The following is a 56,789-nucleotide window of genomic DNA, read 5'->3' as shown; positions in this document are numbered from 1 at the left end:
TCATCCATAAAATGAATTCTTCCGACATGCGTGACAAGTGCGTCATGATGAGCGCCGCACAGGCACTGAATTCGATCGCAAAATCGCGGTCTGAGACGGCGTCCAGCGAATTCTGGCAAACAGCCTCAAAATCGAGCAATTGTGCAACCCGCTCGCGATTGATCGGATAACTCGTGCCGGCCAGCGCGGCGGCGCCGAGCGGCAGCTGATTCACCCGTTTACGGCAATCGGTCAAGCGTTCAACGTCGCGTTTCAGCATTTCAAAATACGCCATCAGGTGATGGCCGAACGACACCGGCTGTGCCACTTGCAGATGGGTAAAGCCGGGCATGATCGTATGGATATGCTGTTCCGCCAGACTAAGCAATGCGTGTTGCATGGCCTTGATCAGACTGATAATTTCGTCGATTGCGGTACGTAAAAATAAGCGGATATCCGTCGCTACCTGATCATTGCGTGAACGGCCGGTATGCAGCCGTTTTCCGGCATCACCGACCAACGCGGTCAAACGCTTTTCAATATTCAAGTGCACATCTTCCAGTTCCTGCAACCAGACAAATTGATGATTGCGAATTTCGTCACGGATCTGCTGCATGCCTTGCTGGATAGCGGTTAAATCGGCAGCGCTGATAATGCCTTGTTCCGCCAGCATCTGCGCGTGCGCCAACGATCCCTGGATATCGTATTCCGTCAAGCGTTGATCAAAACTCACGGAAGCGGTATAACGTTCCACCAGCGCTGAAACCGGTTCATTGAAACGGCCCGACCAGGTTTTTTTAGTATCATCTTGTTGCAATGCAGGGTCATTATTCATTACGTGGCTCTTTATTCCTTTGTTTTCTGATCAAAACATTAACAGGCGGCATTATAAAACATAAATACCCAACCGGTTATTTTGTGCTGGTGCGATTTTTCCCAATTTCCCGGTACGCAGCACGCAATCATTTCAGTTAATTGATACTCGCTACTTTTCCTTCCATACGTATTAGTGGATAATTCGCGTTTTCCTCTGCCACCCATAACACAAGGAGTTATTCATGTCGGATTACAATAGACAAAATCCAAACCAACAATCCAAAGCTGATAATTTATTCTCACAATTCAATTCGAAGTTCGAATGGATGGCACAAATCCCGACAATGCAATTGCCCGCAAAGTATGCCGGCGCATTGGTCGGACTGATTATCGTCGTCATTGCATGGAAAATGATCGCCGTTAGCAAAGTGGAATCCGATATGGCGAAGAAGCTTGAAAGCGAACGTACGATTATCACACAACAAGCCCGGGAATACGCCGATCAGCAATACGTGAAGGAGGAAGAACGCTTCGGGCAAGTTTTATCTTGGGCAGTGCGTGGTGAACTAATCCGCAACAATGTTGACCAAATCGATCAATATTTGAGTGAAATCGTCAGAATGAAAGATACCGAACGTGTGGTATTGATCGGTGAAGATGGGCAATTGCTAGTTTCCACTGATAAACGTCTGGAAGAAGCAAAAGGCACGGAAATATTTCCGAAAGAAATTCTAAATTTACAAAAGATTTCGGTTAGATCGGATGTCGATGGTAAAAAAATTCTGGTCGTTCCAGTCATGGGGTTGAACAAGAAAATCGCTACTTTGGTTGTCAGCTACAAACAACCTAAATTCTAATAAAGATTGACCGCGCACGCGGTTTAAGACTTGTTGCAATGAATGAAAGGCTTTTGCGATGGCAAAAGCCTTTTTTATTGGATACGGCGGATTTGCGCGCCGAGTGCGGACAATTTACCTTCGATATTTTCATAACCGCGATCCAGGTGGTAGATACGGTCAATTACGGTTTCACCTTGCGCAATCAATCCGGCAATCACGAGACTGGCCGAAGCGCGTAGATCGGTTGCCATCACATTGGCGCCATCCAAGCGAGCAATGCCGGTGACGATGGCGGCGTTGCCTTCGACTTCGATGCTGGCGTTCATGCGCTTCAACTCCTGCACATGCATCAGGCGGTTTTCAAAAATGGTTTCGGTAATGATCGCGGTACCGTCTGCAATGCAATTCAATGACATAAATTGCGCCTGCATATCGGTCGGGAAAGCCGGGTAGGGGGCGGTCCGCACATTCACCGATTTGGGTTTCGTGTGCATTTTAAGATTGATCCAGTTTCCGTTGGAATCAATTCGTGCACCGGCTTCGGTCAATTTATCCAGAACCGCGTCGAGAAGATGCGCATCGGTATTTTTCAAGTGAATTTCGCCACCGGTGGCGGTAGCCGCGACCAGAAAAGTACCGGTTTCAATACGATCAGGCATGACCGTGTGCTCCGCGCCATGCAGCGACGGCACACCTTCAATCGTGATGATGTCAGTGCCCGCGCCTTGAATTTTTGCCCCCATTGCTTTCAGGCAATTGGCCAGATCGATAATCTCCGGTTCGCGCGCGGCATTTTCAAGAATTGTCGCTCCCTCGGCGAGAGTTGCCGCCATCATCAAATTCTCCGTTCCGGTGACGGTCACAATATCGAAAACGATGCGCGCACCGTGCAATTTCTTGGCTACAGCATGAATGTAGCCATGCCGGATATGAATTTCTGCGCCCATGGCCTGTAGACCTTTGATATGCAGATCGACCGGACGCAAACCGATGGCGCAGCCGCCGGGCAGTGAAATCTCGGCTTCTCCAGCACGCGCGAGCAAAGGACCAAGCACCAGAATGGCGGCACGCATGGTTTTGACCATTTCATACGGTGCGATCAGCTGGGACAGTGTGGCAGCCGAAAGCACAACCTCGTTATTGCTGCCGGAAATGTCTATTCCCATTTGCTTGAGCAATGACAGCATGGTGGTGATGTCATGCAATGCAGGAACATTATTGATTTTAAGCGATTCTCCGGTGAGCAATGCCGCACACAACAGCGGAAGCGCGGCGTTTTTAGCGCCCGAAATGGAAATCTCGCCGTGTAGCGGCACGCCCCCTTGGATAATCAGTTTTTGCATAGCATGAAAAATTCAAATGAAGTTTCGATTAAAATTCCGGCCTGGTTGAAATGTGCCCAAGTTAACTGCATCATACCGTAATAGTGCGGTTAAGGTTATTCGCGGGCGCCAACTATAACAAAAAATACGGAATCAATTTCATCAGGAGAAAAAATGACCAAGCAAATTATCCATACCGCCGATGCACCACAAGCCATCGGCACTTATTCGCAAGCAGTGCGGGTACGGGGAGGAGGGTATACCATCTATCTGTCGGGACAGATCGGACTGAATCCGGTCAGCATGCGAATGGCGGACGGGATTGAAGCGCAGATACAACAGGTATTTTCCAACTTGAAAGCAGTCGCGGCAGCCAGTGACGGCGGATTGAACGATATTGTGAAACTCAATATATATCTCACCGATCTCGGCAATTTCGCGCTGGTCAATGAAATCATGTCCAGTCATTTTTCCCAACCCTATCCGGCCCGTGCCGCCGTCGGTGTCAAAGCACTACCGCGTGATGCGCTAGTGGAAATGGATGCAGTCATGGTGTTGCAAAGCTGATCAGTCACTCAGTGACTGCCAGCACGCAGGTGCAGGAAAAATTATCCCGTTTGGGCATTGATACCGAACTGGATTTGATTTTGCACCTGCCGATTCGTTATGAAGATGAAACGCATCTGTTCCCCATCGCTGATGCACCGCCAGGGCAAACAGTGCAGGTCGAAGGTATTATTATTCATAATGAAGTGGTTTTTCGTCCCAGACGGCAACTGGTTTGTCAGGTTGAAGACAACAGCGGTGTTTTGGTGATGCGCTTTCTGAATTTCTACGGCAGTCAAATTAAAACGTATGCGGTAGGAAAGCGTGTGCGGTTATTGGGTGAGATTCGCAGCGGTTTTTTCGGTGCCGAAATGGTGCATCCCAAGTGTCGCATCGTCCGGGACGGAGAATCTCTGGCGGATACCATGACGCCGATTTATCCCACGACAGCAGGTTTGACGCAAAAAATTCTTGCCAAATTAATCGCACAAGCTCTGCAGAATGGACAGCACATGCTGACCGAAACCGTGCCTGACCGCATTATCGGCAAGTATCGGCTGGCGGATTTCCGGGAAAGTGTGATGTGCTTGCATAATCCGCCGCCCGAGGTATCGATCGAAGCGCTGCAAACACGCACGCATCCGGCCTGGCGACGCATCAAGTTCGACGAATTGCTGGCGCAGCAATTATCGATGCGTTTGCACTACCGGCAACGGCGCAGCCATTCCGCGCCAGCGTTGGCGCAAAAAGACAATTTGAAACAGCAATTTCTCGCACAATTGAATTTTGCGCTGACAACCGCGCAAATCAGGGTTTCCGCCGAAATTAGCCGCGATTTGGCATCTGCGTATCCGATGCAGCGTTTGTTGCAAGGCGATGTTGGCAGCGGCAAAACAATCGTGGCCGCGTTGGCTGCGTTACAGGCGATTGAAAACGGTTATCAGGCGGCGATCATGGCACCGACCGAGATTCTTGCCGAGCAGCATTTTCAGAAATTAACCAGCTGGTTTGAGCCGTTGGGAATTAAGGTGGCTTGGTTGTCCAGCAGTCAAAAGAAGAAAGAGAAGCAAGCCGTGCTGGATGACATCGCATCCGGCGCCGCGCAACTGGCTGCCGGTACGCACGCACTGTTCCAAGATCAAGTGATATTTCATCGATTGGGCTTGGCCATCATCGACGAGCAGCACCGTTTCGGTGTGCATCAGCGCCTGGCGTTGCGCATGAAAGGCGCGCAATCCGATCAAGTGCCGCACCAGTTGATGATGAGCGCCACACCGATTCCACGCACGTTGTCGATGAGCTATTTTGCCGATCTGGACGTATCGGTTATCGATGAATTGCCGCCAGGCCGATCGCCGGTCGTAACCAAATTGATCGCCGATAACCGCCGTGACGAAGTTATTGCCCGCATACAACATGCCTGCGAGCAAGGCAAGCAGGTCTATTGGGTTTGTCCGTTGATCGAGGAATCCGAAGTTTTACAACTGCAAACCGCGCTGGAAACTTGCGAGAGTCTGAATCAGGTATTTCCGCATTTGCGCATCGGGTTAGTGCATGGACGCTTGCCCGCACAGGAAAAAGCCGCGATGATGGCAGCGTTCAAGCAAGGAGAAATCCAATTACTGGTGGCAACGACTGTCATTGAAGTCGGTGTGGATGTACCGAATGCATCGCTGATGGTGATCGAAAACGCCGAGCGCATGGGGTTATCGCAATTACATCAGCTGCGCGGCCGTGTCGGGCGCGGATCGGAAGCCAGTATCTGTATTTTGCTGTTTCAGCAACCGCTATCCGAAATCGCCCGTAAGCGGCTCAAAATCATTTTCGAGCATACGGATGGTTTTGAAATCGCGCGCCAGGATTTGAATTTGCGCGGCCCGGGAGAATTCCTGGGGGCGCGGCAGAGCGGCGTGCCGATGCTGCGTTTCGCCAATCTGGAACAAGATGTCGAGTTACTCACGGCTGCGCAAGCCGCAGCGGAAGAAATGCTGAATTGCCATCCGGATTTGGCGCAGCGGCATATTGAGCGGTGGTTGGGGGATAAAACGGAATATTTGCGGGTATGAATACACATGGATTACCGGCAGCGATACGCTGCCATCTTCTACCGGTTAAGATCAAATGAATAGATTGAATCAAACAACGAAGGATCATTACTATCATGATTGTTAAGGATAAAGTCTCATGGACACGGCTGCTGTTTCATTTCAGAGGCAGTAGTTTCATGGTGACGTGGCCGCGTATTCTCACGGTCACTATTTCCGCGATGATCGTTACTTATGTTGAGCTACGCTATGACATTCAAGCATACACGCTCACGACAACTCCTTTTTTGCTGATTGGCGTTGCGCTGGGTATATTTCTGGGTTTCCGCAACAGCGCTTCGTACGATAAATTCTGGGAAGGACGTAAGCTTTGGGGTGCGTTAGCCAACGCCTCGCGAACTCTGGCCCGCCAAACATGCTTTCTGATCGAATCCTCGCACGATACCGAAGCAGTACGGCATTTTCGTGAAATATTTGTCAAACGTGTGATTGCCTATGCGCATGCATTACGTTGCCACTTGCGCAAGGAAGATCCCGCGGAGGAAATCAAAAAATTTCTATCGCCGGAAGACCTGGCTCAAGTGCTCAAATCGTCACACCGCCCGTTAGCGATTTTGCAGCAACTGAGCCGCGATCTTGCAGCCGCACGCCAGCAACAGTGGTTAAGTGGACTCAATCATCCAGTGATGGATGCGCAGATCAACGAATTTACCCATATTTTGGGCGGCTGCGAGCGTATTAAAAATACTCCGTTACCGTTCAGTTATTCCGTATTGATCCACCGTATCGTCGCCTCTTATTGCATTTTTCTGCCGTTTGGATTGGTTGAGACCACCAGTGTACTGACACCGATTGTCGTGTTACTGATTTCCTATGCATTTTTTGAGTTGGATGCCATCGGCGACGAAATTGAGGATCCTTTTGGTTTGCAGCCGAATGACCTGCCATTGACCGCGATTTCGCGGAATATCGAAATTAATTTGCTGGAGTTAATTGAAGACCCCGATCGTCCGGAAGTGTTAAAGCCGGTCAATGATATCTTAATGTAAAGCGGTTGTTCTGTGAAACAGCGGCAGGATCATGCGGATATGGTTTATTAAAGACTGCTGTATAATCCCGTTCCAACAATTCTCAGTATGACTTTGCCGGGTATTAGGTTAAGAATTTCTATCATGCAACAATCTCAATTTGCAGCTTTGCCGCGATGAACAAAGCCCATCCGCTGGCATGGCATTCCGCGCTGACTTCTGTTTCATACCATCAACGCAATTGGTTACAGGATCGCGGATCGTTGACGCGTCGCATCCAGGATCGCTGCGGACAATTTCGCGTAAAGCGTGTATTTCAGTCGTTCAGCAGGATTTACGGCGATGAATTGGCAGTAATGGGGCTGCGCGCCAGTGAGTTGGCCATGGTGCGCGAAGTTTACCTATACTGCGGGAATACGCCGGTGGTATTCGCGCATTCGGTGGTGGCGCATAAAAACCTGCGCGGCGCATGGCGGGGGTTGAGCGGGTTGGGCAATAAATCGCTGGGAACGGTTTTGTTTACCAATCCCAGAATCAAACGCACGCCGCTGGAATTTAAAAAAGTCAGTTGCGGCCATTTTTTGTATGATCGCGCATGCGCCGGATTATCTTCGAGACCGGCCAATCTATGGGCGCGGCGTTCGTTATTTACGCTGCACGGACAGTCGATTTTAGTAACCGAAGTATTTTTACCGGCGATTCTGGATTTACCGTTATGAACATAGCCGATCGAATCAAAACTTACGCGCAATTGATGCGGCTCGACAAGCCGATTGGTATTTTGCTGCTGTTATGGCCGATGTTGTGGGGTTTATGGTTTGCCGCGCAGGGATTGCCGGATTGGTCAATTTTCATCATTTTTGTTTTAGGCACAGTACTGATGCGCTCGGCGGGTTGTGTCATCAATGACTACGCCGACCGCAAGATCGATCCTCATGTCGAACGCACCAAGAATCGCCCGATGGCAGCGGGCCGCGTTAGCTCCAAAGAAGCTCTGCTACTGGCGGCGGGATTAAGTATTTGTGCATTTCTGCTGATTCTGCCTTTGAATCAACTGACTATCCTGCTTTCGGTACCGGCACTGTTTCTGGCTGCGAGCTATCCATTCACCAAACGTTTCTTTGCGATGCCGCAAGCTTATCTGGGCATTGCGTTCAGTTTCGGCATTCCAATGGCTTTTGCCGCGCAAACCGATAGCTTGCCGCCAATTATCTGGATTCTGATGCTGGCCAATCTGTTCTGGGTGATTGCGTACGATACCGAGTATGCCATCGTCGATAAACCGGATGATTTGAAAATCGGCATCCAAACTTCTGCGATTACTTTTGGGCGTTTTGATGTGTTGGGCGTGATGATTTGTCATGCCTGTTTCCTTGCGATCATGTTGATCATCGGGCAAATGCAGCAGATGAATTGGGCGTATTACGCCGGATTGGTAACCGCATGCGGTTTGATTGCATACCAATATGCCTTGATTCGTAATCGTGACCGGGCACTGTGCTTCAAAGCATTCTTGCATAATAATTGGGTGGGAATGGTGGTGTTTGCCGGGATCGCGCTCGATTTCCTCATTTTTCCGCATTAAGGATTTAATCCATGCAATATAAAGATCTGCGTGATTTCATCGCGCAATTAGAAACGATGGGCGAGTTAAAGCGCATCCAGACCGAAGTCGATCCCACATTGGAAATGACCGAGATCTGTGACCGCGTCCTGAAAGCGCAAGGCCCAGCCATATTATTCGAAAACCCTAAAGAGCACAGCATGCCGGTGCTGGGCAATTTGTTCGGCACGCCGAAACGGGTGGCATTGGGCATGGGACAGGAATCGGTCGAAGCATTGCGCGAGGTCGGTAAGTTGTTGGCGTACCTGAAAGAACCCGATCCGCCGAAAGGACTGAAAGATGCCTGGGATAAACTGCCGCTATTGAAGCAAGTATTGAATATGGCGCCAAAGGAATTGAGTAGCGCGCCGTGTCAGGAAATCGTGTGGGAAGGCAATGATGTCGATCTGAGCCGCATACCGATTCAAATCTGCTGGCCGGGCGATGTTGCGCCGCTGATCACGTGGGGTCTGACGGTGACCCGGGGACCGAACAAAACCCGGCAGAATTTAGGTATTTACCGTCAGCAAGTCATTGGTCCGAATAAAGTCATTATGCGCTGGCTGGCGCACCGCGGTGGGGCACTGGATTTCCGGGAATTCAATCTATTGAATCCGAGCAAACCGTATCCACTGGCGGTCGCCTTGGGTGCCGACCCGGCGACTATACTCGGTGCCGTGACACCAGTGCCGGATACATTGAGCGAATATCAGTTCGCGGGGTTACTGCGCGGTGCCAAAACAGAAGTGGTGAAGTGCATCGGCAATGATTTGCAAGTACCGGCGAGTGCGGAAATCGTGCTGGAAGGCGCGATTCACCCCGGAGAAACTGCACTAGAAGGGCCGTATGGCGATCATACCGGTTACTATAACGAGCAGGAAACTTTCCCGGTCTTTACCATCGACCGCATCACCATGCGCCGCAATCCGATTTATCACTCCACCTACACCGGTAAACCGCCAGATGAACCGGCGATTCTCGGTGTGGCGCTGAACGAAGTGTTCGTGCCGCTGCTGCAAAAACAATTCCCGGAAATTACCGATTTTTACCTACCGCCGGAAGGGTGTTCGTACCGCATGGCGGTGGTCAGCATGAAAAAACAGTACGCCGGGCACAGCAAGCGCGTGATGTTCGGTATCTGGAGCTTTTTACGCCAGTTCATGTACACCAAATTCATCATCGTCACCGACGACGACATCAACGTACGCGACTGGAAAGAAGTGATCTGGGCAATCACCACTCGAGTCGATCCGGTGCGCGATACGTTGCTGGTTGAGAATACGCCGATCGACTACCTCGATTTCGCCAGCCCGATTTCCGGATTGGGCGGCAAGATGGGATTGGATGCGACCAATAAATTCCCCGGCGAAACAAACCGGGAATGGGGTACGCCGATAGCGATGGATGATGCGGTCAAGCAGCGGGTCGATGCCATGTGGCAAGATCTGGGGATTTAGCGCCATGCGCGAGATTGGGCAAACTATCGTATTGTTGACCATGAGCAATGTATTCATGACCTTCGCCTGGTATGCGCATCTGAAGGAATTGAACCATAAACCGTGGATCATTGCCGCGTTGGTCAGCTGGGGCATTGCGTTTTTCGAGTATATGTTGCAAGTTCCTGCCAACCGGATCGGCTATTCGGTACTGTCGGTCGCACAGCTCAAAATTTTGCAGGAAGTCATCACGTTGACCGTGTTTGTGCCATTTGCGCTGTTTTATTTAAAAGAACCGTTAAAACTGGATTATCTGTGGGCCGCGTTATGTATGGTGGGTGCGGTTTATTTCATGTTCCGCGCACGTTGATTGAATTTTGATTTTCTGAACAATTTAAAATCCCTATTTTTCGATAGAACTTCGGCTACGAGAAATAGTACAATGTTGAGTTATTAGGATAAATAAGCCGGTGGGATTTTGCGATGAATCCGGTATCAGGGATTGCGAATAATTGAATCAGACAGACAGGCATTGCACACTAAATCCAGAATGAAGTTACCTATTATCCCGAGTATATTTGTCCTGGCATTAGTCCTCGCTTTACCGCTCAACGGATGGGGTAGTTGTGTTGTTCCCAAAACCGAAGGTGAAGGTGAAATTGAGAGCGAACTTAAACCCATCGTCAAACCGCAAAAAAAACCTGTGTTCATCGAGGCCGATCGGATTTCCGGTTATTACAAACAGGAAGTCGAAGCGACCGGCAATGCGGTTCTACAGCAAGGTGACAATACCCTCACGGCAGACCGCGTGAAATATTACGAACAGACCGAAGATGCCGAAGTTGAAGGAAATATCCGTCTGGAAAGACCTAAGGATATTCTGCAAGGCAAGAAACTCGAACTCAATATGAAAACCGAAGTGGGTCAATTGACCGAACCGCGCTATTCCATGAGACAAGGAAAAGGGCGCGGCGCTGGCGATATCTTGTATTTTGAAGGCAAAGATCACTACCGGATCAAAGAGACCAACTACACCACCTGCCCGCCAAGAAAAAGAGATTGGTATCTACGCGCGGAAGAGCTGGAAATCGACAATAGCAAAGAAATAGGTACCGCAAAAAATGTCAGCGTTGTGTTTAAAGATGTTCCGATTCTGTATTCACCGTGGATCAATTTCTCCTACAGCGGACGGCGTAAAAGCGGACTACTGTCGCCTGTCGCGGGCTACAACGCCAAAACTGGTTTCGATATGGGGTTGCCGATTTATTTGAATATCGCACCCAATATCGATGCGACGGTAACACCGCGGATTATGACAATGCGTGGTTTTTTGTTAAGTAACGAGCTTCGCTATATCGGCAATAACAACATGAACGGTCATTTGCTGTTCGATATTCTGCCGATGGATATTAATACCAATCGAACCCGCTGGGGCGTTTTATACACACATTCACAAAATATCGGCCGGGGCTGGCAAGGTTTTATGAATTATAACGAGGTATCTGACGACCGGTATTTTCGTGAGCTTACCCCTAACCTGGCTCAGACCAGCTTGACCAACTTGTCGCAACAAGCCGGTGTTTCATACAACGGTAGATTAGGACAGGACGGCGCATTGCATTTCACCGGATTCGCACAGCGCTTTCAAACCCTCCAGGATCCGCTGGCACGGTTTGTTTCTCCCTACGAGCGATTGCCGCATTTTGCTTTGAATGCCGTCAAATATAATGTCGGCAAAATGGATTTCGAGATGAAAAGCAGCTGGACGAATTTTTATCATCCGACGCTCACTGATGGTAATCGCCTTGTTTTTTATCCCAGTGTCAGTGTTCCATTGCGCAATGAATACGGCTTTATCACACCCAAATTCGGGTTGCACTATACGCACTATAATCTTGATTCAGCGCCGGTCGAAGGTAAAAGCAACAACCTTGACCGAACCGTACCGATTTTCAGCTGGGATAGCGGCATTGCATTTGATCGTCAAGTAAAGCTATGGGATACAAAATTCATTCAGACGCTGGAACCGCGCTTATTCTATGTTTACGCACCTTACCGGAATCAAAGCTACTTGCCTAACTTTGACTCCGCCGTCAATGACTTCAGCTTTGCGCAAATACTGACCGAGAACCGTTTCAGCGGCGGTGATCGTATCAATGATGCCAATCGTGTCGTAACTGCGTTGACATCGCGATTCGTGGAACAGGAAACGGGTATCGAACGATTGCGCCTTGCCGTTGGACAGCAATTCAATTTTAACGACCCTAGAGTTCTATTGCTTCCGCCTCAAGTCACCAGCGGCCGATCGGACTTCATTGCGGCGATATCCGGACGTCTGACACCGACCATCAGTGCCGACTCGAATGTCCAGATGGACGAATCCAAATTATGGATTGAGAAAGTCCGTACTGGTATCAGTTACCAGCCGGAAGCCGGCAAGGTGCTCAATCTGGGCTACCGGTTTACCCGCGGTGTATTGGAACAAGTCGATACTTCAATGCAATGGCCGCTGGGCGGAAATTGGCATGGCGTTACCCGGGTCAATTATTCATTGCTGGATGATAAAATTCTGGCCGGTTTGGCCGGTTTTGAATACAACTCGTGCTGCTGGGCCTTGCGAGTTGTACTGCAACGGTTGACGACCGCGACACAAACGACTACCACCGCATTTTTTGTGCAACTTGAGTTAAAAGGGTTAATGGGACTTGGCAATAACCCGTTGCAGGTACTGCAACAAAGCATTCCCGGCTATACCAGCGTTCATTAAGCGTTGATTTTTCCTATCGCATCTATCCAGTATTGTCATTTTATGCATAAAAGCAATTATTTTTGCATTCCCTTGCTGCTTATCGTATTGCTATCGGCTCCCATTGCCGCGCAGGAGTCGATGTTCGTTCCGGCTACCAAACCCATCGATCATATCGTAGCTGTGGTGAACGAAGATGTGATCACGCGCCAGGAGCTTGACGATGCGGTGAAGACAGCGGTTGGCCGTTTGCAGCAACAAGGCGTGCAATTACCGGATCAGCGCAGCCTGGAAAATCAGGTGCTGGAATCGGTCGTCATGAAACACATCCAATTACAGCATGCCAAGGAAGTCGGCCTGGCGGTCGGTGAAAGCGAATTGGACGAGACCATACAACGGATTGCGGCGGACAATAAATTATCCTTGCCGGAATTTCATGCAGTACTGGAAAAAGACGGCATCAGTTACAACAAATTCCGCGATGAAATCCGCGAAGAAATGATCATGGCGCGGCTTAAGGAACGGGAAGTGAAACATCAAGTAAATGTCACCGAAGGGGAGGTGGATAATTACCTCCAGACGCAAAAATCCACTTCCGAAGGCCAAGACGAATACCGGCTTGCGCATATTTTGATCCTGGTACCGGAAAATACCGCGCCGAGTCAAGTTCAGCAAAGAGCGGAGCGGGCAAAATTGGCGTCCGATAAGCTTCAGCAGGGCGTGGATTTTTCCCAGGTCGCGGCGGAATTTTCCGATGCCGCCGACGCCAAGACCGGTGGCATTATCGAATGGCGTCCAGTCACGCAAATGGGCCCAACCTTCGCCGAGCTGCTGGAACCGCTGCAACCCGGTGATGTGACGCCAGTGGTGCAAAGCCCCAGCGGTTTCCACATTTTCAAGCTGCTTGGCAGGCGCGCACAAGAAACACCGACTGTCATCATTGATCAAACACATGCGCGCCATGTATTGATTAAAATTAATGAACTGACTTCGGAAAGCGATGGCAAGCAAAAGATTCTTCAGATTAAGGAGCGGCTGGATAAGGGAGAAAACTTCGAAGAAGTCGCGAAACTTTATTCCGAAGATACCAGCGCTTCTTCCGGTGGTGACCTCGGCTGGCTCTCGCCAGGTGATACCGTGCCAGATTTTGAACGAGCGATGAATGCGCTGCTGCCGGGGCAGGTGAGCGATCCGGTCCGGTCGCAATTTGGCTGGCATTTAATCCAAGTACTGGAACGCCGCTCGCAAGATATCAGCCTGGACCGGCGCCGTCAGACCGCAAGACAAGCGATACGCTCACGTAAAGCCGATGTCGTAGTGCAAGAATGGCTGCGGCAGCTACGCGATCAAGCCTATGTGGAATACCGTTTGGACGACGACCATGAGCACTAAATTCATTCCCTCACTCGTACTGACACCCGGCGAACCGGCAGGAATCGGTCCCGATTTATGCGTGCAAATCGCGCAACAACCGTTATCGTGCCGCTTAGTTGTCATTGCGGATGGCGAGTTGCTCATGGCTCGAGCACAGCAGTTGCAGCTTCCACTGAGATTTATCGATGCCGCCGCAACGCCGTCAGCGCCGTATGAAGCCGGTAGCTTGCAGCTGATGCATGTGCCATTGGCGCAAGCAGCAATTCCGGGCACATTGAATCCGGCGAATGCGCAGTACGTGCTAGAAACGCTTCGCCATGCGGTTGCCGCTTGCCAATCTGGTCAGTTTGACGGCATGGTGACTGCACCCGTGCATAAAGGCGTGATCAACGATGCCGGTATTCCATTTACCGGGCATACCGAATATTTATCCGAATTACTGCATAGCCCCGTTGTTATGATGCTGGCGGGCGGGAATATGCGTGTAACCCTAGCAACCACGCATTTGCCGCTGAAAGATGTAGCCGCGGCCATCACGGCGGATAGAATCGAAAGCAAATTACGCATCATTCAACGCGATCTAATCACGCGCTTTATGTTGGAAAATCCGCGTATTGCCGTTGCCGGACTGAACCCGCATGCCGGTGAATCAGGGCATTTAGGCCGGGAAGAAATCGATGTCATCATTCCGGTGCTGAATAAATTACGTGCCGAAGGCATGCAGCTGACCGGTCCGGTACCGGCGGATACCTTGTTCAATCCGGCGCAACTGAAGCAATTCGATTGTATATTTACCATGTACCACGATCAGGGTTTACCGGTTCTGAAACATGCCAGTTTTGGCGGTGGTGTGAATATTACTCTGGGATTACCCATCATTCGTACATCGGTTGATCATGGCACTGCTTTGGAATTAGCTGGAACAGGACGGGCGAATCCGGGCAGCCTGCTGACAGCGATTGAAATGGCTGTGCAGTTAGCAAAGAATCAAGCTCAATTTCTCCATCATGCGTCATAACCCGCGTAAACGTTTTGGCCAGAATTTCCTGGTCGATCAGCATATTATTGCGCAAATCGTCGCCGAAATTTATCCGCAGAAAAGTGACCGGATTATTGAAATCGGCCCAGGGTTGGGTGCACTGACACGTCCTTTATTGCAGGCTCTGGATCATTTGCACGTAATCGAAATTGACCGGGATATTGTGAGTCAATTGAATCAGGTGTTTGCTCAGGAAGAATTGACCATTCATGCCGCCGATGCGCTGAAATTTGATTTTTCCGCGTTGGGCAGCAAACTGCGCATTGTCGGTAATTTACCTTATAACATTTCAACACCGTTACTGTTTCATCTGAGCCAATTTGCGGAACATATCCTGGATATGCATTTTATGCTGCAAAAGGAAGTTGTCGATCGCATGGTCGGTTCACCCGCCACCGCCGATTACGGGCGGCTCTCCGTCATGTTGCAGTACCGTTTCGATATGGAATATGTTTTCAGTGTCCCGGCGGAATCATTCCGCCCCATACCCAAAGTTGAATCGGCCATCGTTCGCATGACTCCACGCGATTCGTCCGCGCGCATCGTTAAGAACGAAGCGTTATTTTCACAAATTGTCACTGCGGCATTTTCACAACGCCGCAAAACGCTTCGCAACACACTGCAACAACATTTAACGGCCAGTGATTTCAGCGCCTTGGGAATCGATTCGGGGTTACGTGCCGAGAATTTATCCGTAGAGGAATTTGCCGCGATCGCGAATTTCCTCTCTTGACGATGAGCATTGCATGCTTGCTGATTCGGCGGCTGACGGCTCTCAGCCGCACGCCGCTTTAAAGTACTGCGGGCCTATTGGGGAGTTCATTGGTATCTTTCTCCGGATCAAATGGGAAATATTTCTGCAACTGCATGCCGACGGCATGAATACCAGCGATGACGCCAGCCTCGAATTGCCGTTGCCGGAATGACGATTCCATCATCCGGCAAATATCCTGCCATTCCTGATCCGGGACTTTGGCATGAATACCCCGATCGGCGATGATTTCCACAGTGCGATCGGCCAATAACAAGTAAATCAGCACACCGTTATTGTGTTCGGTATCCCAAACCCGCATTTGTGAGAACACCTCAATCGCGCGTTCACGGGCGCTCTGGTTTTTGAGTAGCGGCAGTGTATTCAGCGCCGTTTCCACGGCAAAACAAATCTCACCGCCATGTGTCATTTCCGATTGCACAATCGCTTGTTCGATCACTGCAAGCGATACGGCCGGGAATGTGCGGCGTTGTGTCAATTGTCCGGTTAATAGGTGGCGCAGGATACGAGCAAAATTCATTTACCACCTCCCCGATGCGCCACCGCCGCCAAAACCGCCGCCCCCGCCACCAAAGCCACCGCCACCACCGAATCCGCCACGATCAAAGCCGTCGTGCCGGTAACTGCGATCTGACCAACCACTACGTCCGGTACGATAAACTCCTCCGCCGCTATTCAAAAAGAGATTGATGAAAAATGCCGCGATCGCAATCAGAATGGCAACTGTCAACGACGCAAAAGACAACCATCCGATGATTCCCACGCCAATACCGGTAACCATTGCGCCGGCAAGGCGGCCAAGCATAACTTGTAGAATTCTTCCCAGCACCATCGCTCCGATCAGGAGGGAAACAAAATTTTCGATTGGAGAATGTTCACCCGCAGCGCTATTAGTGTTCCGGGAGTTTTTAGGAAGCGGCAACGGTTCGCCTTGGATCAGGTGAATGATGGCCTCGATTCCGGCATCAATACCGTTGGCAAAATGACCCAGTTTGAAATGCGGTGTCATAATATCCGCGATAATGCGTTTGGCTATCGCATCCGGTATCGTGCCTTCCAATCCGTAACCAACTTCGATACGCAAGGCGCGATCGTTCTTGGCGATGAGCAATAAAATGCCATCGTCTATGCCTTTACGCCCCAATTGCCACGCTTCCGCCACGCGTATGGAATATTGCTCGATGGTCTCAGGCTGTGTAGTCGGAATCATTAATACTGCAATCTGACTGCCTTTAGTTTTCTCGAATGCCTGTAATTTTTGCTCCAGATGCATGACTTCACTGGCGGAGAGGGTTGCAGTCAAATCGTTGACATGTGATTTGAGCGGAGGAATGGTTGCATCGGCCATAGCGAGCGTGGCACTCAGCAGCATGGTTATGAGCAACCATGTTGCTATTCCCGACCGGATCATTCTGGCGAGTATCATATTGGCTTATTTCTCCGCCGGTGCAGGCGCAGCGAAATCCACTCTGGGCGCTGCTGATATTTCTTGCTCATTTTCCACGGTGAAGCTGGGTTTAGTTTGAAAACCGAACATCATTGCCGTGAGATTGCTGGGGAAAGAGCGCACCACGATATTGTATTCCTGTACCGCCTTGATATAACGATTGCGTGCCACGGTAATGCGGTTCTCAGTACCTTCCAGCTGTGCCTGTAAATCGCGGAAATTTGCATCCGACTTTAACTCAGGATAGTTCTCAGTGACGACCAGTAATCGAGCGAGTGAGCTCGATAATTCACCTTGTGCGTTCTGGAATTTGGCGAAAGCTTCAGGATTATTGAGCAACTCCGGGGTGGCTTGAATACTGCCGACTCTGGAGCGAGCAGTCGTAACGCCTAATAACACATCTTTTTCTTGTGCGGCAAATCCCTTAACCGTATTGACCAAATTAGGAACCAAGTCAGCGCGGCGCTTATATTGATTCAAAACTTCCGCCCAGCTAGCTTTAATTTGTTCATCAGTCGCTTGCAACGTATTGTAACCACAGCCGCTTAAAAGAAGCGCATAGAGAATTACCGTGAGCGATAGAAAAGCGCGCATATCCTGCTCCCATAAAATTGAAATTACCCTATAAATGGAGATGAAATTAGCAATTACAATCTTTATTGAGTTTAACAAAGCTGATGACATAATGCTGTGTAACCGGTATTTAGTTTAAGCGCTTTGGCTTACGGTATTCCGGGTAATGCCGGGAAAGCGGCACCCGGCAACTCTGATCATCGATCTCCAAGCAACGACAAAGAAGCACCTGTTTCCAATAAGCCATCTTCCGATGAAGAAAGTAACCCATCATCCCGCAACTCTGATGATAAATGACCAAATGACGATGCGCATATTACCGTGAACGTGAATGCTGCATAGAATGGCAAATTCGTATTAAAAGAGCACTCTTTCGATTATGCAGGTATACACGATATGTGCATTGGAGTGATTCTCCAGCATCTTCTGTGCCGGAGCCAAAAATATATGCCATGCTGTTTGCATGGGATCCATGCTTATTGAGTTTTATCGTGCGCCGGAAGAAAAATAACCTGAACGATTAAATTCGATTGAGCCTGATATAAACAAAGCCCGCTTCACGAGCGGGCTTTGTTTTATTCAATCCTGACTGATATGCATACAGGATTGATCAAAAACCCATTAAGTTACGAAGGCAATCAAGTACTCCCGAAGAATCGGAGCGGTGGCAAAAGAAAAAAATACTGGCTACAAACGCAGTAATTGATAGAGCGAGGACTGCCATGGAAAGCATCAAGCCTTTCTGATCGTATTTAGCCTTGATCACTTGTGCAATATCGTCATACGAGGGTTCAGAAAGTTCGATTTTTTCTTCAGGAATATTCAGCGGTTCATTGCTAACTTCCGGATTTACTTTCGGTTCGGTTTTTTTGACAGTATGCGTAGCGATCTGAACTTTCTCAACTGCGGGTGGCGTTGATTCTTGCGCGACAGTTCCGGTTGCAGGCGAGTGTGTTTCCTGATTCTTTCTTTCCCGGTTGTTGAGTAGAATAATGTAATGAAATACGTCGGTTATCATACCCATTCGTTGGGTAGCTTCATACACATCCTGAGCATCAACAATGGTTTTATTGCGCTCATAAGCAACATTGAGCGATCGATCACAGAGTGAATTGATGGTCCGTGGCGTTCCTCCTGAACCGAACGCGATCGTGAGTGCTTCCCATCCGGTATCTGAAATGAGCTCAGGTGTTCCTCCTGCTATATGAATACGATGTTTGATGTACTGTAACACCCGGTCGACATTCATCTTTCCCAGTGTTTCCAGCGCAGCGATCCGCTGTTTAAAGGGCGCCATCTCAGGCCGGTTGATTTTTTCCATCAGCTCTTCCTGACCAAGAAGCAATAGCTGAATGAGTTTGGTGGATCCTTCTTCAAGATTGTTGAGTAAGCGAATACCGTTGATCACATCTTCCGTCATCAGATGGGATTCATCCATAATGACTAAGCACTTTTTTCCTTCCGCATTGATTTTTAGCAATACATTCCGGATATCCCGCATAACGAAGGTTTTTTCCGCCGAAGTCGGCTGCACTCCAAGCTCTTGCGCCAGAAATAAGTAAAGATCCGAGCTATTCGCGGGCGGTTCAGCCATCCAGATGAGTTTGATATTTTCAGGAAAATCAGACTTTATCATCTGACTCAACGTTGTTTTTCCGGATCCGATCGGACCGGTGACAACAATCAAGCCACGTCCGCTGAGCAGTGAACCGGATATTTGCTTACGAATCCGGGCATGATCCCCATGATCATAAAAAAATAATGGATCCGGTACATTCTCGAATGGAAGTCGGTTGAGGTTAAAGTGCTGCGAGTACATGTGCATTAATTAGCTCCCTCTTGCGGCAAAAGTTTTACTTCAACTCTGCGGTTTTTGGCTCTACCTTCTTCGGTATTATTGGAAGTTATCGGTTGTGTATCACCATAACCAGTAACCGATATCCGATCTTTCGGTATGCCGTGTAAAACCAATATATTGGCAATCGCCTTTGCGCGGCGCAAAGATAAATCCATATTGTCGCTGCCGGATTTACCAGTCGGTATATTGTCGGTATGACCTTCGATGAGAATACGGCTATTTGGAAATGCGGATATTTCCTGTACTAGATTTTCAATTGCGGAATAAGCAACATCTTGAATCACATCCTGGCCGGAACGGAATGTCTTACCGCCGAATACTGTCACGGTGCGCGATTGAGTATCCGGATTGATCGTCTTAATACCGTCTATTTTATTTTCTGCTGTCGCCACTTTACTCTCAAGCTGCGTGATGGCTTCTTGCATTTCTGTAGCGAAAGCCTTATCGGCTTCCGAATCACCACCTGGTTGGATCGAAGTATCCGCTGCCGCAGGGGGCGCTGCAACTAGAGGCGCCGGTATGGGCGGCGGTGTAAATACCGTATCCGATTGATTATTTAAATAAGAATAAGCAGCTGTGTAACTCTGGAAATTCATGGCCTTATACGTAATGAAAGCCGATAAGGAAAAAAATATCACAGACAATCCAATGATAATTGAACGCATAGGGAAATACTCGTTTTATTGATTTTTAATGTGTTGCTGATGCAAGCAGATGTTAACGGATATAAGCTGCAATATTTTAGTGTATTGAAAGTTACTTTGCCCAGATGCTGTGGTTAAACCGAATAGAGAGTGTTTTTTCTACACGTGAATAGTGTGCAATTTCCTAGGGTTAGTACATTACCTCTAATTTCATTGGATTGCACAAATTTTTTATTGCTTGATGTTATGTTTATCGCATAACTCTTTACAAAAAAATGCTATGTTAGCAGATATCAATAGCCGGAAATGATTTTGATTGGAATGGATAGGGTCGAGAATAGCACAGAAACACACTAATTGTGTGCAATGAACCATTGAAAGGGGATAAATGTGAACCAGAAATCGGGCAGTAGCGTAATCGGTACAGACGAACAGATCATTTCCGGTACCAACGGGTGGTTGATGTTGATGGTATTGCTACCGGCGATATTGTTCGCGGTTTTTTTAGTGGCCACGCCGGGTGGTCCTGTCAAATTAATAGCTGGTACAGCATTACTTACAGTAGCGCTTTTCTGTTGCAAAGGGTTATTCACGCTCGAACCCAACCAAGCAGCCGTCATGGTTTTTTTCGGCAGCTATGCCGGAACGGTTAATGCGAGCGGTTTTTTCTGGGTGAATCCGTTTTATAACCGGACTCGCGTGTCCTTACGGATCAATAACTGGAATACACCGGTTCTAAAGGTCAACGACGAACGTGGCAGTCCAATTGAAATTGCCGCCGTGATTGCCTGGCGGGTGCAGGATACCGCCAGAGCTGTGTTCGATGTTGAAAGCACATTGAATTATTTGCAAATTCAAAGCGAGTCCGCCGTGCGGCAAGTGGCCAGCAGCCACGCTTATGACGCTGCCGAAGGAGGGCAACGCAAGAGCCTGCGTACCGATCTGGATGCCATTGCGGCGCTGTTGCGTGATTCTATACAGCAACACGTCGAAGTGGCCGGGATTGTGATCGAGGAAGCCAAAATCGCCCATTTGGCTTATGCGCCCGAAATCGCCAATGCCATGCTGCGGCGCCAACAAGCGGAAGCGGTGGTGCAGGCCCGGCAGAAGCTGGTTGATGGCGCAGTCGGTATGGTCGAGGTGGCTTTGAAGAATCTGGAAGATAAAAAAATCGTTACGCTGACACCCGATCAACGGGCAGTGCTGGTCACCAATATGATGACCGTGTTGTTATCGGAATCGGGTGCGCAACCGGTGATTCAGATGGCGCAATCGACGCAATAGGCGCCATAAACTGCTTTAGCCTGCAATCCGGCAGTCATTGCGGTGAATACCGTAAATCACGATTAACTAAAAGTTTAAATAAGATAAAGAATTAGGTAATGTCATTCACGTTTGACTTTAATTTGAGATATCGCTATATAGTGAAAGCGATATCGGCAATATTGATTCAGTGCAATAGAAATGCGAGTGTATCGACACTATAAAGGAGAATAACAGCATGTCAGCAACCACAATCACATTGTTTCATTTTGCAAAGCAATCTCATCGAATCCACAAGCTGTTCCTCTGGAGCATGATATTTGTGCCGCTTCTGATCTCGGGTTGCAGCATCGGCGATAAAATCGACAAGTTGACCGATAAAGTCAGCGATGTTGCCGGTGATACCGTAGCTACACTGGATAACGCCATCGATGCCTTGGACCGGAATTCCGCATCGTGGCAAGCGGTATTGCAAGACACTACGGCGAAGCTGACGAGCGATGCGCAGTCCACCGTACGCAATGAAGTCTCGGATGTGCTGAATCGCAGCGTGGCCGCTACTGGCGATGAGTTACGCTGTAATGTGGATTTCATCGGTACGCGCGTGCGCCAGGCTTTGGTGAGGATTCGCGCGCGCTTGATGCATCAAGCAGTGCCGCCGGTTGAACCGGCGCTGTGTCATGTAGTTCCGGCCGCAGTGGATATGGCGCTGGATCCAAGCCGCCGCAACAAGCTGGAATTTTTTGGCTACGATTTCGATACCACGCCGATCAAAGTAACGTTGCATGACACCTCGAGAACACTGGATGTCTCTCCCGAATTGGATCGATTAACGCACTATCACATGACCCTTAACCTCGGCGCCAACGGTGTTCCTTTGTCCAAAACCAGCGATCGTCTCACGTTGGAATGGCAGAATCATCCTATTTCCAGCATCGCTGTTATTCAGCCCGCGACACCGGTATGCCGGGAAAAAACCGAAACCTATGCGCGCGATACCTACTTATCGTTCACACCGCCTCATACCCGAGGTGATAAGGAATTCGGTGGTCATGGTCCGGAAGTTTGGGCTAAAGCAACCTGGAGTATCCAAGGCACGCGCGTCAACTTACGGCTCTGGATGAAAGCGCAAGAAACACGGAGCGATTGGACGACTGCGGAAGGTGAGCGTAACGATACGTACTATACGGCCCCCCCTGGCTGGCGCATTGACAGTATCGTCAGCGCTTTGGAAAGCTCAGCGCATTATATTGACACCGATCATAACGATGACCGTCAGGGTGGCGGGCCAAATGGGCCAGTGAAGGAATTCAAATTCCGCGGCGATCGCGACGGTGACGATGCCGGCAGTTATACCGGCGTGGATGTGACTTTCAATCCACTGGTGGTGAAATTGGTCGAAGTGGCTAATTGCGCTCCGGCATCGGCGGTCAAATCGTTGCAAGTGAAAGACCAGCTTGCGCCTTCCACCATCAAGCGTCTGCAACCCATGATGTTGAAGTTGCAACCAGCGAAACCTTAGTATGATCAAGCAATCGCCGGTTTTGTACCGGTGATTGCTCTGTCACCCCCCTATAAAAACCGGTATTACTCAATTCACTGCACTACCAGAATTCAGATAATGCTGTGGTTTTTCCCCTTCATAAATCGTGATGTGTTTTGGGGATTGTTTTCGGATGGCCGCCGATATGCGGTGCAACAGCATGCGTAACACGTGGCGAGGTTTCTCCGCGATGCAGGGCAAAAATTTTATTTTGCAGCAACTTGTCGGATACGGATACGCGGGCATGCTGGCGCAAATGCGCAACCCAGGATTCAACCGTAAACATCTCGATGAATCGTCCATGGTCCTCGACATCCTCGAAAAATCCCCATTGAATGGCACCGTCGCGGCGGCGGGTTATCTCCAATTCCAGCATCAGCAAATAAAAAGCAGCGCGATCCACATCGTCGATACGATACTCCAGCGTTACCAGCACGGGGCCATGATCGTGCGACACAGGAATCACTGGCGCGGGATCGGACCAATGACCGGACGCCGTATAGTCATGGTGTTCGCCCAGATTGAGTTTGAACCGCGCCGTGATCGGAATCAGCAACAGCGCTAACAATCCTGACGCGGTCAAAGCTTTTGACAAACCAATCATTTCCGTTACCTGACCCCAGCTGAGCGATCCCGCTGCCATTGCACCAAAAACTACCATCTGGAAAATGGCGAGTCCGCGAGCACGAACCCAATCCGGTAACGCCATTTGCGCGGAAACACTCAACAGCGAAACCGCCATGATCCATGACACGCCGCCTGTAAATCCCGCGACCATGCCGATCACCGCATGCCCGCCATAAGCAAACAGCAGGGAGCTCAGCGCGGTTACCGATGTTGCTACTATCATGATTGTGTTTGTACGGAAATATTTTTTCATGACAGGGAGTAGAAATGCGCCAGATACCGCACCCATACCCAATGCAGTCAATAAAATACCGTAAAGGCTGGGGCCACCTTGCAATGTATCCTTCGCTATCAGCGGTAGTAATGCCCAGTAAGCGGATGCGCACATGAAAAAAGCCAGCGCATGAATCAAGGTGTGGCGTAGCGGCCTGCTATGAAAGGCAAAGCGGATACCGGCACGCATGGCACCGGCCAAGCGTTCGCGCGGCAATGCGTTGTCTTGGGCGGTGCTCGTACGCCACCATAGCAATGCTGCCGCGACGGCAAGATAGGAAATAGCATCCAGAAAAGCCGTCGCCACGGCACCGGCTGCGGCCAGAATAAAACCACCCAATGCCGGTCCGATGGCGCGGGCGATATTCATACTGATGCCATTTAACACAATGGCGGAACTCAATGTATCGCGCGGCACAAGACGCGGCACGATCGCCTGCCATGCCGGCATGGCAAAAGCCGATCCGGTACCTATGACGAAAGTAAACAACAGCAAGATCCAGGCATTAACGCTGCCAATCCATAACAGTGCGGTAAAAAGCAACAGTACGGCTGCCAGAAAGATTTGTGTCCACATCAGCAGTTTGCGGCGATCAAAAAGATCACCCAATGCTCCGGCGGGAAGAGCAAAAAGGAAAACCGGCAAAGTTGTTGCCGCTTGTACCATCGATATCATAACGGGCGAGGAGGATAACCCGGTCATCACCCAGCCGGAAGTGACGTTGAACATCCACGTGCCGATATTCGAAACCAACGTCGCAATCCACAGCATCGTGAAAATCCGATGTTTGAATGGAGAAAAGGCAGAAACCGTCATTCCGTTTGCTACCCTCAGTTAGCAAAGCAGCCGCAGCTGATCACCCAGGGATTGTTGGAGCTTGTCACCAGCCGGTTAAGGTGGAAAAATACGTCTGATTTAATGTCTGTCATGGTTTGAGGCTCCATTCAAGCCGTTAACTACAGTATCAAGAAGTACCAGCTGGTTTCGGTTTAGGTACTATACAGCATTCCCGAACACTCTCATTTTCTCGGCTTTAAGTTGTGTTTACCGGTAATCAGCAGTAGTGTCATTGTTGTTCGCACGCAATCCCGCATAATCATGAGATACTGAATGCCACACATGACATTACACTCAACTATTAACAGGAGAATATTTTGATGACTACTTCGTATATGTACAAAACCTCAGTACCCGTTTTCAAGCAGCTGTTGACCAGCTTAAGTGCCATTCTGACCAAAGCGGAAACCTATGCCGCCGAGAAAAAATTTGAACCAGCCGTATTGCTGAACGCCCGGCTATATCCTGATATGTTTCCTTTGATCCGCCAGGTGCAAGTGGCTGCGGATTTCGCCAAAAGTGTATCAGCCCGGTTAGCGGGAGTTGAGGTGCCAGCCTATGAAGATAATGAACAGACTTTTGCCGATTTGCAGGCGCGAATTGCTAAGACTTTATCGTTTATCGAAAGTCTGACACCCACGCAGTTCGAGGGCAGCGAAACACGCGATATCGTGTTGCGTCCGGGCACACCGAAAGAGAAAAAGATGATCGGGCACAATTACCTGATCAACTATGGATTGCCGCAATTCTTCTTCCATGTCACTACTGCTTATGCGATTCTGCGGCACAACGGACTGGATGTCGGCAAAGGCGATTTCATGGGCAGTTTTTAACTGTTGCTGCAATACTGATCTTGCCATTTGTTATCGGCGTTATGAGGGAAGCGAATTGAAGTATTTTCTTAATTATGGTGTATCAATCGCAATTTTATTGTCTGCATTCAGCGCTCATGCGCAGCAATTTCCAAAAGGCAAATGGGAAGTCACCACGCAGACAATAATGCCGCACATCATGACGCCGATGCCTATCCATACAAATGTCATTTGCGTCAATAATAAAACCCAAGGAAAACCGCCCATTGCTGTGCATGAGTCCTGTGAATTTTTTGATTATAAAATTATCGATAATGATGCTTCATGGCAAATGAAGTGCAAAGGTGAGCTGAAAATGAATGGCGCGGGAAGAATTATTTTCAGCTCGGACAAATATAAAGGTTCCGCCATCATTAAAATGAAAATGCCTGAATCGGAACCCATGGAAATAGATCACACATACACGGGCAGGCGGATTGGCGATTGCTAAAGAAGCGGAAATTTCCTGTTGCCATTAAGAAACATTCGTCTTCAGACCAATCATAATTTCAGTAGCGAATGTCCCGCTCCTGTCGCCAATAATCCTGAAACACCAGACCGGATTTGATCACAGATTACGATTGCTTTTAAAACGAGCAGGAAAAAGTGAAATTTTGGGCAGGGACAATTGATGGAAATTTATATGCGTAGGATTTCAACGGGCGGTGTCATACGCCTTTTTCTCTGAAACCATTTATATATGTGGATTTAATATTTTTGGCTTTAGTTTATACCAACAAATGTACCAACAAAATTACTCTGCTTCCGTGTGCTGCACTGCAATCTTAAAAATCATAGCACCTGGCCATGCCACACAAAAACCCGCCAAAGCGGGTTTGTCATTTTTTGATTGTTGCGATTAGTTAGGCAATTGCTGCTTTGTTGATATTGGCATTGCGTATTCTGCTAATTCCAATTAATCCCAATCCAGCAAGCAACATCGCGTATGTGGATGGTTCTGGTACTGGGCTTAACAAACCGACATCGCCGTCGTGAACCGGCCACAATGATGCGTCAGGTGTGCCTTCAATAAGAATGTGTTCTAGTGATTCAAATCTATACAGTCCACCATATTTTTCAAGTTTGCTATTGAATAAATAATCAACCGCATGAAGCGGCTGATCTGGTTTGTTAACGCAGAAAAAATTCATAATATCGCACGTAGTCACTGAGCTGAACAGATCGAGAATTTCTCGTTCAGTTGGCATTCTCCATCCACTGATTCCATCAAGCACATAATTATTTGCAAAATACAGTTGCTCTGACCAAGGTCTTATGCCATTTGGACTTGGATTAGTTGTCCAGGTAAGGTTTGTTTCTGTATCGTAATACGCCAATCCACCAAGCCTTGATTCCAGCGTTGCATTTGCTGATATTGAAGCGCACAACAGCAGGCCACCAACCGCTGTTGATATTTTTTTGTTTTTGTTCATTACAGCTTCCTTTTTATTTTAATAATTTACATCTGCATTTTTCTTTTTCGCACCATTCATCAATTTCAACCACGCTATTAATTTTCTTAGTTATCTTTTTTTGTTTCCCCGTCTTTCTCTGGTTTAGGTTTGATTGGTTTCATGGCGCGTCGCAGAAAAGAATCAGCAATGTAATCTAAATTTTATTCTATGGTCAATAGAACGGGGGATTAGGCTCCCGTTTTGCTTCCTTGCTAACTAACTTTTACCTGATCAGGCGAACGCTTTAGAAAAAGCTTTAGACATTTAATGCGCGTTCCAATGAAGCAATCATTGAAGGATAATTTTCGTTGCTCGGTCGAATCCCCAAAACTGGCGGAATCGAATAAACCAGTTCTACCCCAAAAAAGCGGTCGGTCTCGATTTGGTAAAGCAAAAATAGTGTCGCTTGCACTTCGAGCAATTTTTCCGCTGATAAGGTAACGCCATGCTCTTTTAATGCTGTGTCCAAGCGGTTAACTTGGCTAAACCACAAATCGGGTACGGTGTGCGTTAATACTCTGTGAGCGGCTTCACTATCAAATGCTCGATCATATCCTAGAGTTTCAATTGAAACCGGTTTCACACCCTAGTTTCCGTCAATCCGCCATAATTTAGTTTGCGTTAAATCAAGGTTCCGCTTGCGCCATTCAATCGCGCTTTGTAAGGAATCACAAGGCATTCCGCGCTTTTTCAGCCTGTTGCACATCTGCTGGCTAATGCCTAATTTTTCCGCTAATTCTGAAGTTTTCATGTGTTGTGTCCTATCTATACAGAAACCCATTTCAAATTTTGGGTTTCTATTGCGCAAGTGGGGGCCGAATTACCCCCTTAGCCTCTTTTTATGGAAGTACCTTAACTCTTACGCTGTGCCTTCCTTGCGCTGTCAAGATAGCGTTGATATCCAGCCGGATCGGTGCGCATCTTGCGTAACAATGTTTCGTGATCGCATTGATTAACACCTATTCTCGTTAAATATGCTGATATTTCTCTTTGTTCAGCCTGAACGTTTATAACTGCCATAGTTTTTTCTCCAATAGATTACCGTTAAAAAAAGATTGCTCAGCTTTGTGGTGTGTCAGTTCACCTCCTTTGCTTGTTCTAAGAAGTATTCTAGTGCTTCAGGATTATTCAGGCATTTATCCAAAACAAGAAAATGATCCTCTTCAGGTTCGCCAATGATGTGAAGCCATGCCCGGATAATTTCAATCTTTTGATTCTGTTCCCGCTTCAGCTCTTGAATAATCGCCGGTTTATGCTTGCGTAACCGTTCAATCAGTTCGTGCGTGATTTTTTCCGCTGGTGACAGTTCAAGGCTATCGCCATCGGTCAGGGTAATTGTCAAATCCCTATCCCGTAAATATTCGATGATTTCCGCTGCTTCCATTTATCTATATCCTCACTATCTTCTTAGCTGGGGGTATTCTATGTGTTACAGTGTTACAATCCTTATCTGGAGCGGGTTTCAGCGTAACAGGATCATTTTCTGTAACGTTACATGCTGTTACATCGTTACATTGATTTGTAACACTTAGGCTGTTTGTAACAGTTACGCATTTTTCATTTGTTACGTGCAAACCGTTGCTGTTATTGGGTTGTAACGTTGTAACGGATAAAACAGGGGTGAGGTATCGGAAAAAGGATTCTTCAAACTGTGCCAATTCAAAGCCACGATAAACATCATAACCGTTGCGAACTAACTTCGATTGAATACCGTAATCTCTTAGCTTGTTCGCCAGTTGCTTCGGTGAAATGGCCTTCCCCGGTTATAGGTTGCCCAGCTCTTCTCGTCATCATCGGTAAGCGTTTTGATTAGATCAGCGGTACTGATCTTACTGGCGCGCTTCGATTCAAACACTTCCTGAATATCTGCCAATAGTTCATTGCTGATACTGGCTGACTTGTCGCTAGCTGACAGCTTCAAAGCCACCTGGTTTGCACGGTTAAGCCATTCACTGCCAGCGCATTCCGCAATAGCAAGTAGCGGTTCCCAGTTATCCTGTGCGCGGTCGTTTAATGCCTCGGGAAGAGTAGGCCGCGTCCGTCTGACTTGTTCGCGGTAATCATCGGCAAAGCGTGCCAGCTTCCTGATTAACGTTAGAAAAAGATCAGGTTCAGCGTGCCGCAGCCTGTCGACAGTCTCATTACCAAGCTTCCGCCGCAATCCCAGCACGATCGATCTATCCATTAACGTATCCGATAGCTGACCGATTCCGGATAATGCCTTGGCTCCCCATGTGCTGAATCGTTTTGGGGTGTGTTCATCCCCTACGGTTCTGATTACGTAAGCATTATCACGGCTATGACCGGAATTAATCACACCGCGCAGTTCCTCGTTATCTCTGAGGAATGCGTCGGTTTCATCAAGTAATAAAGTAGGTTGCCACGCTTCAATGCAGCGGTATAGTGACGCCGGGCTGATACTGCTGGCAGATAGTGGCCGGTATGACAACTTGCCAAGGATCGTTAATAGCTGAGTCTTGCCGCATCGTTTTTCAGGTGCGGTGATGATTGCCAGCGGTGCAATCTGTATCGCGTCAATGAACCATGTCATGCTTGCCCATAGTGCCACTGCATCCGCCGTTTCTTTATTGCACACAATGAAACGGTGAACGGTCGCTGATATGTCACTGAGCAATTCCCCCGGATTCACCGGATATTCCCACGGTTCAACACTCGTAAAGCCGGAATCGTCAATTTCGTTTCTTTTGACTGCATTCACTTCTTTATCCAAGGTGTTGACACTAATTCCAAGCTTTTCGGCTTCCTGCTTTCGTGCCCGGTCGTAGTCGATCCGTGAGAGTGAGGCAAGGCGTTTTATTACCGTTTCATCTGGTTCTTTTTGATTGCTGCCGGGTTTATCAGCCGCTTCGGCTTGATTGCCTCCAGCCATCATCTCAAGTGCTGCATTTTCAAGGTTGGTCATTGCGCACCCCTCCTGGAATATCTGACAGCTTCATCAATCCTGATAACTGCTTTCGATAAAAAATCAGTGTCAGACTCAGGCAGTGGCTTACCGGTCAACATCCAGCGGGGCGGCCAGTAGCACGACAACACTATCGTGCTGAAGCGCAGTCAGTATTTGCCATTCGCTAAAAAATGATCGGATTTGCGGATCGTAAGTTTGCCGGTCTGATTTTGGGAATAAATCACCCTGATTCAAACCGATTGCCGCCGTGATCTCGTGAATGTCACAACCGGCAAAACAGTGCATCAGCACTTGATTTTCACGTCCAATGCTCACCGCTAAACTTCGGCCTTTCCGGTCATTGTGCGAAGGGCAATAAGCCAAAAACCCGCCGTTATGCCGTTTGATTATGCCTTTTAATCGGCTGGTAACTTCCGTTAATTTGTCGTTAAAATGCAGTGATTTTGTGTTAAGATTCATCTCGAAAAACTCCAAAGCTTGTTTGTTGTGTCAAAAGCGCCCGGCCTATACCGGGCTTTTTGTTTAGCTCAATCCAAGTCGTTAGATTTTGTGAATTGATCGACCGCCGCACGCACTTCAGTCTCTGAGATTTCCGGAAAAATTGCTGAAAAATGGTGTTGAGCAAAATATGCGACACTGAACGTATATCCGCCGGAACCGGATGCCGCACGCGCTGCCATCGCTTCGATTATTCTTGCCCTCAGTTTTGCGTCCGTCTTAATTTCGTTAAGCAGATCGTTACTCCGTTTTACGCAAAACTCCCGCCGCGCTGCTGTCGTTGCCAGTTCCGCTTGTAGAATCTGCTGATCAATTTCCCGGATCGCTTCAGCGGCTAAACTGGCCAAGCGCTCGGCTTCCGATAGTTCTACGCGTTTCGCTTCAATTTCATTTCTTGATGCGGTTACCTGTGCCAGATTGGCTTCATCAGCTAGATACCTTTTTTCCAGTATTGAATGCGCTTGCTCTAATCCAGAAAGTTTTGAAGTAATGCTGGCTACTAGACTTTCGCAATCGCGCTTTTTTTGATCGAACTTGGCGCGGCGTGTGAGTAATTCAGCGTGCTGGGTTCGTACGGTTGTTAAGGTGTTATTCATTGCGCACCTCCAACTTTTTTATCCATCCATTCCAAAATATCCGCATTGCGCCATGCGGTGACGTTTTCAGAAAGTTTTATGGGTTTTGGAAATTTTCCATTTTTTACGTGATTCCACAATGTGGAGTGTGAAATTGGAATAATTTGCAGAATTACTTTTTCACGGCTAAATCCGGTTGATGAAATATCGATTGTCATTTTTGCGTCCTATAGAGTTTGAACAAATCCAAATAAACAGCATTGGATTGGTCGTACTATGAATGCGCATTAGAATCTTGCAACAGTCCGTGAAAGTTTCACGGAATGCCTTGTCATTATTGACGTTGGATGAATTTAATGGAAAAACTTCTGGTGGAAGTTTGAGAGTTTTACCCTAAAGATACGTTTGAAAATGATTTTAATATCGTTGTGTAACTAAGAGGCAATTTTTTGCCACGCTTATAAATATTTACATTGCTTAATGATTGAGCGACCTTTTGCGCTAACAATTTTCGCTTAATTAGCAATGTTGAATCTTCTCTGACAAGTTGGCGCGCAAAATAACGCGCTGGTGTGTACCAGTCTTGCGCTGGTTTGGGGTCTTTGGGATCTGGCTCAAGCCATGGTTTTATGTTTTCTGACTTGGTAACTTGTGGCTCCGATTGTCCTGTGTTTTTGTTCTTTTCAATTAAATTAAGCAAATCCTCTTTGGGAGTTACAGCTTCAGTGGAATTAATTTCATACTTAACGCATTTGATTTTTTCGCCAGTCCCAGCATTCCCGCTGTATGCTGCCCAAAAATGATCTGGTTCTACTCCTGGTAGTGGCTGGTTGTTTGGTAATTGATACTCTTTGGGCGCGCGATAGGTTTCATATGGATGAATTACTTCTACCGGCTCGATTGATTCAAATGAAAAAGTATTGCTAATGGGACTGATTGCATGCTCTGGTATGCGTACATAACATTTTAATTTGACCTGAAAAACACCGGCTCGTATGGGGTCAGGATAGTGTCTTTTAAACTCCGCAACGATACCATCAAACCAAGCACACAATCGAATGTCTCCACGCGCCGCCATCTCTAGCAAATTCAGCTTGCTTACTTTGCTGTTGATTCTTTCGCTAAGAAAATTCTTGGCTTGTTTTATGGTTAAGTAATTGCCGAAATTGTCCATGCGCACCCCTTGACTTGCCTTCATGAAGTACCACCCCAGGCGGTGAAGGTCTCCGCTTTTTGCCTGATCAAAGCTAGGGGGTGGCAAAACTTTTAAGCCTTACTTAACTACTTTGAACCTCCTAAACTGAGAGTATTTTGTTCTGGATTGGGAAAGTAATCACTTTGCAATCATAAAGCCGCTCTCTGCGTACAGGACCGTTTTGAACAAGCAGCATGGCTTTTCTGCATATATCTTTTTCGTGATCTGATAGCGATAAAATGAACGCTTTCGTGGCTTCATGCCACTCATGATCTGCAAATGCCTTTCTGCGTTCTGGCGTTATATGAACTATATTTGCAACTACTTTTAGATTTATTGCTGATTTGCGACGTGTTTTTGGTTTGGGTGTTGTGTTGCCTTCTTGTACTGTAGAATTTTCAGTAGCCATGATATGACACTCCTTTAAAGTGTTATGTTGTGGTTAGGGGTTCCAGGTGCGTTAACACTTGATAACCCCGCTTTTTTTGCCTGAATTCCGTCAGGGGCGGTGTTGCTCTACAACTTGGCGCGCATCGGTATCACCTGCGCCGCCCGGTAATCTAAGTTGTGCGGTTCGTAATCAGCCCACTTCGGCAATCTCTCACCTGTCTGCATAGCATCCAATGTATCTGCCCAAAATTGCATCATGGCGGTGCGATACTCCATGTAATCAGCTCGATTGTATGCCGCCCGTGTTGCGTTGCCGTCTGTATGGGCTAACTGCGCCTCGATTATGTCAGGCCGGATCATGCCTACGCTGTTAAGGTATGTAGAAGCGATGGTGCGGAAACCATGCCCGGTCATGCGGCCTTTGTAGCCAAGACGTTCTATGACCTTTAATACAGTGTTCTCGCTGATTGTTTTGCCGTTGCCGGTGCGGCTGGGGAATAAATGCTCATCATGCCCGGTTAGCTGGCGCAGTTCCATTATGGTTTCTATTGCTTGACGCGATAACGGTACGATATGCGGTTCGCGTGCTTTCATGCGTTCCGCCGGTATTGTCCATAACTTAGCGTCAAGATCGAACTCGCACCATTTCGCGCCTCTTACCTCGCCAGTGCGGACAAATGTTAGCATTAATAAACGTGTAGCCGATTTGGTGAGTGGATAGCATGGGTATGCTGCTACCGCGCGCAAGAAGTCCGGCAATTCTTTTTCAGTCAACGCCGCGAAGTGCTTCACTTTGGGTTGCGGTGCAAGTGCGCCTTTGATTTCTGATGCCGGGTTATGCCGTGCCCGTCCGGTTGCGATTGCATAAGCACACACCGCCCGCACTCTTTGCAATACCCTTGAAGCTACTTCATACGCTCCACGTCCTTCGATTGTCCGTATTGCGTCCAATACGTCAGGCGCGTCAATTTCGGCTACAGGTGAATCGCCAAATTTGGGGAAGATTTCACGTTCAAGAGTTTTTATCCAATCCGCTGCGTGACTGGCTGACCATGTAGGCGTTTTTAATTTATGAAATTCGCGCGCTATCAATTCAAACGAATTCGCCGCCGCAATCTTGGATTGCCTTTTTTGAGTTTGCTTTACTGCGCCTGGATCGGTGCCATTGGTAAGCAGTTTTCTTGCTTCAGCGCGCCGCTCGCGTGCATCGGCTAAGGTTACGTCAGGATACACACCAAGTGCTAACGTTTTTTGCTTGCCAGAGAAGCGGTAAGCCATGCGCCAGTATTTGGAACCGCTGGGTGTTATCTCAATATACATTCCGTCGCCGTCTGCCATCCTGTACGGCGCAGATTGCGGTTTTGCTTTCCTTATCGCTGTATCGGTAAGTTTCATAGCATCGCAATGTTGGTATATTTCTTTTGAATGTTGGTATATTCACCAAGTCAATACCAACAAAACGCGCTTGATTCTCATGGGAAAAATCAGTATTGTTGGTATATTTTCTTGTGTGTTGGTACTTTTGCTCTAAATATACCAACAAAATATAGTGGATTGCAATAGATGAGGGTGTACGATACAAAACAAAAAACCCGCAAAACTCCAGTATTTATGCGGGTTTCATGTATGTCTTTGGATGGTGTAAAACGGGTTCCTGGCGGAGGCGGTGAGATTCGAACTCACGGTAGAGTCACCCCTACGGCAGTTTTCAAGACTGCTGCCTTAAACCGCTCGGCCACACCTCCATTGACTTGCAGGTCGCATCATACCGATTAGTGTCCTTTTTGGCTAGTTTCTATGTGCTTAATGACGAATAAATTAAGCTCCCGATGGAACTAAACTAATTTATTCTTTATGATGATCATTTTCATATTTGTCTTATCGCTTCATTTTAATTTTATGAATTGATATTGAATTTTCTGATTTCTGAACTCCTTATCAATAGCAATATCGTGGAGTCGATGTCAATTGGACGTAGGAATAAACGCATTTTGAAGCATAACAAAAGTTTCTGGTCGGATCCGGAAGTGGCAAGTCTTGAGCGGGTACGTATCAGCACCAATCAGGATATGGCAGGGCGCATGCGGTGGGGGGGAATGTTTTATGTGCTATGTTGCAGTGCCATTATATTGACATCACCTGTACTTGCCGCACAGCCATATAGCGTCGTTTTCGTGATGATTTTTCTGGCTTTAGCCATACTGCGTTTAATCATTTATAAACAGGTAACCGGTTTACATTTAAGCAGTCAGTCCCGTATTGAATGGTCAATTTCAGCGATTTATATTGCTACCTCGTTTACTTGGGGTGTTTTCCTAAGTTGGATTTTTCTATCGATTAATGCTATCGATAACGGAGCGATCCTGGCGGTTATTTCTACGGTGGGTTTTATTGCCGGGGGTATCGCAGCGACTTCACCGCGCATCCGCGTCATGCTTGTTTTTGCACTGCTGGTTTATGCACCGAGCTTGATCAGTCTCGTGTTATATATTCCCGATGATAGCAGCTGGGTAATGCTGATCATCGGACTGGCTTATTTTATTTTTTCCGTGCACAACGGTAAGTTGCAGCATGAAAATTACTGGATTGCACGGCAGCAGACGGTTCAATTGGAGAAACAAGCAGTGGATTTGGAGCAAGCGCGACTGCAAGCGGAGAATGCCAACAGAGCGAAATCGGCTTTTCTAGCCGCGATGAGTCACGAGATTCGCACACCGATGAATGGTGTGTTAGGTATGACGGAGATACTCGCAACGACCCAGCTAAACCCGGAGCAAGTCAATCATTTGAATGTAATCCGTAATTCCGGCCGGACTCTGTTGCGGATTATTGATGATATTCTTGATTTTGCAAAAATAGAGGCGCACAAACTGAGTATCGTGAATCGTTCGTTTGATTTGCCGGAGTTGATTAATGAAGTTCATGCATTATTTCACACCAAAGCAAAAGAAACCTCGTTAAATTTCACAGTCAGTTTCGAGTGCAGTCCATCCCATCATTTGATTGGCGATCCGGACCGGATCAAGCAAATTTTATTTAATTTGCTTGGCAATGCATTCAAGTTTACTCAGCAAGGCGAAGTTAAGCTATTGATAAGTTGCACCGAGATTGCGGATCGCAGCGGTATTGAGCTGGAACTAACGGTAACGGATACTGGGATTGGTATTTCCACCGAGCATCAGGCATGTTTGTTCCAGGAGTTTTCGCAAGTTGGCGAAGCTACGCAGCATATTCGCGGCACCGGGCTCGGTCTTGCCATCACCCGCAGCTTGTTATCGCTGATGGGCGGCTCCATTACGGTATCCAGTCAAGTTGGTGTGGGTTCCAGATTCTGCGCACGCCTGCCGTTGCGGTATGAAATTGCCGGTGCCGCAATAACGAAACCAAGTCAATTGCCGCAAATGCAGTCCAAAACGGTGACTGAAAATCGTCCCTGTATTTTGGTGGTTGAAGATAACGATGTTAATCAGTTAGTCAGTAAAGCAATGCTGGAGCGTCTAAATTGTGAAGTGACGCTGGTCAATAATGGTTTGGAAGCAATTGATGCTTTTTCTTCCCGGCGCTTTGATTTGATTTTGATGGACTGTAATATGCCCGTTATGGATGGATTTGAAGCGACGCGGCAAATACGCGCGCTTGAACAGAAAAAAAATTTATCGCCAGTGCCCATCGTGGCCTTGACAGCCCATGCGCTGGATCACATCAAACAAGAATGTTTTGCCGCCGGGATGGATGGGCATCTCAGTAAGCCGTTTGACGTTGCGCAACTGGACAAAATATTGCAGCAGTTTTCCTCCATTCAGTTATCTCAGCAGCAGGATGGTAAAAATTCTGCCTGATTCCACCAGATTCCAGAGTGGCAATGCGATAATACGCAGTATTTATACTTACAGAGCATATCGTTCGCTTGATATCGCACACACTAATTCTATATACCCAAAATGATGATCTGGAAACCCAATGTGACGGTCGCAGCCGTTGTTGAACACGATGGTAAATACTTGCTGGTTGAGGAAGAACCTGAAGCCGGCGCCGGTTTATTTTTAAATCAACCGGCAGGGCATTTGGATCCGGGGGAATCCATTGTTCAAGGCGCCATACGGGAAACGCTGGAGGAAACCGCGTATACCTTTGTTCCCGAATATCTGGTGGGCATTTATCAGTGGCACTCGCACCGCGTCGATACCACGTATATCCGTTTCGCATTTGGCGGTCATGTGACGCATCACGATCCCGAACGTGCGCTGGATACGGGCATTTTGCAAGCCTCTTGGTATAGTCTGGATGAAGTGAATCAAATGATCCAGCAGCATCGCAGCCCGCTGGTGATGCAGTGTATTCGTGACCATTTGGCGGGCAAACGCTATCCGTTGGAGCTGCTGACACACTATGAGTAAAAAGCACCGTGTTGTCATTGGCATGTCCGGCGGTGTTGACTCGTCTGTGGCGGCCTACTTGCTGAAACAGCAGGGCTACGATGTCGTCGGTTTGTTCATGAAAAACTGGGAGGACGATGATACCGATGAATATTGTTCTGCCCGTCAGGATTTTCTCGATGCAGTATCGGTTGCGGATGTCATAGATATTCCGATTGAAGTAGTCAATTTTTCTGCTGAATACAAAGACCGGGTTTTTTCCCATTTTCTGGCCGAGTATCAAGCAGGACGGACGCCCAATCCCGATGTGCTGTGTAACGCCGAAATCAAATTCAAGGCTTTTCTGGATTATGCGCATAAACTGGGGGCAGATTATATTGCGACAGGCCACTATGCGCAGGTACGTGAGGTTAATGGCGTATTTCAGTTATTGAAAGGCGAAGACGGGACTAAAGATCAAAGTTATTTTTTGTATCGCCTCAATCAAACACAACTGGCCAATACCTTATTTCCGATCGGGCATCTGTATAAGCGTGAGGTACGCAAGATCGCCAAAGAATTGAATTTACCCAATTTTTCCAAAAAAGACAGTACCGGTATTTGCTTCATCGGCGAACGCCCTTTCCGGGAATTTCTCAATCGCTATCTTCCGCATGAACCGGGAGAGATCCAAACGCCGGATGGAAAGGTAATCGGTCATCATGTGGGGCTGATGTATTACACCATCGGGCAACGGCAGGGACTGGGAATCGGAGGGACACGTGACGGCGGCGATGAGCCGTGGTTTGTATCCGCCAAAGACATGACACGCAATGTCCTAGTTGCAGTCCAAGGGCATGATCATCCGGATTTGCTGCGTCCATCACTAAAAGCCACCGACCTGACCTGGATTAGCGGCAAGCAGCCGCACTGTAATTGGGTTTATGCTGCCAAAACACGCTACCGTCAGGTTGATGCTCCCTGTGCCATCACGGAATTGTCTCAAAATCATTGTCAGATCGATTTCGCGCAACAGCAATGGGCCATTACACCGGGGCAGTCGGTCGTGATTTATGAAAGTAGAGTATGTCTCGGCGGTGGAGTCATTACGGAATAAATACTGGGAACGCCGCGATGCCTTAATCGATTCACATAATTGGTTATTGCAGAAAATAGAAAATGAAGATGGAATCTTTATATAAAATCTATTTTTATTCTATTTATTATAATGTGTTAGAAAATATTCCTGTAACTTGACCTTGAAATTCCTAATCAAAGCCCCTATTATTAGCACTCATAGTTAATGAGTGCTAATACCATCTCACTTGCGTATCAGCAATCTGACTTATTAGAGATTTATACATGAAATACTTTGTATTTCATAAATTTTGGCTTTTTAATTTTTACAGGAGAAAACAGTATGAAAATTCGCCCTTTGCATGATCGTGTGATTGTCAAGCGATTGGAAGATGAACGCAAAACCGCTTCAGGTATTGTTATTCCGGACAGTGCTGCGGAAAAACCAGATCAAGGTGAGATTCTCGCCATAGGAAAAGGAAAAGTCGGCGATGATGGAAAAGTGCGTCCATTGGAAGTTAAAGTGGGCGATAAAGTATTGTTTGGAAAATACGCCGGACAGTCTGTCAAAGTTCAAGGTGAAGAACTTTTGGTCATGCGCGAAGAAGATATTATGGGTGTAATTGAAGGCTAATTGTGCCGGTTCAATTATTCACTAAAGACAATATGTTGTTGAGAGATTAGGAGAAAAGTTATGTCAGCAAAAGAAGTGAAGTTTGGTGATTCAGCACGTCATAGAATGGTAGCCGGTGTCAATATTTTAGCTGATGCGGTTAAAGTAACATTGGGTCCGAAAGGCCGGAATGTAGTGTTGGATCGCTCTTATGGCGCGCCAACAATTACCAAGGACGGTGTTTCAGTTGCCAAAGAAATCGAATTAAAAGACAAATTCGAAAATATGGGCGCACAGATGTTGAAGGAAGTGGCCAGTAAAACATCGGATGTAGCAGGTGATGGAACCACTACTGCAACCGTGCTAGCACAAGCGATTGTCAAAGAAGGCATGAAATATGTAGCCGCCGGCATGAACCCAATGGACCTTAAACGGGGCATTGATAAAGCTGTGACTGCAGCTGTCGGAGAATTGAAAAAACTGTCAAAACCTTGTGCGACAGCGAAAGAAATCGCGCAAGTGGGCAGTATTTCTGCGAACTCCGATACCGAAATCGGCAAAATCATCGCCGATGCAATGGACAAAGTCGGTAAAGAAGGTGTGATCACGGTAGAAGATGGCTCCGGATTGCAAAATGAGCTTGAAGTCGTGGAAGGTATGCAATTTGATCGCGGTTATTTATCGCCTTATTTTGTCAGCAGTGCGGAAAAACAAATTGCATTGCTCGATAATCCATTTGTTTTACTGCACGACAAAAAAATCTCCAACATTCGCGATTTATTGCCGGTATTGGAGCAAGTCGCAAAAGCAGGTAAGCCTTTGTTAATTATTGCTGAAGATGTCGATGGTGAAGCGCTGGCTACACTCGTGGTCAACAACATTCGCGGCATTCTGAAAACCTGCGCGGTCAAAGCGCCTGGTTTCGGTGATCGCCGTAAAGCCATGCTGGAAGATATCGCCATCTTGACCGGCGGTACCGTGATTGCGGAAGAAGTGGGTCTGACGCTTGAAAAAGCAACGCTCAATGACTTAGGACAAGCAAAACGTATCGAAGTCGGCAAAGAAAATACCACCATCATTGATGGCGCGGGTGATGCCAAAGCTATTGAAGCACGTGTGAAACAGATTCGTACGCAAATTGAAGAAGCAACTAGCGATTACGATAAAGAAAAATTGCAAGAGCGTGTCGCTAAATTGGCGGGCGGTGTTGCATTGATCAAGGTCGGCGCCGCAACCGAAGTTGAAATGAAAGAGAAAAAAGCGCGCGTTGAAGATGCATTGCATGCAACACGTGCAGCGGTTGAGGAAGGTGTAATACCGGGCGGTGGCGTAGCGCTGCTGCGTACGATCCCGATTGTCAAGAAAACTAAAGGCGACAATCATGACCAGGACGCCGGTATTAAGATTGTATTGCGTGCTCTTGAAGAACCATTGCGCCAGATTGTCACTAACTGCGGTGATGAGCCATCAGTTGTAGTCAATAAAGTCGCGGAAGGCCAAGGTAATTTTGGATACAATGCTGCAACCAGTGAGTATGGTGACTTAGTTGCAATGGGTGTTCTGGATCCTACCAAGGTAACCCGTTCTGCATTACAAAATGCAGCTTCTGTCGCCAGTCTGATGCTGACCACCGACGCTATGGTCGCTGAATTGCCGAAGGAGGAAGCACCAGCCGGTGGTGGTATGGGTGGCATGGGCGGTATGGGCGGTATGGGTGGCATGGATATGTAACCGTTGCTATTCCAGCGCAACCTAGAGTTTTGATACTTAAACAGACTCCAATATTTTTTGGAGTCTGTTTTTTTATGCAAATGGAATTTCGATTGGAGGAATAGAGATACTTATCAGGCGTTATATTTTTATCAGAAAATATATTGTCGTGATAAATTCTACGGTATGGATAAAATAGAAAACTACTCACCGTCTGCAAATTTATTGCTTAATCGCGTTATTCTGGTGACAGGCGCGGGACAGGGGTTGGGGCGTGCGGCAGCTTTGGCGTATGCAAATCATGGCGCTACCGTGATTTTGCATGGGCGTAAAGTTAAAAAGCTGGAAGCAGTTTATGATGAGATTGAAGCACTTGGTAAAGCGCAAGCGCTTATTTATCCGCTTGATCTCGAAAAAGCCGAGGACAAAGATTTTGCCACACTGGCGCAAGCGATTGTGGAGCAACTCGGCCGGTTGGATGGAATTTTGCACAACGCGGCTTTGCTACCCGGTTTAAGTCCATTGGAACATCAATCAGTTGCGCAGTTTCGTTCGTTGCTACAGGTAAATCTGATTGCGCGTTTTGCTGTCACGAAAGCGTGCTTGCCATTATTGAAAGCTTCACCGGATGCGAGTGTGATCATGACGACCAATTCGCACGGGCTGAATCCTTCAGCATATTGGGGTGGTTTTGCCGTAGCCAACGCAGGGATTCACGCTTTGATGAAGATACAGGCCGATGAATGGGAGACATTGCCTAATTTACGCATGAATTCTATCGTGCCCGGAATTGTGAATTCACCTCAACGGATTATGACGCATCCTGGCGAAGTCAAACAAACGATGCGCCGCCCGGAAGATTTAATGGCAACCTATCTGTATTTGATGGGGTCGGATAGCAAAGGTATTAGCGGGCAAACTATCGCTTGCTAATTAATACAGTAATTGAATGATCTGGCTGCGATCAGCGGGATTAAAAGGTATAATCGTTACAATAAATTGACTTGCGAAAGTGGCGGAATTGGTAGACGCACCAGATTTAGGTTCTGACGCCGAAAGGTGTGGGGGTTCGAGTCCCCCCTTTCGCACCAAATTATCTTTAGCAGCAATCTTTTTATCCGGTTGTCCGGTATATCAAGAAATAACCGGATGTTATTGCAATATATTAAAAAATATTTAATCAGTCGGGAACTTGAATGGGATCAAATGTAGAAAACCTCGGTGCACTAGAACGTCGTTTTGATATCACAATTTCTCTGGAGAAATTACAGAGTGAAATTGATAACCGCTTGCAGCGGCTGGCGAGAACAGCCAAATTGCATGGTTTTCGCCCTGGAAAAGTCCCATTGAAAATAATTACTCAAATGTATGGCGTGCAGGTTCAGCAAGATGTATTGAACGATGCGGTCCATAAAGAGTTCAAAGACACTGTTCAGCAGCAGAACTTGCAAGTGGCCGGTTATCCGCGCTTTGAAGCAAAAGCGACTGATGGTAACGACGCACTTTATACCGTAAGCGCAACATTTGAAGTGTACCCCGAGATCGTATTAGGTGATTTAAGTAATCAAAGTATTGAGCAACCCACTGTGAAAGTTGGTGAAACGGATATTGATAAGACGCTTGATATGATTTGTAAGCAGCGTGTGACATATCAACCGGTCAATCGTCCTGCAAAAAAAGGTGATCGGGTTAAGATAGATTATCACGGCACCATCGATGGAAATGATTTTGCAGGCGGTAAGTCTAACGATGTGTACTTGATTCTGGGCGATGGAAAATTTCTAAAGGATTTTGAAGCCGCACTGATTGATATGCAAGTCGGCAGCAGTAAATCATTTGATGTAGTTTTTCCTGAAGACTATCATGGTAAAGAAATTGCTGGAAAAACCGTTACTTTTGAAGTTACATTGAATGAATTAGCGGAACCAGTATTGCCGGCTGTCGATACCGAATTTGCCAAATCGTTAGGTATCCCCGATGGAGATCTCCAAAAGCTGCGCGAGGGAATACAAAAAGATCTCGAACGTGAAGTTTCTAAGCGAGCCAGGTCAAAACTGAAAGAACAAATTATGCAGGCGTTATTGAGCACAACGCAAATCGATGCACCAAGTATTTTGATTAATCAAGAAAAAGAAAGATTATTGCAAAACGCAAAAAGCGACTTGGAAGCACGTGGTATGAAAGCTAAGGAAATATCGCTGTCATCAGATCTTTTTAAAGAAAAAGCGGAATATCGCGTAAAACTAGGATTGATTCTAGCTGAACTTGTAAAAGTGCATGCACTGAAAGCGACTCCCGAACAGGTTCGCAGAATTATAGAAGATGCAGCACAAAGTTATGAAAATCCAGAACAAGTTGTTAAATGGCATTATGCTTCTTCAGAACGATTGCAAGAAGCTGAATCATTAGCTTTGGAAGAAAATGTAGTAGATTGGGCGCTCGGAAAAATAAAATTAATCAACAAAACTGTAACTTTCGACGAGCTGATGGGGATATCCTGAAATGAAGCAAATTTTTGATAACATGCATGATCTGGAACCAAAGAACCTGGGATTGATTCCCATGGTGATAGAAACCAGCGGACGTGGTGAGCGTGCTTATGATATTTACTCGCGCTTATTAAAGGAAAGGGTCGTATTCCTGGTGGGTCCTGTCACCGAAGCCAGTGCAAATCTGGTAGTTGCACAATTTTTGTTTCTTGAATCTGAAAACTCAGAGAAAGATATTCATTTTTATATTAACTCTCCGGGCGGAATGGTATCCGCCGGTTTGGCCATTTATGACACAATGCAATATATAAAGCCGGATGTCAGTACTTTATGCATTGGTCAAGCAGCAAGTATGGGAGCACTACTTTTAACCGCTGGCGCGAAAGGTAAGCGTTATTGTTTACCGAACTCACGCGTCATGATTCATCAACCGCTTGGAGGTTTTCAGGGGCAGGCTTCGGATATCGAGATACATGCACGTGAGATATTATATCTTAAAGCTCGGTTAAATGAGATCATGGCAAAACACACCGGACGCCCGGTCTCCGATGTCGAAAAAGATACAGATCGTGATAATTTTATGAGTGCTACAGAATCTGTGAATTATGGATTGGTAGATGCAGTATTGGCACAAAGAGATGTAAGCGCAAGTTAAAGAATGCTTGTGCAAAATTTATTTAAACACGGTTACTAAACTCGATTACGGTGGGATAAAAATATGCCAGATAAAGCTAGTAGCGAGAAACTTCTTTATTGTTCTTTTTGTGGCAAGAGTCAGCATGAAGTAAGAAAACTGATTGCAGGCCCTTCGGTCTTTATTTGCGATGAATGTATTGATTTATGCAATGACATCATTCGCGAAGAAATGCAAGGTGATGAGGCAACCAAGTTAGTCAAATCGAACTTGCCGGTGCCTCGTGAGATCTGTCAGATACTGGATCAATATGTAATCGGACAGGAGTCCGCGAAGAAAATTCTTTCAGTGGCAGTTTATAATCACTATAAGCGATTGAGAAATGTAACAAAATCAGATGAAACTGATGATATTGAACTATCAAAAAGCAACATTCTGCTTGTCGGTCCGACAGGTTCAGGTAAAACATTACTGGCACAAACCTTAGCACGGCTCTTGGATGTCCCTTTCATTATGGCGGATGCTACAGCTTTGACCGAAGCAGGTTATGTAGGTGAAGATGTAGAAAATATTATCCAGAAATTACTGCAAAAATGTAATTATGATGCCGAAAAAGCGCAGCGTGGCATCGTTTACATTGATGAAATCGATAAAATTTCACGTAAATCAGATAATCCGTCAATTACGCGTGATGTCTCTGGTGAAGGCGTGCAACAGGCGCTATTGAAATTAATTGAAGGCACCATTGCGATGGTTCCTCCTCAAGGTGGACGGAAGCATCCTAATCAAGAATTTATTCAAGTCGATACGACTAATATTCTATTCATTTGTGGTGGCGCATTTGACGGCCTCGATAAAGTGATCAGGGCACGTACCGAAAAAGGTGGAATTGGTTTTGGCGTTGATGTAAAAAGCCATTCACGCAAAGATATGAATAAGGTACTGCAACAAGTAGAGCCTGAAGATTTAGTGAAATTTGGTTTGATTCCAGAGTTTGTTGGGCGCTTACCAGTCGTTGCCACACTGGAAGAACTCAACGAAGCGGCATTAATTCAAATTTTAACAGAACCGAAAAATGCACTCGTTAAACAATATTGGAAAATGTTCAATATGGAAGGGGGCGTTGACTTGGAGTTCCGGGAGCCAGCACTTAAAGCTATCGCTAAGAGAGCCTTGACACGTAAAACAGGTGCGCGTGGCTTGCGGTCAATTCTCGAAGAAATATTACTGGATATTATGTACGATCTTCCGTCGCTCGAGAATGTAACAAAAGTAGTCATTGACTATAACTCGACCAATGATGATATCAAGCCAATTTTAATCTACTCGGATCAACCGAAAGTTGCTAAGCGTTCCAAGTAATTGAGAAGACTTGATTGGTAGTGCTATCTGTAGAAAACTATACATATCATTATATGAAGTATTTACAGATAGCTAGCATGTGCTGGTATTTTTGATATCCATCTTGTAATTCTGGTTTGTGCACATATTTTATTAATCAGTTATGAATTTATTAAATGAGTGGATATGACTTCTTTGATTGAAGATTCTGAACAATTGATACTACCGTTACTGCCTTTGCGAGACGTAGTTGTTTTTCCGCACATGGTTATTCCATTATTTGTCGGTAGACAGAAATCCATCAAAGCGCTGGAACTGGCTATGGAGTCAAATAAGAATATTCTGCTGGTTGCCCAAAAAGTAGCGTCAAAGGATGACCCCGCTCCTGAAGATCTTTACGATGTATGCAGTATTGCTAGCTTGTTACAAATGCTGAAATTACCTGACGGCACCGTCAAGGTTCTAGTAGAAGGTAATCATCGGGCTCGTATTCAGGAGTTAGTTGATTCTGAAACTCATTATTCTGGCAAAGCAGTGCAAGTTCAATCCGATACTACGGAAAATCCAGAAGTAGAAGCGATGCGCCGCGCCATTTTGACTCAATTTGATCAATATGTAAAACTCAATAAAAAAATCCCACCGGAGATCATTACCTCGTTAGGAGGCATTGACGATGCCGGCCGCCTTGCTGATACGATTGCTGCCTACTTGCCGTTAAAACTTGAGCAGAAACAGGAAGTGCTTGAAATTTTTGAGGTTTCTAAACGCCTGGAGCACTTATTAGGGCTACTAGAAACTGAATTAGATATTTTACAAGTTGAAAAACGTATTCGCGGTAGAGTAAAACGCCAGATGGAAAAAAGTCAGCGTGACTACTATCTCAATGAGCAAGTAAAAGCTATTCAAAAAGAATTGGGTGAGGGTGAAGATGGTGCAGATATCGATGAAATTGAGAAAAAAATCAAGTCTGCTCAAATGCCGAAAGAAGTGCTTGCCAAAGCTGAATCGGAACTAAAAAAACTACGCTTGATGTCCCCAATGTCTGCAGAAGCGACAGTAGTACGTAATTATATTGATGCACTGGTAACTTTACCTTGGAAAAAGAAAAGTAAAATCAACCAGGATCTCAAAGCAGCAGAAGCAAGACTGGAAAAAGATCATTATGGTTTGGAAAAAGTAAAAGAACGTATCGTTGAATATCTTGCGGTTCAGCAACGTGTCAGTAAATTGAAAGCACCGATTCTTTGCTTGGTTGGCCCTCCTGGTGTTGGTAAAACTTCATTAGGGCAATCAATCGCGCATGCCACAAACCGAAAATTTGTACGCATGTCATTAGGCGGTGTGCGCGATGAAGCTGAGATTCGGGGTCACAGAAAAACCTATATTGGATCTATGCCGGGTAAGATCTTGCACAATATGAGCAAGGTAGGTGTCAAGAATCCATTATTCCTGCTTGATGAAGTCGATAAGATGGGTATGGATTTCCGTGGAGATCCAGCGTCTGCTCTACTAGAGGTACTTGATCCTGAACAAAATAGTACGTTTGTCGATCACTATATCGAAGTGGAGTACGACTTGTCGGATGTAATGTTTGTAGCCACTGCAAATACACTAAATATTCCGCCAGCGCTGCTTGATCGCATGGAGGTCATTCAGTTATCGGGGTATACAGAAGACGAGAAGCTAAATATATCGACACGCTATTTATTAACAAAACAAATGCAGAATAATGGTCTTGAGGAAAATGAACTGACTGTTTCCGAATCTGCGTTACGGGATATTGCGCGTTACTACACGAGAGAAGCGGGCGTGCGAGCAATGGAACGGGAAATTTCAAAAATTTGCCGGAAAGCTGTGAAAGCAATGTTGCTCAAAAAAGGTAAAAACAAAATTACCGTTACTTCTCGTAATCTTGACAAATACTTAGGCGTAAGACGCTTTACTTATGGCGTAGCAGAAGAAAAAAATCAAGTTGGGCAGGTAACTGGCTTGGCATGGACCGAAGTTGGCGGTGAATTACTCACTATTGAAGCAGTGGTTCTGGCAGGAAAAGGAAAAACTATTACAACCGGGCAACTTGGTGAAGTAATGCAAGAATCCATTCAGGCAGCACTTTCGGTGGTTCGAAGCCGTTCCCAGCTGCTAGGAATTACGGAAGATTTTTACCAAAAGAATGATATTCACATCCATCTTCCTGAGGGAGCAACACCCAAGGATGGCCCGAGTGCTGGGATTGGCATATGTGTCGCAATGGTATCAGTTCTTACAAATATTGCTGTTAAAGCTGATGTCGCCATGACCGGAGAAATTACCCTCAGAGGTGAGGTGCTACCCATCGGCGGTTTGAAAGAAAAATTATTGGCGGCACATCGCGGGGGTATTAAATCTGTCATTATTCCGGAAAAGAATGTGAAGGATTTGACCGAAATTCCAGCTAACATAATAAGTCAACTGACCATTCATCCCGTTAAATGGATTGATCAAGTGCTTGATATCGCGCTGGAGCATAAACCAGAGCTATTTCCTGCACCAATTGCACAGCCCGTTTTACAGTCAAATACCGAAGAGAACATCACAGAATCTGTTATTAAACACTGAGTTACAAGATTTTCTCACTATTTTATCCTTTTATATCAGGAAGCTTAGAGCTTAAATTAATCGAAACTCTGCAAGCAGTGGGATATGATCGGATAAATGGTGCCACGGTTTCCCTTTAAGGTAGTTGCAGCTGACAATATTCAAATCACGATAATAAATTCGATCCATGGATAACACGGGCAACCAAGAAGGGAATGTTCGCGCATAAGCACCATGAGTGATTTTAAATGCTTCTTGTACACCTAAACCGTGATGCAAGTAATGCTCGGCACGGCCGCGCCAGTCATTAAAGTCACCGGCAATAATCAGCGGCTCGTTTGCTGAAATATGTGAATTAATACGTTTTACCAGTGTTGAGAGTTGACGCTCTCTCTCTTGTTCAAATAATCCCAAGTGCACACAGATGACATGAATTCTTTGATCATTTCCGGGAATTCGAATAATCCCGTGTAACAAACTCCGGCTGGCTGACTTAAATAACGAAACATTAATATTTTCCCATTCAACAAAGGGATATTTACTCAAAATCGCATTGCCGTGATGACCTGACTTATAAATAGCATTTTTACCATAAGCATAATGATGCCAGACTTGATCAGCCAGAAATTCAAATTGCTGGTTATTGGGCCAGTCAGCAAATCGATTATTCGATATAGCACGTTCACCATGGATTTCCTGCAGAAAAACTATATCTGCGTTGATATGGCGTAATGAATACTTGATTTCATGCAAAATGAAACGCAAATTGGTAGCGCTGAATCCTTTGTGAATATTATAAGTGATAATCTTCAGTGAGTTATTAACCATGAATCATGCAATCGCCTGTGTCGATCAAAAGCGAAATTGACATTGTACTTTCGAAATACTTGAAGCGAGAATTTAAAGCTTACCAATTATGCAGTGCCTGATTGATTAAATTGTTTCTTCATTTTACATGTCAAAAGCTCTGATAGTGATACAAAATCATTCTGCAAAAAATATCATTCTATTGCCAATAATTTGTATTTTTGTAAATTGAGAATTTAAATTCTCTGCTTTAACAGTCTGTTGTGGTGTCAATGTCAATATGGAACTGATAACCGCTGCTGCAGTAATACTCGCTACCTTCTGAAAACAGCTTTCCAAAATCTTCCTTTTTCCCTCGTCTTTTTCTGTTACTAGATTGCTTGCAGCAATTACTTCAAGTCGATCGGCTCCAATATAATCCGCAAGAATAATGCAAGCCTCTACTGGTAAACCTCTTTTCCCAGCTTTTATAGATCTTATATTACTGCTTGATATATTTAGCAATTTTGCTAATTCTAATTGCATTCCGGCTTTCTTTTCTGCTTCTTCTATGTAGTTTTTCATTTTCATAGCCTATCTCCTATTGACAGCATCATATTTGATGCTCTAACATAGCTTCATATTTGATGCTGTATGTCGATTCGCCAATCATATAGTTCAAGTTTCCTTAAGTCAAACGGGGGTATTAATGAATTCATATCACTTGGCAATACTACAGGCCACCGATAACGGCAAATTCCCTGAATTAGGCGACTGCTGGCGCAACTACCACCCCGAAGCGATCCTTTCAGATAGTGATCATCTGGAAATGACTGAGCGTGAAGCGTTTCCTTTCCCGTCTTATTTGACGTCGATTTATTTTTAACCGAAGCAAACGAGCAACTGTAGCAAGGGTTCAGTGTTGAGCGATGAGGTCACGAAGAGCGAAACACTGAACCTATATCTTTAATTTTCAATGGAGTAATAAAAAATGAAAGTACACGTACTGGGACTAAAAGACGTAGCAGGAACATCAGAAAAAACCGGTAGTGATTTTGATATGGGAACACTATTCGCAATGGTTCCCATTGAAAACTTCAGCAATAAAAAAGTGACCGTCAAAGGCTACGGCTTTGAACCAGGTGAAATGCCTTTCGATCCAAAATGCCTTGAGCAATTCGCCAACTTCAAATATCCCTGCACCATCGATCTGATTCTTGAACCAACCCTCTATCGCGGCAAAATTTCACAAATTGTTACCGGCACAACTTCGGTTCCTCCGGTCAAGTCAGTTTCCAACGGCTAGTAACACTACGCCGTTCATTCCCATTTTGGGAATTTTTAGCAATCTGTGATCAATTTTATAGTTGTCTTTGCGAGTATGGAAAATGAAATCTTTATCGATTGGATCACCATTTCTCAACTACATACAAACGCGGAACCGTTCCCAATCTACACAGGCGGAATCAACGTTGACTATGACCCAGAGGGGAATGCTCGTTTTGAAAGAGTTCGCGCCGCGCGGTTTCCTGGAAGCTACGAAACAGGGCTTGCTATCAAGTCCGACGGTCGTCATATATCACTCAGTGGAAACGTGGGCCGGTTTTGTCGCAAAGACAACCTTTTCAACTCAGGATGGACATGGACGCTTGAAAAATGTAATCGAGTTCTGCTATCTCGAAGCCTACCAGCTTTCCATGCCGGAAAAACTGGGCATGCAATTGGCCAAAGCGACACACCAGGCGCGCGAGTATCGCGTATCGACCTTACCGCTAACTTTGCAACGGGTTCGGAATCTCAAGCCAGAGCCCTCATTCGATGGCTTGCAAGCCGATCTGTTTCCCGCATGAAAAAAGGCCGGGCAGGGGATGAGTCAGTCTGGTGGTCAAACACCCGTCACATGCTCAAAGCCTACATTAAACACATAGAAATGTTGAAACACGGCTGCACCGAAGATGATCCGGCCTATCAATGGTGCAAAGAACAAGGAGTCGTCAGAGTGGAAATTGAATTGAAACGTAGGTTGCTAAACGATCTTGACATGGTTGATATCAAAAATATCACCGATGAAAAGCTCGTCAAAGTCTTTCACGAACAAACGGAAATTTTCAACGCAGTTGATCGAACCGATGAACCCGACATTTTAGACGCGATTCCGCCACGTAGCAGGATACATGCAGCCGCCTGGATGGCTGGCCAGGATTTGCGGCAGCTTTTACCGAACGGCACCTTTTATCGTCATGCAAAAGTTTTACGTGATTACGGCATCGATATCACCGAACCCCGCAACGTCGAATCCTTTCCCGTGAAAGTCCGGATCGTAGAAATGAAACCATTGCAAATGCCTGACTGGTACAGCCTGGAAGATCAACACGAATCACATTTAAAAGCAGTAGGGGAGTGATTTCAGCCTATACGCGCTCAATCCGGCGCGTATGGGGTGCAATCCCGCACCGATTAATCAAAGGAGCTTTAACCATGTTTCAAACAATCAAAAACCTGTATCGTAAATCTGTAGATGCCGTGACGGCTATCGGTCGCAATATCAAATCTTTCTTTTCGCCAGCAATCGAAGGCGAATACATAGGGAAGGGCGACATTATGCGCCGCTCCTTCAATCCGCGCGGCTCACTGGCCTATGCATTGACGTTCTGCTTTTTAATGCTTCCAGCTATCAGCTTTGCCGCCGTCCCTGCTGACGTAACCACCGCCATCACCACGGCTGCAACTGACGTTGCCACCGTAGGCGCTGCCGTCATCATTGTGATGGTCGGCATCAAAGTCTGGAAGTGGATACAAAGAGCCCTCTAACATGGCCTACCTGTATCAAGGAAAATGTCTTGATACCGTGCAGCGGTTGCATGAAAGTGTTGCCGCTGCATGTCCGCCCGTATCAGGCAATTATTCCCTGCAGTGCACACCGTCAGCCGCGCAAGTCGATATCGTAGCAACTGACATATTTTCAGCGGCTACCTATGCCAGCGTGCTGATTCCTTCTCAAATTCCCTGTGATGTCTCTTTGCTGGATCAAACCGCCTTTTATTGGCAACTGGCCGGAATCCTGGCGGTCGGCTTTGGCATCCGGGCAATCATCAAGGCGTTTCAATAATGGATCTCTGGATATACGACTTAGGCTACATGCTGGCCTTCTTGGGGGCTTTATGGCTCATCTTCACCGCTTAATTGCTTTTCTCTGCTTTCTGTATCCTTCGCTGTGCTTCTCACAGGCTGCACCTGTCGGCGCCGTCGACCTGGCCGGATGGATTAAAGGCGCTGATGGTATTTACTCCAAAGCATTTACCAATGCTGATGGTACTTCCTCAAGATTGTCCCTTACCAGCGCACCCAAAGGCATAACGACAACATCTACCGCATTGGTGCAAACATCCAAGGGCATTACAGCAATGGACATTGTTAAAACCGCCAATGTGAATACCGCTCGTTTGGGTTCGGCCATGGTTGGTCTAGCAAAGAAAGCCGGTCCAGTCGGTTTGACTTTAACCGCTGCTAGTCTGGTTTGCGAACTTACGACTATATGCAATCAAGCAGGTGCTTGGTTCACAACTCCAGTTGAAACATTACCGAATCCTGATACTGATTTATGGTTTTGTTCTCATTCATCATCGATGCAGGGCACTATTAACCAGTGTAAAGCCAATTATTACGCCTGTAACTCTCCTAACCGTCTATGTGATGGCGATGCCGTGGTAGAAGGCGGCTATGGCTATAAATTCAAGATGTCGCAAAAATCAGATGGTTTCGTCAATGGTTATGCTGACATGTACCGCAACACTAAATGGGAACCTGCTCCTACAGGTGATCCTGTTCCGGTTACCTCTACCGATTGGGACAATGCAGCACCAAAGCTTAACGACGACCGCGTTACGCCTCATTTAATCGAAGCCGATGAGCCGTTGCCAACTGACTCAGTACCAACGCTCACGCCGGATCAGAAAAAGCAACTCGGCCTTGATTCCGTTCCAACCAAAGACAGCAGCGGCAATATCACAGGCCGTCAAGACACGACAACGGAGATTGAAGCGGTAGACGCTGGAACTACTGATAATCCTGGCCGCGTCATCATCAAAGAAACAAAAACAACCATAAACTACGACAACAGCAATACGCAAATCAGCACCACCACTGCCACCAGTTACACCAACCAGCCGGACACGAAACAACCGTCCGGTTTTACTATCTCGTTCGATACCGTCCCGGAAGCCACACTTCCCACTTACAACGTGCCGAATACATTCGGTTCTACCAGCTGGGGCTCCGGATCATGTCCGCCTAATATCGATGTGCCTATATCTAAGATGACCTTGCACATACCCACGCAACCGGTATGCGATACGGCGCTCATGATTCAGCCTTTTGTCCTTTTACTCTCTACTTTAATCGGCATTTACATCATTGCGGGGGTACGCGGCGGCAACGCCACGTAAAAAACCATGTTTAACATCTTAATTCCGCTAGGCGCATTTCTATCTGCCGGTGTCGGTTATCTTGCTGTTCGCGCGCTCATGGGTTTAGGAATTGGTCTGATCTCCTATGGCGCTGTTGGCGTTGTTCTTGCCCAGCTTTTTACGATGGCCCAAGGCTACTATAACAACGTACCAACCTTTGCGCTTCAAATCATCGGCCTGGCTGGATTCGGTCAGGCAATCGGCATCATCGCCGGTGCCATTACCTTCCGTCTGACCTTTCTCTTGCTGCCTAAGCTGGGAGTCATACCGAAATGACCATCACGCTATTAACCGCAACACCCGGCTGCGGCAAAACCAATCATGCGGTGTGGTCGATCATCAAACCCGCGGTGGAATCCGGCCGGGTGGTATACGTGAACCGCATTCCGGATTTGAAACTACCGCACATCAAACTATCGGACAAGCAGCTGAATCGCTGGCACGAGCGTACATACCTGGACCCGGAAGAACCAGAAGGTAAATCCACATTAAACACCATACTGGAAGGATCTCTCATTGTGGTCGATGAAGCCATGTATCCCTGGCCGGCCCTCGATCTCAGAGACCCTCCGGAGCATATCAAATACCTGAGCCAGCACCGTAAGCACGGGCTGGATTTCCTGGTTATCACACAATCACCAAAATTCGTGCATCCGCACGTCCTGGAAAACGCCGATCGGCATATTCACCTGCGCTATGAATGGTCAGGCTCGAAAAGCTATGAATGGTCGGAATACTGCCAAAGTCCGAAGGTCAAAACCAACCTGAACAACGCAGTCAAAAAACCGTACCGGCTCGTCAAGGAAGCGTTTCCGCTGTATTACTCAGCGAGTCTGCACATAGAAAAACCGAAGCGCGCGATTCCGAAAATGATCTATGCCGCGATCTTCCTGGTATTCGCAGTGCCAGCAATGGCCATGTTTACCTATGGCCGCATCAACGAACGGCTGGAAAATCCGGTTGGCTCGAACTTGGCCAAGCAGGAAGAACTAAAAACCGAACAAACTGCGAAGCAGGGGAGCGATACACCGCCACCGGCCATCATACCGATAGCGCAACCTGCCACCGACAACGCACCGGTCAAACAATCGCTTTCCATGCTATCCGAATCCATCGACTGGGGACAAGTCGCCGCCTGTATTTCCAGCAAAGCAAACTGCATCTGCTACGGCCACAGTGCGCAACGTTTGAATATTGTTCCGGATACCTGTAACGCAGCCATCAATTATGGCTGGATTTCACCTAAGAAAATGTGAAGGAGATTAAAAAATGGAACTATCGCAGAAAAGATTCAACGAACTTATGACATTACGATCAGATTATAACTTGGCCTTACAACTTGGCGGCATGTCTCTGGAAGAAACCGAAAGAACACAGCTTCTACTTGATGACATTAATGCTGAACTTGAAGAATATGGCCTCAAAACATCTGAAAATTAATAGTGCCATGAAAAAACCTGACGAATTACTAGAAATCGCACAAACCGCGATTTTCAATTATTCCGGGGATATCGATGTACTGAACTCAGCACTGGGAATGCTGTTCACCGGTCACTATTACGGCTGGCGCTTCCTGTACATCGTGCATTCAAAGCGCACTGTCCGGAAGTATGAAAAAGTGCTCAATATCAAGGTGACTGAATACTTTGAACCGACCGGCCAACTTTCGCACCGATCAGCCGGACTGGTTGAGGCAAACAAGCATTCAAACTTCTGGAAGTGTGTCAGCGGCGATATTCAGATACAAAACAGAAAACTAATCACGGATGACCCGCAATCAGCGTAAAAGCAGACGTTCCCCTTTGCCGAACAATACCCCCGCAACTTTAAACCGCTGAGAGTCCAAGGGTCGCGCCGCCGACCGGCGCGAAGGGTATGACCCGCAAGGGGCATGCTGCCCGATCCCTGGCATGGATTAACTTGCTCCTGATTTTCTTATGTTCTGTCACCACAATTACGCGTGTGTTGCAGTCATAAGTATGTTAATTATTTCGTCTCGCGATTTAGTCCAATCTAGCGTAGTGAGTTGCTTTTGCCACCAATTAATCAAAATTATTAGGCAAAACAGTGTCCGATCTGCTTCATATGCTCCGAGCGGAACTCTGCTATTGTGCGATGCTGCATTTCTCCATTTCAGCAATTCGTTGAGCGCGTCGTGGACTTTCTTAGGAAAAACTGTTGGCCTGTTAACCGGCTTCGATAATTCATCGATTCGTTTGTTAAAGTATTGTCTGTCGCTTATGATAATCTGAACTAATTCCCGTAACACTGGTGCAAGAGCGGTGGAATCAGGTGTTGTTTGCAGATTTTTGATGAGTTCGTATGCACAATCAACGTCCTTGAGCGCGATTTTTGGGAGCGGAATACAATTTTCAATCCGATGACTAAGTCGCTCAAAAATTTGTCCGAGCGTATGATTGCCAGGTAATGGCTCGCGCAGTAACGTTGTATAGACGCGTTGAATGTAGCCTTCGGCAATTAAACCTAATGAACTGATGCAGTGCTGGAAATCCTCTTCTTCGTAATAAGCTAATGCTGGAATTAAATCGTGAGAAATTTTACTATCGCGAATGAGGTTTTGTAGAACGCAAGATGCAAGCGTAAAATATGGTTTAAATAGAGCTTCATCGGGTGCAAAAATTCGCTGCAAAGTATCATTCTTTATTACGCCTAGTGTCCTATAAAAATTTCGTAGATTGGATAATTCTGAATATCCCATAGCGACTATGCTGAGTAAATTTCTATTTATTGGGCCTTCTAATAAAATCAGTGCGCCTTCCTTTGTCTGCGATAGTGTTGTTGTATCCCAATAAGGATTGAAATTATCTAAATAAATATGTTGGGAAAAGGCAGTGTATGCGTTCGTGAATGTTGTTCGCAGATTCTCAAGATCGATATTTGAGATCCACTTGAGGTTATTATCAGCATTTTTATCAATCACGCTGTGCTCGGAGTTCCAAGCAGCCTTAAATAGCGCGTTTATCGCGCTGACGCGATGGGTTACTTCAAGAAGTTCATTTCGCTTTTCATCAGAGAGAAATTTACCTGTTAAATATAAGCTGGGCAGATTCTTTCCGTCCAATCCTAAATCTTCTAGTGTTTTCAGCTTGTTGAGGAGATATTCAGAGATAGGAGATATGCTATTCCACTCAGCTTTAAGTTCCCAATAACCATTTTCGTAAGGTTCGAGCAGATAATTAATGAATGGCTCTGCAAGAGCTCCATCGATTGAAGAAGCAAAATTCCTCTTCCTAGAGCTAGTACCAACTTCCCGTTCGGCTTGGACTTCTGCAGTCTTAATAATATGCAGTAACAAATCATCGGAAATCATTTTTGTCCTTTTTAAATTATTTTTATTTGTTCGAATAATAGAGGGATATTGAATTCCTTTAATGCTATCACTAAGCAGTTTTGCTATAAACCATTTCGATCTACAGGTTTATATTTTGTTTTGATAGCCGCTAAACTTCCTATTCATCACAACGAGAGATTGTATGACTGATTTTTCCAAACTTCAGAATCTTTATTGGTTCATTCGGTATCACCGCAAGAAGAATATCAAACGTCGGTACTATCGCTATGTTGCAGCCGAAAAAAAACGCCTGCTTGAAGCAGGCGTTGATCCGGAAGAACTGCGTTTACTTTGTAGAACGCTTGCTAAGCAACATTGCGAACATGCAGAAAGAAGTTTAAAAACTTATCGATTAAAAGTGACACAAGATCGGATTTCCTCCTGTAATTGCGACGGCGGCAATTGCTTATAATTTGTATTATGTTAAATAATAATCGTAGGAACAAACTTAGAAGAAAATCCGATAAGTTTGCAGAGTTCTTGGATAGAGTTCTCAATGGGTGGAAAAATATTAGCTTTGATCAATTAACTACGCTTTCTAAATAGCAATTTCCCTTGAATATCCTCAAATCCGACAAGCAATAACAACTTCTGAATACGTTGCTTGTCGTGTCTCTTTTATCTGAATAGAAATCATTTGAGTTTTGCAATGATTGAATCTTTGCGCTTAGGCTGAAAAAATGAACGATCTATTATTTGGTGTGAGTATAGAAGAAATCGAAAGAATCACCGGAGAGAATCAGAAAGTTATCAAGAAATGGAAAAAAGGCACTAAGCAGATACCGGAGCCAGCACGAGCTATGATCTTTTCTGGTGTATGACAGTAGAGGAGAAAGCGGTGTAACCTGTTGGTAAAGATCTGGGCAGATCAACCAATAAAAAGGAAAAC

59 protein-coding genes, 2 tRNA genes and 1 pseudogene (1 of these 62 running past the window's edge) are annotated in these 56,789 nt (G+C 46.4%); 39 read left to right on the top strand and 23 right to left on the bottom strand.

The genetic code is table 11. The annotated features are described in order from the left end of the window. Window positions 1-814: the 5' portion of an argininosuccinate lyase gene (gene argH / locus BLU57_RS09900; protein ID WP_090319992.1), read on the bottom strand. The gene continues 602 nt to the left of window position 1, outside the view; 814 of the gene's 1,416 nt are visible here — the first part of the coding sequence; the start codon lies at window positions 812-814; the stop codon falls past the left edge of the window. Window positions 815-1,037: 223 nt separating this feature from the next. Here argH and BLU57_RS09895 point away from each other — a divergent pair, with 223 nt between their 5' ends. Further along, on the top strand, window positions 1,038-1,652 hold the full coding sequence (locus BLU57_RS09895; RefSeq protein WP_090319989.1) for a hypothetical protein: 615 nt from the start codon (window positions 1,038-1,040) through the stop codon (window positions 1,650-1,652). 74 nt (window positions 1,653-1,726) lie between these two features. Here the strand turns inward: BLU57_RS09895 and murA are convergent, their stop codons facing one another. Then, a complete protein-coding gene (gene murA, locus BLU57_RS09890; RefSeq protein ID WP_090319986.1) occupies window positions 1,727-2,977 on the bottom strand; it encodes a UDP-N-acetylglucosamine 1-carboxyvinyltransferase in 1,251 nt (416 codons plus the stop codon). A 153-nt stretch (window positions 2,978-3,130) separates the two neighbouring features. On the opposite strand from murA, the gene BLU57_RS09885 reads away from it, so the two are divergent. The 11 genes from BLU57_RS09885 (at window position 3,131) to rsmA (ending at window position 15,506) form a co-directional block, all read left to right on the top strand. Continuing rightward, the gene (locus tag BLU57_RS09885; RefSeq protein ID WP_090319983.1) at window positions 3,131-3,523 is read left to right on the top strand and encodes a Rid family detoxifying hydrolase; all 393 of its coding nucleotides are present in this window, start codon (window positions 3,131-3,133) and stop codon (window positions 3,521-3,523) included. An 11-nt stretch (window positions 3,524-3,534) separates the two neighbouring features. Beyond that, complete coding sequence (gene recG, locus BLU57_RS09880) at window positions 3,535-5,568, top strand: ATP-dependent DNA helicase RecG (RefSeq protein WP_090319980.1); 2,034 nt, start codon at window positions 3,535-3,537, stop codon at window positions 5,566-5,568. A gap of 95 nt (window positions 5,569-5,663) precedes the next feature. Beyond that, a complete protein-coding gene (locus tag BLU57_RS09875) occupies window positions 5,664-6,596 on the top strand; it encodes a bestrophin family protein (protein ID WP_090319977.1) in 933 nt (310 codons plus the stop codon). Window positions 6,597-6,751: 155 nt separating this feature from the next. Further along, the gene (locus tag BLU57_RS09870) at window positions 6,752-7,294 is read left to right on the top strand and encodes a chorismate--pyruvate lyase family protein (protein WP_090319974.1); all 543 of its coding nucleotides are present in this window, start codon (window positions 6,752-6,754) and stop codon (window positions 7,292-7,294) included. Next, on the top strand, window positions 7,291-8,160 hold the full coding sequence (gene ubiA, locus BLU57_RS09865) for a 4-hydroxybenzoate octaprenyltransferase (RefSeq protein WP_090319971.1): 870 nt from the start codon (window positions 7,291-7,293) through the stop codon (window positions 8,158-8,160). The genes BLU57_RS09870 and ubiA overlap by 4 nt, the downstream gene beginning before the upstream one ends. An 11-nt stretch (window positions 8,161-8,171) precedes the next feature. Then, window positions 8,172-9,635 (top strand): 4-hydroxy-3-polyprenylbenzoate decarboxylase, encoded by a 1,464-nt coding sequence (ubiD, locus tag BLU57_RS09860; RefSeq protein WP_090319968.1) that lies wholly within the window; start codon window positions 8,172-8,174, stop codon window positions 9,633-9,635. Between the two features lie 4 nt (window positions 9,636-9,639). Continuing rightward, entirely contained in the window at window positions 9,640-9,984 is a 345-nt protein-coding gene (locus tag BLU57_RS09855; RefSeq protein WP_090319964.1) for a DMT family protein, read from the top strand. Window positions 9,985-10,164: 180 nt separating this feature from the next. Beyond that, a complete protein-coding gene (locus BLU57_RS09850; protein WP_090319961.1) occupies window positions 10,165-12,381 on the top strand; it encodes an LPS-assembly protein LptD in 2,217 nt (738 codons plus the stop codon). A 42-nt stretch (window positions 12,382-12,423) separates the two neighbouring features. Next, the gene (locus BLU57_RS09845; RefSeq protein ID WP_090319959.1) at window positions 12,424-13,752 is read left to right on the top strand and encodes a peptidylprolyl isomerase; all 1,329 of its coding nucleotides are present in this window, start codon (window positions 12,424-12,426) and stop codon (window positions 13,750-13,752) included. Next, a complete protein-coding gene (gene pdxA, locus BLU57_RS09840) occupies window positions 13,742-14,752 on the top strand; it encodes a 4-hydroxythreonine-4-phosphate dehydrogenase PdxA (protein WP_090319956.1) in 1,011 nt (336 codons plus the stop codon). The genes BLU57_RS09845 and pdxA overlap by 11 nt, the downstream gene beginning before the upstream one ends. Next, a complete protein-coding gene (gene rsmA, locus BLU57_RS09835; RefSeq protein WP_176776414.1) occupies window positions 14,742-15,506 on the top strand; it encodes a 16S rRNA (adenine(1518)-N(6)/adenine(1519)-N(6))-dimethyltransferase RsmA in 765 nt (254 codons plus the stop codon). Before pdxA ends, rsmA begins: the two co-directional genes overlap by 11 nt. Window positions 15,507-15,564: 58 nt before the next feature. Here the strand turns inward: rsmA and BLU57_RS09830 are convergent, their stop codons facing one another. The 5 genes from BLU57_RS09830 to BLU57_RS09810 all read right to left on the bottom strand — a co-directional run bounded on the left by BLU57_RS09830 (window position 15,565) and on the right by BLU57_RS09810 (window position 20,088). Then, a complete protein-coding gene (locus BLU57_RS09830; RefSeq protein ID WP_090319950.1) occupies window positions 15,565-16,065 on the bottom strand; it encodes a TPM domain-containing protein in 501 nt (166 codons plus the stop codon). After that, window positions 16,066-16,971 (bottom strand): TPM domain-containing protein, encoded by a 906-nt coding sequence (locus BLU57_RS09825; RefSeq protein WP_090319947.1) that lies wholly within the window; start codon window positions 16,969-16,971, stop codon window positions 16,066-16,068. A 6-nt stretch (window positions 16,972-16,977) separates the two neighbouring features. Then, window positions 16,978-17,586 carry a LemA family protein gene (locus tag BLU57_RS09820; protein WP_090319944.1) on the bottom strand — a complete coding sequence of 203 codons (609 nt, stop codon included), beginning with the start codon at window positions 17,584-17,586 and terminating at the stop codon, window positions 16,978-16,980. A 589-nt stretch (window positions 17,587-18,175) separates the two neighbouring features. Next, complete coding sequence (locus tag BLU57_RS09815; protein WP_090319940.1) at window positions 18,176-19,390, bottom strand: AAA family ATPase; 1,215 nt, start codon at window positions 19,388-19,390, stop codon at window positions 18,176-18,178. Beyond that, the gene (locus tag BLU57_RS09810) at window positions 19,390-20,088 is read right to left on the bottom strand and encodes an OmpA family protein (protein WP_090319937.1); all 699 of its coding nucleotides are present in this window, start codon (window positions 20,086-20,088) and stop codon (window positions 19,390-19,392) included. The genes BLU57_RS09815 and BLU57_RS09810 overlap by 1 nt, the downstream gene beginning before the upstream one ends. A 369-nt stretch (window positions 20,089-20,457) precedes the next feature. Here BLU57_RS09810 and BLU57_RS09805 point away from each other — a divergent pair, with 369 nt between their 5' ends. Then, complete coding sequence (locus BLU57_RS09805; protein WP_218131659.1) at window positions 20,458-21,351, top strand: SPFH domain-containing protein; 894 nt, start codon at window positions 20,458-20,460, stop codon at window positions 21,349-21,351. A 217-nt stretch (window positions 21,352-21,568) separates the two neighbouring features. Next, window positions 21,569-22,852, top strand: coding sequence for a hypothetical protein (locus BLU57_RS09800; RefSeq protein ID WP_090319935.1), 1,284 nt, complete (start codon window positions 21,569-21,571; stop codon window positions 22,850-22,852). Window positions 22,853-22,970: 118 nt separating this feature from the next. Here BLU57_RS09800 and BLU57_RS09795 read toward each other — a convergent pair whose 3' ends face one another. After that, window positions 22,971-24,590 (bottom strand): MFS transporter, encoded by a 1,620-nt coding sequence (locus BLU57_RS09795; protein ID WP_090319932.1) that lies wholly within the window; start codon window positions 24,588-24,590, stop codon window positions 22,971-22,973. Between the two features lie 341 nt (window positions 24,591-24,931). Between BLU57_RS09795 and BLU57_RS09790 the strand changes: the two genes are divergently transcribed. Beyond that, the gene (locus tag BLU57_RS09790; protein ID WP_090319929.1) at window positions 24,932-25,444 is read left to right on the top strand and encodes a DUF1993 domain-containing protein; all 513 of its coding nucleotides are present in this window, start codon (window positions 24,932-24,934) and stop codon (window positions 25,442-25,444) included. 97 nt (window positions 25,445-25,541) lie between these two features. Beyond that, window positions 25,542-25,913, top strand: a complete 372-nt coding sequence (locus BLU57_RS09785) for a DUF3617 domain-containing protein (protein WP_176776413.1) — start codon at window positions 25,542-25,544, stop codon at window positions 25,911-25,913. A gap of 412 nt (window positions 25,914-26,325) precedes the next feature. On the opposite strand, the gene BLU57_RS09780 is transcribed toward BLU57_RS09785, so the two are convergent. The 12 genes and pseudogenes from BLU57_RS09780 to BLU57_RS09725 all read right to left on the bottom strand — a co-directional run bounded on the left by BLU57_RS09780 (window position 26,326) and on the right by BLU57_RS09725 (window position 34,245). Next, window positions 26,326-26,895, bottom strand: a complete 570-nt coding sequence (locus BLU57_RS09780) for a PEP-CTERM sorting domain-containing protein (RefSeq protein WP_090319923.1) — start codon at window positions 26,893-26,895, stop codon at window positions 26,326-26,328. A gap of 277 nt (window positions 26,896-27,172) precedes the next feature. Then, window positions 27,173-27,499, bottom strand: coding sequence for a hypothetical protein (locus BLU57_RS09775; RefSeq protein ID WP_090319920.1), 327 nt, complete (start codon window positions 27,497-27,499; stop codon window positions 27,173-27,175). Window positions 27,500-27,502: 3 nt separating this feature from the next. Beyond that, on the bottom strand, window positions 27,503-27,667 hold the full coding sequence (locus BLU57_RS16090) for a hypothetical protein (RefSeq protein WP_176776412.1): 165 nt from the start codon (window positions 27,665-27,667) through the stop codon (window positions 27,503-27,505). Between the two features lie 324 nt (window positions 27,668-27,991). Further along, the gene (locus BLU57_RS09770) at window positions 27,992-28,300 is read right to left on the bottom strand and encodes a hypothetical protein (RefSeq protein ID WP_090319917.1); all 309 of its coding nucleotides are present in this window, start codon (window positions 28,298-28,300) and stop codon (window positions 27,992-27,994) included. A gap of 4 nt (window positions 28,301-28,304) precedes the next feature. Further along, a pseudogene (locus tag BLU57_RS16845) lies at window positions 28,305-29,101 on the bottom strand (DUF3631 domain-containing protein). 825 nt (window positions 29,102-29,926) lie between these two features. Beyond that, the gene (locus tag BLU57_RS09755) at window positions 29,927-30,301 is read right to left on the bottom strand and encodes a hypothetical protein (protein ID WP_090319909.1); all 375 of its coding nucleotides are present in this window, start codon (window positions 30,299-30,301) and stop codon (window positions 29,927-29,929) included. A 68-nt stretch (window positions 30,302-30,369) separates the two neighbouring features. Further along, window positions 30,370-30,936 (bottom strand): hypothetical protein, encoded by a 567-nt coding sequence (locus BLU57_RS09750; protein ID WP_090319906.1) that lies wholly within the window; start codon window positions 30,934-30,936, stop codon window positions 30,370-30,372. Further along, window positions 30,933-31,133, bottom strand: coding sequence for a helix-turn-helix transcriptional regulator (locus tag BLU57_RS09745; protein ID WP_090319903.1), 201 nt, complete (start codon window positions 31,131-31,133; stop codon window positions 30,933-30,935). Before BLU57_RS09745 ends, BLU57_RS09750 begins: the two co-directional genes overlap by 4 nt. A gap of 170 nt (window positions 31,134-31,303) precedes the next feature. After that, the gene (locus tag BLU57_RS09740; protein ID WP_090319900.1) at window positions 31,304-32,113 is read right to left on the bottom strand and encodes a hypothetical protein; all 810 of its coding nucleotides are present in this window, start codon (window positions 32,111-32,113) and stop codon (window positions 31,304-31,306) included. Window positions 32,114-32,210: 97 nt separating this feature from the next. Beyond that, entirely contained in the window at window positions 32,211-32,519 is a 309-nt protein-coding gene (locus BLU57_RS09735; protein ID WP_090319897.1) for a hypothetical protein, read from the bottom strand. 107 nt (window positions 32,520-32,626) lie between these two features. Next, complete coding sequence (locus BLU57_RS09730) at window positions 32,627-33,895, bottom strand: tyrosine-type recombinase/integrase (RefSeq protein ID WP_090319894.1); 1,269 nt, start codon at window positions 33,893-33,895, stop codon at window positions 32,627-32,629. Window positions 33,896-34,155: 260 nt separating this feature from the next. Further along, window positions 34,156-34,245 (bottom strand) — tRNA-Ser (locus BLU57_RS09725). A 246-nt stretch (window positions 34,246-34,491) separates the two neighbouring features. On the opposite strand from BLU57_RS09725, the gene BLU57_RS09720 reads away from it, so the two are divergent. The 11 genes from BLU57_RS09720 (at window position 34,492) to lon (ending at window position 47,317) form a co-directional block, all read left to right on the top strand. Beyond that, a complete protein-coding gene (locus tag BLU57_RS09720) occupies window positions 34,492-36,339 on the top strand; it encodes an ATP-binding protein (protein ID WP_176776411.1) in 1,848 nt (615 codons plus the stop codon). Window positions 36,340-36,444: 105 nt separating this feature from the next. Further along, window positions 36,445-36,897, top strand: a complete 453-nt coding sequence (locus tag BLU57_RS09715) for an NUDIX hydrolase (protein WP_090320038.1) — start codon at window positions 36,445-36,447, stop codon at window positions 36,895-36,897. Further along, window positions 36,890-37,972 (top strand): tRNA 2-thiouridine(34) synthase MnmA, encoded by a 1,083-nt coding sequence (mnmA, locus tag BLU57_RS09710; protein WP_090319888.1) that lies wholly within the window; start codon window positions 36,890-36,892, stop codon window positions 37,970-37,972. The genes BLU57_RS09715 and mnmA overlap by 8 nt, the downstream gene beginning before the upstream one ends. 303 nt (window positions 37,973-38,275) lie before the next feature. Continuing rightward, complete coding sequence (gene groES, locus BLU57_RS09705; RefSeq protein WP_090319884.1) at window positions 38,276-38,566, top strand: co-chaperone GroES; 291 nt, start codon at window positions 38,276-38,278, stop codon at window positions 38,564-38,566. Between the two features lie 60 nt (window positions 38,567-38,626). Continuing rightward, window positions 38,627-40,276 (top strand): chaperonin GroEL, encoded by a 1,650-nt coding sequence (gene groL, locus BLU57_RS09700; protein WP_090319881.1) that lies wholly within the window; start codon window positions 38,627-38,629, stop codon window positions 40,274-40,276. Between the two features lie 165 nt (window positions 40,277-40,441). After that, window positions 40,442-41,188, top strand: coding sequence for a YciK family oxidoreductase (locus BLU57_RS09695; protein ID WP_090319878.1), 747 nt, complete (start codon window positions 40,442-40,444; stop codon window positions 41,186-41,188). 73 nt (window positions 41,189-41,261) lie between these two features. Beyond that, window positions 41,262-41,346 (top strand) — tRNA-Leu (locus tag BLU57_RS09690). 105 nt (window positions 41,347-41,451) lie between these two features. Next, window positions 41,452-42,756 carry a trigger factor gene (gene tig, locus BLU57_RS09685; protein ID WP_090319875.1) on the top strand — a complete coding sequence of 435 codons (1,305 nt, stop codon included), beginning with the start codon at window positions 41,452-41,454 and terminating at the stop codon, window positions 42,754-42,756. Window position 42,757: 1 nt separating this feature from the next. Continuing rightward, window positions 42,758-43,399: an ATP-dependent Clp endopeptidase proteolytic subunit ClpP gene (clpP, locus tag BLU57_RS09680; protein ID WP_090319873.1), complete on the top strand. Its 642-nt coding sequence runs from the start codon at window positions 42,758-42,760 to the stop codon at window positions 43,397-43,399. A gap of 63 nt (window positions 43,400-43,462) precedes the next feature. Beyond that, the gene (gene clpX / locus BLU57_RS09675) at window positions 43,463-44,740 is read left to right on the top strand and encodes an ATP-dependent protease ATP-binding subunit ClpX (RefSeq protein WP_090319870.1); all 1,278 of its coding nucleotides are present in this window, start codon (window positions 43,463-43,465) and stop codon (window positions 44,738-44,740) included. Window positions 44,741-44,905: 165 nt separating this feature from the next. After that, the gene (lon, locus tag BLU57_RS09670) at window positions 44,906-47,317 is read left to right on the top strand and encodes an endopeptidase La (RefSeq protein ID WP_090319867.1); all 2,412 of its coding nucleotides are present in this window, start codon (window positions 44,906-44,908) and stop codon (window positions 47,315-47,317) included. Window positions 47,318-47,368: 51 nt separating this feature from the next. On the opposite strand, the gene BLU57_RS09665 is transcribed toward lon, so the two are convergent. Together BLU57_RS09665 and BLU57_RS09660 are read right to left on the bottom strand one after the other, a co-directional pair. Then, on the bottom strand, window positions 47,369-48,124 hold the full coding sequence (locus BLU57_RS09665) for an endonuclease/exonuclease/phosphatase family protein (protein ID WP_090319864.1): 756 nt from the start codon (window positions 48,122-48,124) through the stop codon (window positions 47,369-47,371). A gap of 156 nt (window positions 48,125-48,280) precedes the next feature. Further along, window positions 48,281-48,673 (bottom strand): helix-turn-helix domain-containing protein, encoded by a 393-nt coding sequence (locus BLU57_RS09660; RefSeq protein ID WP_090319861.1) that lies wholly within the window; start codon window positions 48,671-48,673, stop codon window positions 48,281-48,283. Window positions 48,674-48,791: 118 nt separating this feature from the next. On the opposite strand from BLU57_RS09660, the gene BLU57_RS16085 reads away from it, so the two are divergent. From BLU57_RS16085 to BLU57_RS09615, 10 genes are all read left to right on the top strand, one after another. Next, on the top strand, window positions 48,792-48,968 hold the full coding sequence (locus BLU57_RS16085) for a hypothetical protein (protein WP_176776410.1): 177 nt from the start codon (window positions 48,792-48,794) through the stop codon (window positions 48,966-48,968). A 105-nt stretch (window positions 48,969-49,073) separates the two neighbouring features. Next, complete coding sequence (locus BLU57_RS09655) at window positions 49,074-49,388, top strand: hypothetical protein (protein WP_090319858.1); 315 nt, start codon at window positions 49,074-49,076, stop codon at window positions 49,386-49,388. Between the two features lie 75 nt (window positions 49,389-49,463). Next, window positions 49,464-50,486: a phage/plasmid replication domain-containing protein gene (locus BLU57_RS16580; protein ID WP_143026959.1), complete on the top strand. Its 1,023-nt coding sequence runs from the start codon at window positions 49,464-49,466 to the stop codon at window positions 50,484-50,486. A gap of 74 nt (window positions 50,487-50,560) precedes the next feature. Beyond that, entirely contained in the window at window positions 50,561-50,893 is a 333-nt protein-coding gene (locus BLU57_RS16575; protein ID WP_256206218.1) for a phage coat protein, read from the top strand. A 1-nt stretch (window position 50,894) separates the two neighbouring features. Beyond that, window positions 50,895-51,191: a hypothetical protein gene (locus tag BLU57_RS09635; protein ID WP_090319849.1), complete on the top strand. Its 297-nt coding sequence runs from the start codon at window positions 50,895-50,897 to the stop codon at window positions 51,189-51,191. 52 nt (window positions 51,192-51,243) lie between these two features. Further along, window positions 51,244-52,527 carry a virulence factor TspB C-terminal domain-related protein gene (locus BLU57_RS09630; RefSeq protein ID WP_090319846.1) on the top strand — a complete coding sequence of 428 codons (1,284 nt, stop codon included), beginning with the start codon at window positions 51,244-51,246 and terminating at the stop codon, window positions 52,525-52,527. Window positions 52,528-52,533: 6 nt separating this feature from the next. Then, on the top strand, window positions 52,534-52,824 hold the full coding sequence (locus BLU57_RS09625) for a DUF2523 domain-containing protein (RefSeq protein WP_090319843.1): 291 nt from the start codon (window positions 52,534-52,536) through the stop codon (window positions 52,822-52,824). After that, window positions 52,821-53,804 carry a zonular occludens toxin domain-containing protein gene (locus BLU57_RS09620; RefSeq protein WP_090319838.1) on the top strand — a complete coding sequence of 328 codons (984 nt, stop codon included), beginning with the start codon at window positions 52,821-52,823 and terminating at the stop codon, window positions 53,802-53,804. The genes BLU57_RS09625 and BLU57_RS09620 overlap by 4 nt, the downstream gene beginning before the upstream one ends. A gap of 13 nt (window positions 53,805-53,817) precedes the next feature. Next, window positions 53,818-53,988, top strand: coding sequence for a hypothetical protein (locus BLU57_RS16070; protein ID WP_176776409.1), 171 nt, complete (start codon window positions 53,818-53,820; stop codon window positions 53,986-53,988). A 7-nt stretch (window positions 53,989-53,995) separates the two neighbouring features. After that, window positions 53,996-54,334 (top strand): hypothetical protein, encoded by a 339-nt coding sequence (locus tag BLU57_RS09615; protein ID WP_090319835.1) that lies wholly within the window; start codon window positions 53,996-53,998, stop codon window positions 54,332-54,334. A 168-nt stretch (window positions 54,335-54,502) separates the two neighbouring features. Here BLU57_RS09615 and BLU57_RS09610 read toward each other — a convergent pair whose 3' ends face one another. Continuing rightward, a complete protein-coding gene (locus BLU57_RS09610; RefSeq protein ID WP_090319832.1) occupies window positions 54,503-55,879 on the bottom strand; it encodes a hypothetical protein in 1,377 nt (458 codons plus the stop codon). A 163-nt stretch (window positions 55,880-56,042) separates the two neighbouring features. Here BLU57_RS09610 and BLU57_RS09605 point away from each other — a divergent pair, with 163 nt between their 5' ends. Next, window positions 56,043-56,312, top strand: a complete 270-nt coding sequence (locus BLU57_RS09605; protein ID WP_090319830.1) for a hypothetical protein — start codon at window positions 56,043-56,045, stop codon at window positions 56,310-56,312. Between the two features lie 268 nt (window positions 56,313-56,580). Continuing rightward, window positions 56,581-56,721, top strand: coding sequence for a hypothetical protein (locus BLU57_RS16065; protein ID WP_176776408.1), 141 nt, complete (start codon window positions 56,581-56,583; stop codon window positions 56,719-56,721). Window positions 56,722-56,789: the final 68 nt, after the last annotated feature.

It is taken from the genome of Nitrosomonas oligotropha, from assembly GCF_900106555.1.
Lineage (GTDB): Bacteria > Pseudomonadota > Gammaproteobacteria > Burkholderiales > Nitrosomonadaceae > Nitrosomonas > Nitrosomonas oligotropha_A.
This window is presented reverse-complemented; position numbering and strand designations above follow the sequence as displayed.

What these genes read in the sequence shown, in the direction of transcription:
- BLU57_RS09790 (WP_090319929.1), top strand. Translation starts at nt 24,932, where the DNA reads ATGACTACTTCGTATATGTACAAAACCTCAGTACCCGTTTTCAAGCAG.
- BLU57_RS09635 (WP_090319849.1), top strand. Translation starts at nt 50,895, where the DNA reads ATGGCCTACCTGTATCAAGGAAAATGTCTTGATACCGTGCAGCGGTTG.
- BLU57_RS16065 (WP_176776408.1), top strand. Translation starts at nt 56,581, where the DNA reads ATGAACGATCTATTATTTGGTGTGAGTATAGAAGAAATCGAAAGAATC.
- BLU57_RS09660 (WP_090319861.1), bottom strand. Translation starts at nt 48,673, where the DNA reads ATGAAAATGAAAAACTACATAGAAGAAGCAGAAAAGAAAGCCGGAATG.
- BLU57_RS09825 (WP_090319947.1), bottom strand. Translation starts at nt 16,971, where the DNA reads ATGATACTCGCCAGAATGATCCGGTCGGGAATAGCAACATGGTTGCTC.
- BLU57_RS09665 (WP_090319864.1), bottom strand. Translation starts at nt 48,124, where the DNA reads ATGGTTAATAACTCACTGAAGATTATCACTTATAATATTCACAAAGGA.
- BLU57_RS09885 (WP_090319983.1), top strand. Translation starts at nt 3,131, where the DNA reads ATGACCAAGCAAATTATCCATACCGCCGATGCACCACAAGCCATCGGC.
- BLU57_RS16580 (WP_143026959.1), top strand. Translation starts at nt 49,464, where the DNA reads ATGGAAAATGAAATCTTTATCGATTGGATCACCATTTCTCAACTACAT.
- BLU57_RS09875 (WP_090319977.1), top strand. Translation starts at nt 5,664, where the DNA reads ATGATTGTTAAGGATAAAGTCTCATGGACACGGCTGCTGTTTCATTTC.
- rsmA (WP_176776414.1), top strand. Translation starts at nt 14,742, where the DNA reads ATGCGTCATAACCCGCGTAAACGTTTTGGCCAGAATTTCCTGGTCGAT.
- BLU57_RS16070 (WP_176776409.1), top strand. Translation starts at nt 53,818, where the DNA reads ATGGAACTATCGCAGAAAAGATTCAACGAACTTATGACATTACGATCA.
- BLU57_RS09800 (WP_090319935.1), top strand. Translation starts at nt 21,569, where the DNA reads ATGTCAGCAACCACAATCACATTGTTTCATTTTGCAAAGCAATCTCAT.
- mnmA (WP_090319888.1), top strand. Translation starts at nt 36,890, where the DNA reads ATGAGTAAAAAGCACCGTGTTGTCATTGGCATGTCCGGCGGTGTTGAC.
- BLU57_RS09730 (WP_090319894.1), bottom strand. Translation starts at nt 33,895, where the DNA reads ATGAAACTTACCGATACAGCGATAAGGAAAGCAAAACCGCAATCTGCG.
- ubiA (WP_090319971.1), top strand. Translation starts at nt 7,291, where the DNA reads ATGAACATAGCCGATCGAATCAAAACTTACGCGCAATTGATGCGGCTC.
- BLU57_RS09810 (WP_090319937.1), bottom strand. Translation starts at nt 20,088, where the DNA reads ATGCGTTCAATTATCATTGGATTGTCTGTGATATTTTTTTCCTTATCG.
- tig (WP_090319875.1), top strand. Translation starts at nt 41,452, where the DNA reads ATGGGATCAAATGTAGAAAACCTCGGTGCACTAGAACGTCGTTTTGAT.
- BLU57_RS09770 (WP_090319917.1), bottom strand. Translation starts at nt 28,300, where the DNA reads ATGGAAGCAGCGGAAATCATCGAATATTTACGGGATAGGGATTTGACA.
- BLU57_RS09830 (WP_090319950.1), bottom strand. Translation starts at nt 16,065, where the DNA reads ATGAATTTTGCTCGTATCCTGCGCCACCTATTAACCGGACAATTGACA.
- BLU57_RS09630 (WP_090319846.1), top strand. Translation starts at nt 51,244, where the DNA reads ATGGCTCATCTTCACCGCTTAATTGCTTTTCTCTGCTTTCTGTATCCT.
- BLU57_RS09815 (WP_090319940.1), bottom strand. Translation starts at nt 19,390, where the DNA reads ATGCACATGTACTCGCAGCACTTTAACCTCAACCGACTTCCATTCGAG.
- clpX (WP_090319870.1), top strand. Translation starts at nt 43,463, where the DNA reads ATGCCAGATAAAGCTAGTAGCGAGAAACTTCTTTATTGTTCTTTTTGT.
- BLU57_RS09870 (WP_090319974.1), top strand. Translation starts at nt 6,752, where the DNA reads ATGAACAAAGCCCATCCGCTGGCATGGCATTCCGCGCTGACTTCTGTT.
- BLU57_RS09610 (WP_090319832.1), bottom strand. Translation starts at nt 55,879, where the DNA reads ATGATTTCCGATGATTTGTTACTGCATATTATTAAGACTGCAGAAGTC.
- BLU57_RS09895 (WP_090319989.1), top strand. Translation starts at nt 1,038, where the DNA reads ATGTCGGATTACAATAGACAAAATCCAAACCAACAATCCAAAGCTGAT.
- BLU57_RS09855 (WP_090319964.1), top strand. Translation starts at nt 9,640, where the DNA reads ATGCGCGAGATTGGGCAAACTATCGTATTGTTGACCATGAGCAATGTA.
- BLU57_RS09745 (WP_090319903.1), bottom strand. Translation starts at nt 31,133, where the DNA reads ATGACAATCGATATTTCATCAACCGGATTTAGCCGTGAAAAAGTAATT.
- BLU57_RS09850 (WP_090319961.1), top strand. Translation starts at nt 10,165, where the DNA reads ATGAAGTTACCTATTATCCCGAGTATATTTGTCCTGGCATTAGTCCTC.
- groES (WP_090319884.1), top strand. Translation starts at nt 38,276, where the DNA reads ATGAAAATTCGCCCTTTGCATGATCGTGTGATTGTCAAGCGATTGGAA.
- BLU57_RS09780 (WP_090319923.1), bottom strand. Translation starts at nt 26,895, where the DNA reads ATGAACAAAAACAAAAAAATATCAACAGCGGTTGGTGGCCTGCTGTTG.
- BLU57_RS09620 (WP_090319838.1), top strand. Translation starts at nt 52,821, where the DNA reads ATGACCATCACGCTATTAACCGCAACACCCGGCTGCGGCAAAACCAAT.
- BLU57_RS09820 (WP_090319944.1), bottom strand. Translation starts at nt 17,586, where the DNA reads ATGCGCGCTTTTCTATCGCTCACGGTAATTCTCTATGCGCTTCTTTTA.
- lon (WP_090319867.1), top strand. Translation starts at nt 44,906, where the DNA reads ATGACTTCTTTGATTGAAGATTCTGAACAATTGATACTACCGTTACTG.
- BLU57_RS09655 (WP_090319858.1), top strand. Translation starts at nt 49,074, where the DNA reads ATGAAAGTACACGTACTGGGACTAAAAGACGTAGCAGGAACATCAGAA.
- BLU57_RS09625 (WP_090319843.1), top strand. Translation starts at nt 52,534, where the DNA reads ATGTTTAACATCTTAATTCCGCTAGGCGCATTTCTATCTGCCGGTGTC.
- BLU57_RS09740 (WP_090319900.1), bottom strand. Translation starts at nt 32,113, where the DNA reads ATGAAGGCAAGTCAAGGGGTGCGCATGGACAATTTCGGCAATTACTTA.
- murA (WP_090319986.1), bottom strand. Translation starts at nt 2,977, where the DNA reads ATGCAAAAACTGATTATCCAAGGGGGCGTGCCGCTACACGGCGAGATT.
- BLU57_RS16575 (WP_256206218.1), top strand. Translation starts at nt 50,561, where the DNA reads ATGTTTCAAACAATCAAAAACCTGTATCGTAAATCTGTAGATGCCGTG.
- BLU57_RS09715 (WP_090320038.1), top strand. Translation starts at nt 36,445, where the DNA reads ATGATCTGGAAACCCAATGTGACGGTCGCAGCCGTTGTTGAACACGAT.
- clpP (WP_090319873.1), top strand. Translation starts at nt 42,758, where the DNA reads ATGAAGCAAATTTTTGATAACATGCATGATCTGGAACCAAAGAACCTG.
- BLU57_RS09695 (WP_090319878.1), top strand. Translation starts at nt 40,442, where the DNA reads ATGGATAAAATAGAAAACTACTCACCGTCTGCAAATTTATTGCTTAAT.
- BLU57_RS09750 (WP_090319906.1), bottom strand. Translation starts at nt 30,936, where the DNA reads ATGAATAACACCTTAACAACCGTACGAACCCAGCACGCTGAATTACTC.
- pdxA (WP_090319956.1), top strand. Translation starts at nt 13,742, where the DNA reads ATGAGCACTAAATTCATTCCCTCACTCGTACTGACACCCGGCGAACCG.
- groL (WP_090319881.1), top strand. Translation starts at nt 38,627, where the DNA reads ATGTCAGCAAAAGAAGTGAAGTTTGGTGATTCAGCACGTCATAGAATG.
- BLU57_RS16085 (WP_176776410.1), top strand. Translation starts at nt 48,792, where the DNA reads ATGAATTCATATCACTTGGCAATACTACAGGCCACCGATAACGGCAAA.
- BLU57_RS09615 (WP_090319835.1), top strand. Translation starts at nt 53,996, where the DNA reads ATGAAAAAACCTGACGAATTACTAGAAATCGCACAAACCGCGATTTTC.
- BLU57_RS16090 (WP_176776412.1), bottom strand. Translation starts at nt 27,667, where the DNA reads ATGAAAACTTCAGAATTAGCGGAAAAATTAGGCATTAGCCAGCAGATG.
- BLU57_RS09755 (WP_090319909.1), bottom strand. Translation starts at nt 30,301, where the DNA reads ATGAATCTTAACACAAAATCACTGCATTTTAACGACAAATTAACGGAA.
- BLU57_RS09605 (WP_090319830.1), top strand. Translation starts at nt 56,043, where the DNA reads ATGACTGATTTTTCCAAACTTCAGAATCTTTATTGGTTCATTCGGTAT.
- BLU57_RS09735 (WP_090319897.1), bottom strand. Translation starts at nt 32,519, where the DNA reads ATGGCTACTGAAAATTCTACAGTACAAGAAGGCAACACAACACCCAAA.
- BLU57_RS09795 (WP_090319932.1), bottom strand. Translation starts at nt 24,590, where the DNA reads ATGACGGTTTCTGCCTTTTCTCCATTCAAACATCGGATTTTCACGATG.
- ubiD (WP_090319968.1), top strand. Translation starts at nt 8,172, where the DNA reads ATGCAATATAAAGATCTGCGTGATTTCATCGCGCAATTAGAAACGATG.
- BLU57_RS09845 (WP_090319959.1), top strand. Translation starts at nt 12,424, where the DNA reads ATGCATAAAAGCAATTATTTTTGCATTCCCTTGCTGCTTATCGTATTG.